The organism is Treponema sp. OMZ 798 (assembly GCF_024181385.1).
GTDB lineage: Bacteria > Spirochaetota > Spirochaetia > Treponematales > Treponemataceae > Treponema_B.
Map to the genome: position 1 here is coordinate 2537415 of NZ_CP051305.1, position 57671 is coordinate 2595085.

A 57671-nucleotide genomic window follows, 5' to 3' on the forward strand; every position below is an offset into this window, starting at 1 on the left:
GCATCTCTTTCGGAGGCGGCCGAGTCTTTTTTCATCTCGGAAACACCGGCAGCCAAGGCCAAAATAAAGGGCACGGTTATGGCGCCTGTAGTAGTTCCGGATGAATCGAAGGCAATGGACATAAACTCTGCAGAAGAAAATAAAGAAAGCAAAAATATAATTACATATGAAACGGCAAAAACAATTTTCTGTGAAACATTAAATACGGTTCTCAAAATACCGAAAACCACAAAGGCTGCAACACCCACGGAAACAACTACTATGAGCCTTAATGCGGGGATCCCGTTCTTCGTTACTGTCCTTACCTGACTTGCCAAAATCTGTAAATCGGGTTCTGCTATCGAAATTAAAAAGCCGAGGGCAAAACCGCCTAAAATCAAAATCAGAATTTTATTCCGCTTTGTGATTTCTTTTCCCATTTGTAAACCGATTTTTGTAACGCTCATCTCGATTCCAAACAGAAAAAAAGCCAACCCGAATATTATGCATACACTCCCGATTAAAAATCTAATAAAGACTTGATAATCTATATGAATAAACGCAAAATTCAAGATTGTTGTCAAAATGACGATGGGTAAAACCGACATTAAGACTTCTTTAAATTTATCAACTAAGATATTCATAACTAAATAATATTATTGACTAAATTTTGATTTTGGTCAATAGGAAGAAATTATTTATGTTTAAGCAATAAAAATATGGCTGTACATATCATTTCTTGATTAAATTATACAATTAGTAATTGACAAAGAGTATATTTATGCCTAAAATGCGGGGTATAAGCTAAGAACATATTAGCCCCCTGTATTTATTCCTCTTAGGCTTTTATAAATAAACTTATTTTTTTTATCATAAATTTTAATTTAAGGGAGAAATTTTTATGCAAAAACCACTGAAAAAATTTTACCTCCTTACAGTCTTAGTTTTGACTGTATGTTTGGCGGCTTCATGCTCGATTTTAGGCGATTTTAAAAAAATATCTGAAACAGGTCATGCAAGTATCAATGGGAAAAAGGTCAATCTTAAAACCATGGGAGATCCCGAAAAAGATTGCCTTGCGTTTGGATATTTAAAAATACCGACAGAACAATTGTACATTCAATCCGATCCCTCAAAAGAACCTATCTATACAACACCTTTTGTATTCTCAGGCTCCTATGCAGATGGAAGTATTTTTTGTTTTCCTCCATTTAAAACCGATCTGGCTTTTCAGTTGGTGTCTTTACGCAATTCAAATTTTAACGTAATAACTACTTTTTTACCTCAGTTAGGTGCAGAAGGCAAGATAGCTTTTGTAACACATAAAAAAGGTTTAATGTTTATCGGTGCTTATGATTTTATAACCGAAAACAATACAGGAATGATTGTATCCTTAACCCGTAAAGAGAGTGCTCAGTACGAATTAAAATGTCTTTTAAAACTAAAAAAACTGCTGCAACATACGGCATGGTTACCACTTATTGAAGAAAGAATAAAGGAGCTGGAAAAATGAAAAAAATTAAATTATTTAAAACCTTGTGTTTATTATTATTTATACTTACAGGATTTGTTTTTGCTGATGAAGGGAAAAAAGCCCCGCCTTCAGAAAATGAAGTTGTATTAGTTTTTAGTTTAAAAGTTTTACCAATTCCTAATAACACTTTTTTTTCAAACTATCGAAATATTAAATTCGGCAGTTTCGATTTTAATGATGGAGATGCCGGGACAGATCAAATATATTTAAACTATCTTGTTCATAGATATATTTTGTCTACTAAATGTGATGAAGACCCTCAAAAAACTGATTTTGTTATGAAGAAAATTACTTTAGATTCAGCTAAAAGAATTATTAACTTGTATAAATTAAGCTATCACTTTGGTAACGCATATTGTGCACGATTAGTCTTACCTATCCAATCAGAGCTAAGGATACATAAAGGGGTAAAATATGTATACCTTGGAGATTTTACCATTAAATGTTCAATGCCTTTTTATGATATTACCGAAATAAAGAGGATAGATAATTTTGATGCTGCAGCCCGCGCAGTGAAGAAGGCATACGGAAAAGATGCAGAGCTTGAACGCATTCCGCTTGTTCCGTTAAAATAAAATAAAAAAGGAATTTCAACATTGTTGAAATTCCTTTTTTATTTCTTATTTGTTTTTACGGGTAGATGAGATTGTCTTTAAAATAATATCCCCGTATTTTTCCTTTTTTGCTTTTCCGATACCGAAGATATTATCCAAATCGGCAATAGTTGCAGGTTTTTTAAGACCTAAATCAAAGATTGTCTTATCCGAAAAAATAATATAGGCAGGAACTCTTGCCTCGTCTGCAAGCTCCCTGCGTTTTTGTTTTAGTGCATTCACTATTGCCGTACCGCGGGCATCTAATTTAATTTCAGATGTTTGAGGTTTTGATTTTTCTTTTACTTCTTTTTTAGCGGAGTTATCTTTTTCATAATTAAAGGGAAGCATAATACTGGTTCGGGCTTGAAGTTCTTCTTTTGCTTTTTGAGTTAATGACAGAACCGAGTAATCTTCATCTTTTATAAGATAGTCTTCTGCCAATAAGACCCGGACAAGATTAAACCATCCTTCCCTATTGAATTCCGTACCTATGCCCCAAACCGAAAGATCGTTGTGTTTATTTTCAAGGATACGTTTTTGCTTTGAGCCTAAAAGAACATCGATAATGTAGCTGGCACCGAATCTGCATCCGGTTCTGACAACACAGGATAAAAATTTCTGCACAGGAACGGTCAGGTCTGTTTTTTCTATTTTTTCTCTGGAACAAAAATCACAGCAAGGAGCATCACCCTGTACTTCTTTTAATTTTTCTTCAGAAATATTTTCTCCGAAATATTTTAAAATCGCACGGCGGCGGCAGCTGTTGGCTTGTGCATAATTACTGATAGCGGAAAGCATAGTTTCGGCTTTTCTTACCTCATCGGGAGATTTATCCTGCATCAAGAATTTAAGCTTAAAAATATCGGCAGCCGAAAAAAGCAAAAGAGCATGTGCCGGGTTTCCATCCCGTCCTGCTCGGCCTATTTCTTGATAGTACTGCTCAATGCTCTTGGGCAAATCAAAATGAATGACAAACCTTACATTAGGCTTATTTATACCCATTCCGAAGGCTACGGTTGCTACGATTATTTCTATATCGTCATTGATAAAGTCATTTTGAGTTTTTTGCCTAAGCTCATCGGAAAGACCCGCATGATAGGGCTTTGCATTGTATCCTAAAACCGACAGTTGAACTGAAAGAGTATCTGCCTGCTTGCGGGAAAAACAGTAGATAATTCCGCTTTCGCCCTTATGCTCTTTTAAAAATTCCGAGGCCTGCTCAAAGGGCTTTTGCTTTTCTTTCACTTCCAAAAAAATATTTTTACGGTTAAAGCCGGCAATAAATTCCTTTGGAGTCTTGAGCTTCAGCATTTTTTTAATGTCGGAGCGGACCTTTTCGGTTGCAGTCGCCGTTATGGCAAGACAGGCCGCCTCTTTTAAGAGCTTGCGGATTTCAGCCAACTGCCGATATTCAGGCCTAAAATCATGTCCCCATTCCGAAATGCAGTGAGCTTCGTCGATTGTAATACAATCCACTTTTATTGAAGAAAAAAGCTCTTTACAGCGGTCACTGACCAGAGTTTCAGGAGCAGCATAGAGGATTTTTACCTCTCCGTTTTTAATACGGCGTATGTTATCGGCATATTTTTCCCAATCTAAGGAGCTGTTTAAGGCAACAGCCTCTACCCCTATCGTTTCCAAGCCGCAAATCTGGTCGTGCATAAGAGAAATAAGGGGAGAAACTACTATGGTTACCCCCTCAAAAATGAGGGCCGGAATCTGATAGCATAGAGATTTTCCGCCTCCTGTCGGCATTACCGCAAGGACGTCTTTTTTTTGGAGAAGGCTATCTATAATTTCTTTTTGGAAGGGTCTGAATTCATCATAGCCGAAGACTTGTTTTAAAATATCTTCAAGGGAGGAGATTGTCTTTTTACTGTCAGAACCTTTTGATCCGCGCGTCATATATGGGTGATATTATACCCTAAAACGTCAAATTAAGCAAGCATCAAGTGAAAAGTTATGGTAAGTAGTCAGTATTCAAACAGTATCCTCAAATAATTCAATATAAAATGTGGACAGCTAGAAAAAAATAAGCTATAATTTTGAGTAATTAATAAAAAAGGCTTAACATAGTTAAGCCTTGATGCTCCACAATGAGCGGTCACTCCTCAAGGGAGGACGATTTTGATGAATTCTTATTTGAACTCGTTGTGTAATTTAAGATGGATCTTAAATTGTGTGAGTATATTTTAATCTTTTTTAAAGGAATGGTCAAGTATGAAAAAGGAAATTAAGGATTATTTTCTCGGATTGGATGTAGGAACCGGATCGGTCGGCTGGGCTGTTACTGATGCTGATTATAAGCTTTTAAAATCCAATCATAAAGACCTTTGGGGTATGAGGCTTTTCGATACGGCAGAAACAGCCGAAGGCCGAAGGCTATATAGAGGAGCCCGGCGACGTATTGAACGAAGAAAAAAAAGAATAAAATTGCTTCAAGAGCTATTTGACGAAGAAATTGCAAAAAAAGACGCGGGATTTTTCCAAAGAATAAAAGAGAGCCCTCTTTATGCAGAAGACAAGACCATATTACAGGAAAATAGTCTTTTTAATGATAAAGATTTTAACGATAAGACCTATCATAAAACCTATCCTACCATAAATCACCTGATAAAGGCTTGGATTGAAAACAAGGTAAAGACTGATCCTCGCCTTTTGTATTTAGCCTGCCATAATATTATCAAAAAAAGAGGGCATTTTTTATTTGAGGGAGACTTCGACTCGGAAAACCAATTCGATACTTCTATAAAGGCTCTTTTTGAATATCTGCGTGAGGATATGGAGCTCGATATTGATGCCGATAGTCAAAAAATAAAGGATATCTTAAAGGACAGCTCTTTAAAAAATTTGGAAAAGCAAAGCCGGCTAAATAAGCTTTTAGGACTGAGGCCGTCCGACAAACAAAAAAAAGCTATTACGAGTTTAATATCGGGTAACAAGGTAAACTTTGCCGATCTTTATGATAATCCCGACTTAAAGGATGCAGAGAGAAACGGCATATCTTTTTCTAAGGATGACTTTGACGTTTTAAGTGATGAGCTGGCTTCATTTTTTGGAGATTCCTTTGAGCTTTTGTTAAAAGCAAAGGCTGTATATAATTGTTCGGTTCTTTCCAAGGTAATAGGAGATGAACAGTATCTTTCCTTTGCAAAGGTTAAGATATACGAAAAGCATAAAAAGGATTTGACTAAATTAAAAAATGTTATAAAAAAACATTTCCCAAAGAATTATAAAAAAGTATTCGGATATAATAAAGATGAAAAGGTTAATAATAATTACTCCGGATATGTAGGGGTATGTAAAACCGGAAGTAAAAAAAAGATTATAAAAGAGACTACCGGTCAAGAAGATTTTTATAAATTTTTAAAAACTATCCTTTCCCCCAAATCGGATATAAAAGAAATAAATGATATATTATCCGAAATTGAAACAGGAACTTTTTTACCTAAGCAGGTATCTAAAAGCAATGCAGAAATTCCTTATCAATTGCGCAGGATGGAATTGGAAAGGATATTAATCAACGCAGAAAATCATTTTTCTTTTTTAAAACAAAAAGATGAAAATGGTTTATCTATCAGTGAAAAAATCATAATGCTGTTAACATTTAAGATTCCTTATTATATTGGGCCTATAAACGATAAACATAAAAAATATTTTCCTGATAGATGCTGGGTCATAAAAAAAGAAAACGCTCCTTCGGGTAAAACTACACCTTGGAATTTTTTTAATCATATTGATAGGGATAAAACAGCTGAAGCCTTTATTACAAGCAGAACCAATCTTTGTACATACCTAACAGGAGAAGAAGTTTTACCTAAAAACTCTCTTTTATATTCCGAGTTTACCGTTTTAAACGAAATCAATAATTTACAGATTATCATTGACGGTAAAAATATCTGCGATATTAAATTAAAACAAAAGATATACGAAGACCTGTTTAAAAAATATAAAAAAATTACACAAAAGCAGATTTCAACTTTTATAAAACATGAAGGTATTTGCAGTAAAACAGATGAAGTAATTATTTTAGGCATCGATAAAGAATGTACATCTTCATTAAAATCATATATAGAACTAAAAAATATTTTTGGTAATAAAATTGATGAAATTTCTACAAAGAATATGCTTGAAGAGATTATACGATGGGCTACTATCTATGATGAAGGAGAAGGTAAGAGTATTCTTAAAACTAAAGTAAAAAATGAGTATGGTAAGGTTTGTTCCGATGAGCAAATCAAAAAAATTCTAAACCTTAAATTTTCAGGCTGGGGCCGTCTATCACGCAAATTCCTTGAAACTGTCACATCAGAAATTCCCGGATTTAATGAACCTGTAAATATAATAACGGCAATGCGTGAAACTCAAAATAATTTAATGGAGCTGCTTAGCAGTGAATTTAAATTTACTGAAAATATTAAAAAGATAAATTCGACGTTTGAAGATACCGAGAAACGATTTTCATATAACGGCTTGGTAAAGCCATTATTTTTATCGCCGTCGGTGAAAAAAATGCTGTGGCAGACTCTTAAACTTGTAAAAGAAATATCTCATATTACCCAAGCCCCTCCTAAAAAAATATTTATTGAGATGGCAAAGGGTGCAGAGCTTGAACCGGCAAGAACTAAGACAAGATTAAAAATTTTACAGGACTTGTACAATAATTGTAAAAATGATGTAGATGCTTTTAGCGCCGAGATAAAAGATCTTTCAGGTAAAATAGAAAATGAAGATAATTTAAGACTCCGCAGTGACAAACTTTATCTTTATTATACGCAGCTTGGAAAGTGTATGTATTGCGGTAAACCAATTGAAATAGGACATGTATTTGATACAGGCAAGTATGATATCGATCATATTTATCCTCAATCAAAAATTAAAGATGACAGTATAAATAATCGGGTTTTAGTCTGCAGCAACTGCAATCAAAATAAGAAAGATAAATATCCATTGAAGACTGAAATTCAATCAAAACAAAGAGGCTTCTGGAATTTTTTGCAAAAAAATAACTTTATAAGCCTTGAAAAATTGAACAGATTAACAAGGACAACTCCAATCTCTGATGACGAAACAGCAAAATTCATTGCTCGGCAGCTTGTAGAAACAAGACAGGCAACCAAGGTTGCAGCAAAGGTATTGGAACAAATTTTCCCCGAAACTAAGGTTGTTTACTCTAAGGCTGAAACAGTATCAATGTTTAGAAACAAATTCGATATTGTAAAATGCAGAGAAGTAAACGATTTTCATCATGCCATGATGCATATTTAAATATTGTTGTCGGAAATGTATATAATACAAAATTTACAAATAATCCTTGGAATTTTATAAAGGAGAAACGGGATAATCCCAATATTGCCGATACTTATAACTACTATAAGGTTTTTGACTATGATGTAAAAAGAAATAATATTACTGCATGGGAAAAAGAAAAAACAATTGTCACTGTAAAGGATATGCTTAAAAGGAATACTCCTATTTATACACGCCAAGCGTCCTGTAAAAAAGGAGGACTATTTGACCAAACCATTATGAAAAAAGGTTTGGGGCAGCATCCTCTAAAAAAGGAAGGTCCTCTTTCCAATATTTCAAAATATGGCGGCTATAATAAGGTTTCTGCAGCATATTATACCCTTGTAGAATACGAAGAAAAAGGAAAAAAGATACGCAGCTTAGAAACCATCCCTCTATATTTGAGAAAGGATATTCAAAAAAATCAAGATGGACTAAAAAGCTATTTAAAAAACCAGATAGGGAAAAAAGAATTTAAGATTTTGGTTCCCAAAATAAAAATCAACTCTCTCTTAAAAATTAACGGATTCTCTTGCCACATTACCGGAAAAACTAATGATTCTTTCTTACTCCGGCCTGCTGTTCAATTTTGCTGTTCAAATGACGATATCTTTTATTTTAAAAAAATAATAAGATTCAATGAAATAAGAAGTCAAAGAGAGAAGATGGGAAAAACAATTCATCCTTATGAGGATTTATCTTTTAGATCCTATGTAAAAGAAGAACTATCAAAAAAGAAAAAAACAGACAAAATAGTAGAAAATGAGTTTAATGAACTTCTTCAAAAAAAGAATTTGGAGGTCTATGATATGCTTTTAGTAAAGCATAGGGATACTATTTATAGTAAAAGGCCGAATTCTACAACTCTCGATATGCTAATCAAAGGAAGAGATGCATTTATAAATTTAAAGCCTGAAGATCAAATTAAAGTTACATTAGAAATTCTAAAACTATTTTGTACTACCAGAGAGGCGATTGATTTAGGGTTCATCAAAGGTAAATCTACAGCCGGTGTTACGACATTAGGAAAAAAAATATCAAACCTTGATAACTGCATTTTAATTTATCAGTCGATAACTGGTGTTTTTGAAAAAAGGATTGATTTGTTAAAGATATGAGTTGGAGAACCGTTGTCATTTCAAATAGAGCAAAACTGGATTTACATTTAAATCATCTCGTAGTTAGGGGAGAAAAAACTCAAAAAGTTTTTATAGAAGAAATTTCGGTTTTAATCATTGAAACGACAGCGGTTTCTATAACCGCAGCCTTATTAAATGAACTTATAAAACAAAAGGTCAAGATAATTTTTTGTGATGAAAAACGGAATCCGGCTTCCGAATTAGTAGGATATTACGGCAGTCATGATACCAGCGAAAAAATCAGGCTTCAAATAAAATGGGATAAGAATATCAAGCAGCTTGTATGGACTGAGGTCGTAACAGAAAAATAAGACAGCAAAAATACCTCTTAGAAAAACTGGAGCTTCCGCAAGCGAGTTTACTGGCTGAATATATTATCGATATAGACATTAACGATAAAACAAATAAAGAGGCTCATGCTGCAAAATCATATTTTGCGGCATTATTCGGAGCAGGGTTTTCCAGAAGTTTGGATATCCCTATAAATGCCGCTTTAAATTATGGATACAGCATTTTACTTTCTGCATTTAACCGTGAAATAACTGCAAACGGTTATATTACACAACTCGGAATTTTTCATGATAATATGTTTAATCCTTTTAATCTTGCCTCAGACCTTATGGAACCCTTTAGGCCTCTGGTTGATTCGGAAGTGTTTAAACTTAATCCTCAAAAATTTGAACATGAAGAAAAACTAAAAATGGTGGATGTTATAAATAGAAAGGTGTTTATAAACAATAAAGAGCATTATCTAAATAAGGCTATCGAAATTTTTGTACACAGTATCTTTGATGCTCTAAATGAAAAGGATATTTCACAAATTAAATTTTACCGCAATGAGTTATAGATTTATGAGAGTTATAGTTTTTTTTGATTTACCCGTAATAACACCCGAAAATAGGCATAATTATTCGACATTTCGAAAATTTTTAATTAAATCCGGTTTTATTATGCAGCAAAAATCTGTTTATTCAAAATTAGTTTTAAATCTTACAAATAGAGATTCTGTAGTAAAGAATATAGAAAAAAATAAACCGCCTGAAGGCTTGGTTGAGATATTAACAGTTACCGAAAAACAATATTCAAGGATGGAAATTATTATTGGAGAATCAAAAACAGAATATTTAAATACCGATGAAAGGCTTGTTGTTCTATGAAATTAGTACATCCCGATCTCGAAAATCAAATAGCCTTTTCAGAAAACACAGTTAATGTTTTAACCATAGAAAATAAAGCTTTTTTTACCGAATTTACATCTGAACTTTTTAGTCAATATTCAGGCAATGAAGGAAAATTCATATTATCAGAAGATAATAAAGAACTTTCTATTCCAAAAACATGTGAACTTATACTAAATCCTATAAATATTGATATAAATAATAAACAGAATCTAAATAAAATTTATTCGATTTTAAAACAAAGTATTTCCGATGAGTACAATTACCTAAAAACATGCGGCATAAAAAGTGAAATATTAAAGTATATAGATGAGATAGTTTTTTCTTTAGACATACCCCTCAAAAGAGATGACGAATTTGATTTGACTAGCATATTTAAAGCTGTTAATATTTCCTTTGAAACAGAATACAAGAATTTACTTGAAAAAATTATAGACTATATAAGTGCTTCTGTGGAGCTAAATCAGATAAGATGTTTTATTTTTATAAACCTAAAACAGTTTTTAAATTTCAAAGATCTATCAGAATTATATAAATTTGCCCGATATATAAAAACAAATCTTTTTTTAATAGAGGGGACATACATATCTACAAAAGAAGATTGTGAAAAACCTTATATTATTGATAAGGACCTTTGTGAAATATATTGACAATAAATAATTCTCATGATAGTATTAAAAAGTAATCATCTTAGACTACCGCTATCCATAGTGTGATAGAGTCTCACCTACGCCATATCTGACGTTTGAGAGTTGTGTAATTTAAGATGGATCTCAAACCATAGAAAAAACGAAGCAAGCCATCGATAGGTTTGAGAGTTGTGTAATTTAAGATGGATCTCAAACAAGTACCTCAATCTTAAAAATGAACCTGTTGTTTGAGAGTTGTGTAATTTAAGATGGATCTCAAACTAGTAAACGGAAGGCAAGACCCTATTTTTTGTTTGAGAGTTGTGTAATTTAAGATGGATCTCAAACTAGTAAACGGAAGGCAAGACCCTATTTTTTGTTTGAGAGTTGTGTAATTTAAGATGGATCTCAAACTTAAGTTTACTTTCTGCCACATAAACTAAAGGTTTGAGAGTTGTGTAATTTAAGATGGATCTCAAACAAGACCACCAACGTGTTGATTTTGACCTGAGTTTGAGAGTTGTGTAATTTAATGAAACCTCGAAAAGCAGCAAGCCTATCGGCTTGTTCTGTAAGTAAATTATTCATCATATTCACTAAAGCAAATTGCGAAATAGTTTTTAGAGGTTTTCCTTAGATTTAATTTGAGGTATTTTTAATAAATCATTATTACATAAAAACTTATTAAAAACTCGTCAGCCATATCTATTCCGAAAGATGCGAAATAAATCCAACAAGGTTTTTAGAGAAGACCTTAAATATTTTATTAAACTGTAATAGGGAATTGAAAGTGAAAAAAGTGTTTCTTGTTTTTTGTTTGAGCCTATTGCAATTAGGCTTATTTGCATAGGTTCTAATTTCGAACTTATGTTCGGCGCAGGCCCCGCAGCCTTATAGCCGTTGGCTCCCGCCCTCAATGCCCGTTTAAGCGGTTCTTATTATTTTAGCTGCAAGCATGGAATATTTTTAGGATTTGGAAACAGCTTAGGTTTATTATCGATAAATAATAAACTTACGCTTACTAATGCGGCTATCCTTTCCATAGGTGCGGTTTTTAGATTAAATTAAGCTATAAAATTTGCCGTTTTTACTTCAAGGTAAGACCTGAGGGCATCTCTAAAAATCCACGAAGGTTTTTAGAGATGCCCTTAAGATGGATATCAAACGAATATTACAAAATCATTTCTTTAGAGCTTTTTTGAGAGTTGTGTAATTTAAAAAGGAGACAAAACAAGAATTCAAAAGTTAAAAGAAGTGCGGTTTATATGAAATAGAAAAATAAGAGATTTTCAGACCGAGCCTTACGTACAGGCTTTATTCGGGTAAAACCTCTCGTTAGTTGCGTGGTACCCAGTTACACTCGGCAACGCCTCACGCCCCGCTTATTTTCATTATACCGCAGTATGAAAAATTTTTCAAGCCGCTAAAAAAAGGGCACAGAGCAACCGCTTCAGCAATTTGGTGCGGTTGACCTGAAAAAAAGGGCGTTGCCCGCCGGCCAGATTTTGCTTAGGTGCAAATTTTTTAGGGTCAGCGGGTCACCCCACTTATAAACGGTGTAAAACTGCCGTTATTTTTCTTACATAAGAGTCCCGTCCATCTTCACTATAAGCTACTTGGACGCAACTCTTTTATAAAACAGCATAGCAATCTGCCGTTGTTTCTATTATATCACACTACACTACATTGTCAAGACTTTAAACAAAAAAATCTTAGAAGGTTTCTTGCAAGCACAGGGCTGGTCGCCCCTCATGTAAGGAGGGACGACGCCCTGTTAAAGCGGTATAGCAATCTACCGTATTTTTTATAAGTATACAATATTGTGGGTAAAAGTCAAGTATAAATTCTTAATATTGTGTCTACAAACCAGAGAAGGGACTCCCTAGCCGAAGCATAAAAGCATTTTACTTTTCACCCTTTCTTTTTTTTGCTTTTTCCTTATAATATAGATATGGCAAAATTCACGAGAAAAACAAGGGAAGAGCGCTCTCTTGAGATAATAGAAGCAGCAAAGACTGTATTTTTAAAAAAAGGGTTCCGTCATACAACTATGGAGGACATAGTTGCAGCCACAACTCTTTCAAAGGGCGGTGTTTATCAATATTTTAAAAGTACAAAGGCCATAATGTTTGCCATAATGGAAGCCGGAAATTATTTTAGATACAAACGGAATGAAGAAATTTTTAATGCCGTAAAAGATATTGATGATATTTACGAAATTGTAACTCAGGCCCTAATGAGAAAACTCTTTGACGAGGTGCCGGAAAAACGGCTCTACCTTATGTTCCTTGCCGAAATTATATATGATAAAGAGTATGAAGAGCTTTTTTTACAACTTGAAGATCAGGCTCATAAGTTTATAAGCGAGAATCTTGAACATTTGTTTGTGAGAAAAAACTTAGCCGGAAAAAAAATAAAGTATAAGACAAATAAGACAGGGAAACTCTACTCCCGCTTCTTTAACGGAATTCTTATAATGTATGAACTTTTTGAAGATAAAACTATTTTTGATAAAAAAGAAATCCATGACCTCATCTACTCTTTTGTAAAAAAAAGCTTTGTTGTCAGCTGAATTACTAAAAATTAGTTAGCTTATCTTGACTTTCTTCTTTCTTTTTATATAATATAACTGACGCAATCGTCAGTTATGGAGGTTCTTATGACAGATAAGAGAGAGTATTTAATATCCGGTAATATGTTTAAGTTGATGATGGAGTTAAGCATTCCGGGCATTATAGGAATGTTTGTAATCAGTTTATACAGCTTTGTAGATGCAATTTTTGTAGGGAGATATGTAGGAAGCACAGCCTTAGGAGCTATCAGCCTGGCCTATACCTTTACATTGATAAACAACGGCATTGCAGTTTTAATCGGAATAGGTTCCGCTTCAGTTTTGTCTAGGGCAGTGGGAAGAAAAGATCAAGAAACCGTTGATTCGATTATGGGAAACATACTTTTACTAACCCTTCTTTTTTCATTTGGAACTATGACTGTAGGATTAATTTTTGCACCGCAGCTTTTACACCTCATAGGAGCTGAGGGAGAAATGCTTCGCCTTGGTATAAGCTATTTAAGAATTGTATACCTAGGATCAATCTTTGTAAATTTTGGTCAGGCGGCTAATATGGTTATGCGGGGCGAAGGAAGAATGGGACTGGCCATGCTTTTGATGGGTATAAGTGCCGTCTTAAACATTATCTTAGATGCCGTCTTTGTAATTGTATTAAAGAAAGGGCTTGAAGGGGCAGCCATTGCAACAGTTATATCTCAAGTTGTACTTGCAATATGCAACTTTTGTTACTTTGCATTTTTCAGTAAAAATATTAAATTTAAGCATTTTAAAATTCAAAAAGGCATAGTAAAAGAAACCCTTTCAATCGGCTTTTCGGCAATGCTCATGCAGGTCTTTGCTCTTTTACAACAGGCAGTTATGTATTCTACATTAAAAAAATACGGCGGAGAAGATCAAGTAATTTTAATGGGAGCCTTTTTTAGATATCTAATGCTCTCCTTTATTCCGCTTTGGGGAATAAGTCAGGGCTATCAGCCCTTTGCCGGAACAAACTTCGGAGCTAAACAATTTGACAGGGTGAAAAAAGGAACGCTTTTATTTTACGGCTTCAGTTTATGCTTAGCCCTAATATTTTGGCTTGTCTTTTTAATTATGCCTGAAAGAGTCTTAGGGCTCTTTTTGGAAAACGCGGAACTAATATCCTTAGGAAGAACAAATGCAATGCTCGCAATGTCCTTATTCCCCTTGTCGGCAATTATGATTATAAATCTAACCCTCTTCCAAGCCTTGGGTAAGGCAAAGTATGCAGGCATCTTGGTAATTGCCAGACAGTTTTTACTTTATATTCCAGCCGTATTAATTCTGCCTATATTTTTTGGAACACGAGGAGTTTGGATTTCAAGTCCGATAATAGAAACTCTGGTTATGATTTTATCTACACTCATAGTGATTAAACTTTTTAAAAAAGATCTAAGCACCAAAGACAAAGTATTGAGTGCATAGGCTCTTATTTAAATTCTACCTTTTTGCAAGCGGGAGAATTTTTTACCGTTATCAAATATTGATATAGATCGGTTATAAGAGTTTCTCCCGTTCCTGCTTTTTTTCCGCTGATATTCATTTTATTAAAAATGGCGTCCTTATAATTTAATCTGTATATGTATAAATTCCCCTTATCTTTTTCCAATATATCCTGATAGGAGGCGGTAAGATAAAAGATTTTATTTTCAAGTTTTTCCGATTTATAATCATTATGAGGATTAGAATACATACAATTTATATATTGAATCATAACAGATAATATTTTATCACTGTAAGATTTATTCGCTTTTATATATGAAGCAAATGGCAAAAGACCGTTTACCGGAGCTTGCCAAACATGAAAATTCCCCCATACTCCAAAATACTTATTTTTGCCGGTATCCAATATGCGGAAATTATCGTACATCATCTTATCTCTTTTTTTATTGAATTCATTTTGAGAGGCGGCGTAAAGCATTTTACTGCTTAAAATATTATCATTAATTAATTTTAATAATTGAAAATCTTTTTCACCTAAAACTTTTTCCCCCATTTCTTCATCAATGAGTAACTTATTACATTTTTGAGCAATAGAATAAATATCTTTATCTGCTTCCCCCATTATTATAAGCTTTTCCAATAAAGTTTTTATTTCCGAAAGATGTTTTAAATTTTCTTTTTCTCTAACTATCAAATACATGGCTGCATAAGCAAGGATCGGCTGGTGTTCTACATCTGCACCGATTATTTTTATACGATTTTCTTTTTGTTGAGTTTGATTGTATTTATATAATTTTCTATAAAAATCAAAATGATCTTGAGTACAAAAATAAGTTTTATATGTATGCTTTTTTATTTGGTTTAAGATTTTTTCATTTCCCGAATCCAAATATAGATTAATTAAAAAGGCTTGGCTTATTGGAATTTCTTCAAGCAGATGATTAAAATTATAATTTTTATGTAAATATTTTAAAAAATCGAATTTTAAAATATAGTTGGCCGAAACGGCATGATTTTCTCCTATCAGGATAATATCATAATTATTTAAATCTTCTTTTTCAAAAATTTTATCGAGATATTTTTTATCTTCAAAATTTATAGAAAACGTATTATCCTTTAAGGCTTCATAATAATCTTTTTCCGTGTACTCATTTTGCTCTTTTGACCCTAGAGCAAAACTTAAAAAAAAGAATAAAGCAAAAATAACTGTCAAAATATTTTTTTTCATTTTATACCTCTCATAAAAATTTTAATTTTAAATCAATTTAGCGGGCACTAAATTCAAAAGAACCCGATGCTTTACTGCATTTGATTTTGAGTTTAATTTTTTTACCGACATAATCGGACATATCGATTTCGGTGTTTAATATATTTCCGTCTTTATTATTATCAAAAGATTTAATTATCTTTTCACCGAAACTTATTTCTACCGAAATATTACCTGAATCTATATTCCATGAACATTTTAAGTTTTTACCTTCTTTTATTGTAAAGGTGTTGAATTTTTCGGAAGTTTTATATTTAAACGATGCCCTATATAGGTTATTAAAATTAGTTTGACTTTGCATAAGAGCTATGTCCGTATTCGGAAAAAAGTTTTCTATTTCGCCGTTTACAGCCGATTTAAAGATATAAATCGACAATATAATAGAAAAAATTAAACTCAAAAGGGTTAAAATACCTGCGGTAATCAGAGGCCAAAGATTTGCCTTACTTCTTTTATTTACGGCTTCCGAAACAGAGGGCATCTGTTTACCGCAACTTCCGCAATAAGGAATTCCGGCAGCCTGAGTAAATCCGCATGAAGAACATTTTATCCTCCTGCTTTTTCGAGCTGCTACAAGATAAAGAATGAGTCCGAGCACTGCCGATAAAAAAAATACGATTAAAACCCAAACCAAGGCTTCGTCATTTCTTTCTTGTGCATCCTTGTAAACCCAATATGCAATAAGAATGCGGGCAGCAAGTGCAAAAATCGATACTGTGATAATAACAGTAATAAGTGAAACAAAAAACATTTTTTCCTCCGTCTTCCATAAAATAAATAAAATTCTATTCAATATTTTTAAAATCCATATTGAACCGCTTTAGTACTATATTTTAACTTTAAAAGAATACTTAAAAAAATAGTGATGTTTATAATTCCTATCCCTAAGAATATAAAAAAAGGTCTAAATATAAAAAAAGGGAAAATCAAACCTATGTTTATAAAAATTATACCCAAAAAAATTGCGGTAATTATATTTATCAAAATAATAAATATAGGAACATCCAAAAGATTATTGTTTTGCATATTTATCTGTGCATAAATTTTTTTATTTATATGCAAAGGAGTTTTTTCACCTGTGTTTAAAATTTCACTTATCAAAATATCGGTTTTGTTATTTGATTCCATATCCGCTCTCCTCTATTATACTTTTTAAAATACTGCGGCCCTTATTAAGCCTGCTCTTTACCGTTCCTTCCGGTATATCTAAGTTTTTTGAAATATCGGCAATGCTCATATCCGCCGAATAGAACATTAAAATGCTTATCTTAATTTTTTCGGGCAAAGAAGAAACAGCCTTTTCGATTTCTTCTTTCAATTCTTTTTTTTCGAATTCGATTTCGGGTAAAACTTCATAAGGAGAAGAGAGAGATTCAAGTGCAGAACTCGAAGAGGGTGCAAGTTTAACTCTTCTAAAAAACTTACGAAATTTATTTTTATGTATTCCGACAGCAATCGAAAATAAAAAAGCCTTAGGATTTTTATCAAACGCTATTTTGTCTTGCAGTTTAATTGCTTTCAACATAGCTTCTTGATACAGATCTTCAGCATCAAGTCTTGTTTTTTCAAGCCTTAAACAAAAGCGCCAAAGAGAATCTCCCGCTTGATCAATCAAAAGGTTTAAATCGATTGTATTTTCCATTTTCAAATTCTTGACCAAAGGCCTCATACTAATATCGTCGCAAAAAAGCAAAAAGTTCAAATTTATTTTAATTTATACTTTTCAAGCTGTCAGACTTGTTTCTCGATTAATATATAGATATAATTATAGAATAGTTTTATGAGGAAAAGAGTATGCCTAAAATTTTTGAACCTGTTCGAGTTAAGAATATTGAATTTATAAATCATCCACCATTGCCGAGGACTTTGCATAGGCTGTAGACTTGGCTTCAAAGAAGTCCGTCTTAATCAGATTCGCATTGCTGTACTGGCTGACCCAGCTCATAGATTGGGGTTCTTCCCTGTGGCCGTCATAAATCGGAGCAAAGCCGAGATTTTCACATCTGAGGTTTCCCAAATATTGAATATAGTCGGTTACCATCTGACTGTTAAGCCCCGGAATATCGTTTCCTATGACGTAATTCCCCCAAGCTATTTCCTGCTCACAGCCTTCCTTTATCATGGCTCTAAAAAGCTCTATGGTTTCAGGAGTAAACAGCTGAGGTTCTTCCTTTTGCAGTTCCTGAATCATAGACCGGAAAAGCCAAAGGTGAGTATTTTCATCTCGGTTGATATAACGGATTTCCTGTACCGAACCGGGCATCTTATTGTTTCTTCCCAAATTATAAAAGAACATAAAACCGGAATAAAAATAAACGCCTTCCAAGATGTAGTTTGCAACGCAGACCTTTAAAAAAGCAAGAGCGCTCTTGTCGGTTTGAAATTCGTTGTATAGATCGCCGATAAATTTGTTTCTACGCAAAAGGTGTTCATCATCCTTCCATTGATATAAAATTTCGGTCCTCTCTTCGGGAGAACAAATTGTGTCAAGCATGTAGCTGTAGCTTTGCGAATGAACAGCTTCTTGAAAGGCCTGAATGGTAAGGCATAAGTTTACCTCATTGGCCGTTACATATTGTCCGACATTGGGAAGATTTGCGGTTTGAATACTGTCCAAAAAAATCAAAAAAGAAAGAATCTTATCGTAGGCTGTTTTTTCCGGTGCGGATAATTTTCGATAGTCTTGAACATCGGTGGTCATATTTATTTCTTCGGGTATCCAAAAATTATTCATAGCCTGCCTGTACCAATCGCTTGCCCATGAATACTTCATATTGTTAAAATCGTTTAGATTGGTGGTGTTCCCTCCGATCATCTTGCGTTTGTGAGTTTCTATATCTCCGTTTTCGTTAAACAATGCCTTATGCGGCAAAATAGTTTTTTCCGTTATCATAAATTTTCTCCTTATACTAAATGCTCAAAATTGTCATCGTCATTTTCTTTTTTTTCTTCTATATCCAAAGCCATATCCAAAATCGTAAAGAACAAAATTACAATCATCGGACCTAAAACGATTCCGTCGAATGAGAACATGCTTATTCCGCCCAGCATCGAAAAAAAGATTAAAAGAGGATGTATTTTTATTCTATCTTTTAAAAAGAAGGGACGTAAAAAATTATCCATAAAGCTGATTATCGAGCCTGCAACGACCAAAAAGATAAGCCCCTTTAGCAGACTGTCAGTGAAGCATAACCCGACTCCGACAGGAAACCAAATTAAGCCGCAGCCGACAAGGGGTAAAAATGAACTAAAAAAGGTTAAAATCGCAAGCAAGAGGGCACTTTGAACTCCAAATGCAAGATAGATAATTAAAGAGGCAAGACATTGGTAAAAGGAAACCAAGAAAAGTCCTTTAAAAAGATTTGTTGTAATTTCTCCTATTTTAGAAAACAGTTTGCCTGATGTTTCGTTATCTATCGGAATGGCATGTTTTAATAAACTGAAAAGATAGGCTCCGTCTACATAAAAAAAGTAAAGAGCAAAGGCAAAAAAAACAAGGGACAAAAAAAACGAACCCGCATTTTTTACAAGGTTTGTTGCATACCGCAAGATCCGATCCGAGGAGGCCGATAAAAGACTTAAAAATTCCTTTTGTAAATCAAGGTTTGAAATATCTACTGTTCCCATCGACAATCGGTTTACTGCGGCGGCTATATCGGTTTTTGAAAATCCGGAATCTGCATTGTTTATGTTTTCCAAAAAACTTTGAATATTTTGGACAAGAATTTTACCTTGACCGAATATTTTTATCACGACAAAAAACAAGACCCCTGCAACAACAAGAACCGTCATTATTGCAAAACAGCCTGCAAGCAATCTTTTTTTTATAGGAAAAGTTCTTTTTTCTTTGTTCATCTTGGCCAGTATTTTATTATATAAGGGGCTGACCAAAATATAAATTACAGCCGACCACAATAAAACACTTGCGTAAGGTAAAAATAGTTTACCCACAAGGATCAGCATTCCTGCAAGTAATACAAAAAACGAGATTGTTTGAAGCCTGTGCTTGTTTTCTTGATACATTAGTTTCTTTTTTCCTTTTCAATATCCAAAAAATATTTTACGGTTTTTACTTTAAGCTCATCGGTAGCCTCATCATCACAGATTATAATAGATTTAGGGTGAAGTTGTAAAGCGCTTACCGTCCAGACATGGCTTACCCCGCCCTCTATCGCCTGATGCACAGCTTCAGCCTTAGAGTGTCCTGTTGCCATTATCAACACTTCTTCGGCATCCATAATAGTGCCGATGCCTACAGTCAATGCTGTCTTTGGAACAAGGTCTTCATTTCCTTCAAAAAAGCGGGAATTCATTATGACGGTGTCCCGCGTTAGGGTTTTTTCCCTTGTGCGGGAAGTTAAAGAAGAATAGGGCTCATTAAAAGCTATGTGTCCGTCAGCTCCTATGCCGCCTAAAAATAAGTGAATTTTTCCGTAAGAGCGGATTGCCTTTTCATAATCTTCACATTCTTTTTTCTTATCTTTTGCCATTCCGTTTAATATATGGATATTTTTAGGATCAATATCGATGTGATTAAAAAAATTATCCATCATAAAATAATGATAACTCTGAGGATGAGATGCCTCCAAGCCCACATATTCATCCATATTAAAAGTAACTACATGCTTAAAAGATAGAAGACCTTCTTTGTGTTTTTTTATAAGTTCTTTATAGACACCTAAGGGAGTTGAACCGGTGGGCAGACCTAGAACAAAGGGTCTTTCCTTGGTAGGATTAAATTCGATAATTTTATTGCCTATATAATCGGCAGCCCATTTTGAACAATCATCATAATTCTTCTTTATAATAAGTCTCATAGAGTTTCTCCTCTTAGACTAAAATCTAAGGTCTAAATAATACAAAAAAATTGAGGTTTAGTAAAGAAATAAGGATGCGTTTTTGGAATTTTACCAGATACCCATAACTTTTTGCATAAGCAGGCTTACAAGGGTGATGGATATCCAACAACTCGCCCCTAAAAAAAGAGGTTTACCGCCTGTTTTTATTAACTTTAATATATTACTGTTAAGGCCGACAGCCGCCATTGCGGTAGTAATAAGCACCTTACTCAAGGTTTTTGCCGGAGCAAAAAAAGATGACGGGACTCCTAAATTAGATAAAATTGCTGTGATAACCGAAAGAGCAATAAAATACAAGATAAAGAAAGGAAAAATTTTTTTTAGATCTACCTTTTTTTCAGCCGAATTTTTCATCTCTCTTACTCTTAAAAAAGCAAGCGAAAAGGTAATTGGGATGATGGCGAGAGTTCGTGTAAGTTTTACTGTTACAGCCTTATCCAATGTTTGAGAGCCTAGATTCCACATACTGTCCCAAACAGCAGCTGCGGCTGTTACTGAAGATGTGTCGTTTATTGCCGTACCTGCAAAAACACCAAAGGACTCTCCTGATGCTGTATCAAAACCTAAGAACCTTCCAAGAGTTGGAAAAACAAGGGCAGCAAGAACATTAAAAAAGAAGATAACCGAAATTGCCTGAGCAGCGTCTTCGGCATCTGCATCAATTACAGAAGCAGAAGCTGCAACAGCCGACCCTCCGCAAATTGAAGAGCCCACTCCGATCAATATTGCCGTATTTTTTTTCAGTTTCATCAGTTTATAAAGAATAAATGCAATAAGAAGAGATATTCCTATTGTACATATAATAATGGGAAGAGACTGGGCTCCTGTTTTAAGAATCGCTGTGTAATTTAAACCGGCTCCTAAAAGGACAACAGCCCATTGAAGAATTTTTTTTGAAACAAAAGTAATTCCGGCCGTTGCCTGTCCTTTATTTTTCCATAAAAGAGTAATAGTCATTCCTATAAGAAGTGCTATTACCGGCGCCCCGGCTAGCGGAAATATTTTGCCCAAAAACCATGCAGGTAAACAAATCAATGTACATACTAAGATACCTAAGAAATTCTTTTTTATTGCTTCCATAAATAAATTCTCCAGTTTGCCGGAATTATATGATTATAAATCTTATATACTTATAATGTCAATATTATAGACTTAAACATAAAAAAAATATTGATAAAATTTTATTTTTTTTATCTTAATCACTAGAAAAAAAATTTGAAATATGATAGCTTCATGTAAGCATATCTTAACTGTATATTTTATAAGTATCCTAATTTATAAATCGTAATCAAAATACTCTAACATTAAACAGGGAGCCTATTATGGTAAACTTAAAAAAGAACCGAAATAAGACTCGTTTTTCTATTTTGAATAAACTTGTTATTTTTTTTGGTATGTTAATTCTGATTGCAGGCTTTACAATGGGAACTGCAGCACTTTATATTGCAAAATCAGCCTTAAACGAAAAAATAGATAATTCACTGATAGCCAAAGCTGTAGATACGGCAGAAATAATGGATGGAAGGGTAAATGCCTTTGTTCAATTTTTAGAAGGATTAGCTCGAATGCCCGCTCTGAGAGACAATTCTCTCTCATATGTCGAAAAAGCCCAAAGTCTTATCAATGAAGCGGCTATGCATCCCCATATCGAATTCTTTGGAGTGTGCGATCTAAATGGAATGCGATATTCTTCAAATGGACATTTTTCAAACGTCAGTGACATAGACTGGTACAAGATATCAAAGCACGGAATTCCATTTGTAGCAGAACCGGCTGTAAGTGTTGAAACAAAGAAAATGCAGATTATGGTTGCAGTACCTATATTCGATAACGATAAAAAAGTTACAGGCGTTTTAAGTGTAGGTACAAATGCCTTTATTATATCGGAGTTTATTCATGATATACTAATCGGAGAAACAGGAGGCTGTTACATTCTCGGCCGAAATGGATCAGTCATAGCTCATAAGAACACAAACCTTGTTGCATCTAAGACAAATAGAGTAAAAGAAGTTATTACTGATGAGCACCTAAGAGAAATAGCCGACTTTGAAAAAGAAGCAATTAATTCAAATATTTCCAAAACAGGTCTTTTTACTCATGAAAATGAAAAACATATCGCATCTTTTGCCCGCATGGGCTCAACTGCATGGACTGTAGTCATAAGTGCTCCCATCCATGAATTAACCGGAAGTATAAAAACATTAAAAAGCACGATGAGAATTCTATGGTTTTTAATGATTATAGTATCAATAATTATTACTATTGTACTAGCTCTTACAATAGTAAGACCTATAAAAAATGTTGTAGACGCACTTAAAGATATCGCCGAGGGAGAAGGAGATCTAACTGTACAGCTTCCCATAAAAGGAAACGATGAACTATCTGATCTTTCTATTTACTTTAATAATACCATACGTAAAATAGGTGATTCTGTAAGACTCTTTGGTACAAGCACAGATACAATGCAGCAAATAGGTAACGAACTTGCTTCCAATATGACGGAAACGGCAAGTGCAATTAATCAGATAAGCGCCAATATAGACGGTGTAAAGCATCAGACCCTTACACAGGCAGCAAGCGTAAATGAAACAGCCGCTACTATCGATCAAATAGTAAAGACAATTCAGCAATTAAATGATGCTATAGGATTACAAGCAGTAAGTGTTGCCAGATCTTCTTCTGCTGTGGAACAAATGGTCAGCAATATATCTTCAATAAATCAAACTCTTAAAAAAACCGATGATGCCATCAAAACTCTTGCGGATGCGACTGCCGATGGAAAAGGCTCTTTAACGGAGTCAAACAGTATTACCCAGAAAATAGCCGAAGAGTCGGGAAGCTTGATTGAAGCTTCAAGCGTTATTCAACATATTGCAAGCCAAACGAACTTGCTTGCAATGAATGCAGCAATTGAAGCCGCTCATGCAGGTGAATCGGGAAAAGGCTTCGCTGTTGTAGCAGATGAGATTCGAAAACTGGCAGAAGAGTCTAGTGCACAAGGAAAAACGATAACAACAACCCTTAAGGTTCTAAGTAAAGAAATAGAATCCCTTTCTTCATCTTCAAAAATTGCAGAAAATAAATTTGATGTCATTTTTGGCCTTTCCGATCAAGTAAAAAAGATGAGCACCTCTTTAATGGAAGCTATGAAGGAACAAGAACAAGGAAGCCAAGAAATACTTAGCACAATTAAGGACATAACAGCAGTAACATCAAAAGTAACGGGAGGCTCTGCCGAGATGATGGCAGGCGGAAAAAATGTTGCAATTGAAATGCAAAAACTTGACGGCCTCACACGTCTGATAACCGACAGCGTAAATGAAATGGCGGCAGGAGCTTCACAAATAAATCAAGCAACACAGGAGGTAAATGAAATCAGCCAAAAAAACCGACAAAGCATAGAAAACTTAGTAGACGAGGTAGGGAAATTTAAAGTCTAAGTTATAAAACTTAAGAATTCAAAAAAAAGGCTTGACAGTAAAAAAAAGGGGTGGTACACTATAAGCCATAATAACTTATAGGAGGCTTTTTAATGAAAAAGTATGTACCGGAACCTTTTAGAATTAAAATGGTTGAACCCATCAAAATGACAACGCGCGAGGACCGCATTAAGTATCTTGAAAAAGCAAAGTACAATATGTTTAACTTACGCGGTGAAGATGTCTACATTGACTTATTGACAGACAGCGGGACAAACGCAATGAGTGATAAGCAGTGGGGCGGAGTTATGGTAGGAGATGAGGCCTATGCCGGAGGAAAAAGCTATTTCAAATTAGTTGAAGCCGGTCAGGATATTTTCGGATATGAATTTATCCAGCCCGTTCATCAGGGTCGTGCTGCAGAAAAAGTATTATTCCCCTTGCTGCTTAAAAAAGGTCAAGTGGCTATTTCAAATATGTTCTTTGATACGACCAGAGCTCATGTAACTCTGGCAGGCGGAAGGCCTCTGGACTGCGTATGCAAAGAAGCAAAAAAACCTTCCGAATATGCTCCTTTTAAGGGAAATATGGATGTTGAAAAACTTGAACAGCTTATTAACGAACACGGAAAAGAAAAAGTCGGCATGATTGTAATGACAATTACAAACAACTCTGCCGGCGGACAGGCTGTTTCAATCCAGAACATTCGTGATGTTGCCAAAGTAGCAAAAAAATACGGTATTTTATTCAATATCGACGCTGCACGATTTGCAGAAAACGCATACTTTGTAAAACAAAGAGAAGAAGAATTCAAGAATAAGTCCATCAAAGAAATTATCCGTGAAATGTTCAGCTATGCCGACACCTTTACAATGAGCGCCAAAAAAGATGCTATCGTTAATATGGGCGGTTTGATTGGTATTAAAAACAATCAAGAAATCTATCAAATGATTAAGGGTAACTGTATTTCTTTTGAAGGCTTTATCACTTACGGAGGTCTTGCCGGACGCGATCTTGAAGCCCTGGCCATCGGCTTATATGAAGGCATTGACGAAGAATATTTAAAATATCGAAATGCTTCTATGGAGTATCTTGCTTCTCAGCTTCTTGATGCCGGTATTGCCATTCAAAACCCGGCAGGCGGGCACGGCGTTTATGTTGATGCCAATGCAATGTTCCCCCATATTCCATATTACGAATTTCCAGGTCACACTCTCTGCGTCGAGTTGTATAAAGAAGCAGGAATCCGAACATGCGATATCGGTTCCTTTATGCTCGGAAACGACCCCGAAACCGGAGAACAAATCAAATCGGAATTCGAATTTGCCCGTCTTGCAATTCCGAGACGAGTATATACACAGTCTCACTTAGATGTTATTGCAGGAGCTTTAATCAACATTAAAGAAAGAGCATCACAAGTTAAAGGCTATAAAATTATTTGGGAACCGCCGATTTTAAGACACTTCCAAGCTCATTTGGAACCTATAAAATAATCGGTAATTTATAAAATAACCGAATATCGGACGGATGACTATTGATTATCCGTCCAAACATCGGATGTATGGTGTATTTATAAAATAAGGAGGTTTATATGGCAAACATAGAATCAAAGCGAGATCACTTTAATTCTAAGTGGGGCTTTATTCTTGCTTGTATCGGGTCCGCTGTCGGTATGGGGAACATTTGGCTTTTTCCCTTCCGTGTCGGACAATTCGGAGGAGCGGCGTTTTTAATTCCGTACTTCATCTTTGTTGCAGTTATCGGTTATACCGGTGTCGTTGAAGAAATGTGCTTCGGCAGGGCTATGAAAACAGGGCCTCATGGTGCATTTTTAAAAGCAACAAGAATGAGAGGAAGTGAAGCCGGTAATTATATCGGTTGGATTCCGGTTATCGGATCCTTAGGCATCGCTATCGGATACACTGTCGTTGTAGGATGGATTATCCGTTTTACGGTCGGAGCTTTTACAGGTTCAATGCTTGCTGCAGAAAACAGCGGTGCATATTTCGGATCTATCGCAGGGCCCTTATCCAGTCTACCCTGGCACATTATTGCAATTGCAGTTTCATTTTTAGTAATGGTCGCAGGAGTTTCATCCGGTATCGAAAAGATTAACAAAATCATGATGCCCACCTTCTTTGCTTTGTTTATCATTCTTGCAATCAGAGTTGCAACACTGCCCAAAGCAATGGAAGGCTATAAATTCCTTTTCAAAACGGATTGGTCCGCATTAGGCAATATTAAAACTTGGGTATTTGCCTTAGGTCAGGCATTCTTCTCGCTGTCGTTAGCAGGAAGCGGTACGGTTGTATACGGAAGCTATCTGAAAGATACGGAGGACGCTCCCACCAGTGCAAAGTATACAGCAATCTTTGATACACTTGCAGCTATGATTGCCGCCTTGGTTATCATCCCTGCCGTTTTTGCTTATGACCTGGAACCCTCCGCAGGACCGCCCTTGATGTTCATCACAATGCCTATGATCTTCAAAGAAATGCCTGCCGGTACTTTGTTTTCTATTATATTCTTTATTGCCGTATTGTTTGCCGGTATTACATCGCTAATCAACCTATATGAAACACCTGTAGAACTCATGCAGCAAAAGTTTAAGCTCAGCCGAAAAGCCGCCCTCGCAATAGTTCTTGGTCTCGGCTTTGCAGTAGGTTTAGTAGTTGAAGACGGAAACATACTCGGTACATGGATGGATGTAATCAGTATTTACATAATTCCGCTCGGAGCCTTGCTTGCCGGTATCATGTTCTTCTGGGTTGCCGGTAAGGACTTTGTTCTTGACGAAGTTTCAAAGGGCAGACTCAAGAGAATCGGAGATTCATATTCTATTCAAGGAAAATACATATATTGCGGTTTAACCTTAATAGTTTATATTCTCGGTATCTTCTATGGAGGCATCGGCTAGAGTAAGCCGGTCTTTTAAAGACACAACCAAAACCGATTAGTCCTACGGATTAATCGGTTTTTTCTTTAAAAAAGTAAGGCAGGAAATCAAATACAAAAGGCGGCATATAGCGGGACAATCTTTTTTTTATTTTCAAAGCCGAAATTTTTTGAAGAAAGTTTTATGGCATATTCGGGATTATATGTGTCCATATATACCTTTAAACTCTTGGCTCTGGTATTGTCCGCCGATTTTACCTCAATGGGAATAATCTTATCTTTCCGTTTTATTATAAAATCTATTTCTGCTTCTCTTTCGGATTCCCAATAATAAGTTCGATAGCCGTTTATAGAAAGCTGAACCTGCACATAATTTTCCGTCATGCCGCCCTTAAAATCATTTAGTTCATCATTCATATAAAGTATGTCGTTTGCCGATAAGTCTTTTTTTGCAAACAAAAGCCCTAAGTCGGATACATAAACTTTAAAAGAATCTATATCGCGATAGTTTTCAAGCGGCTTTTTTATTTGGCTTACCTTATAAACAAGGGATACAATTCCTGACAGAGACAGCCATTCAATTGCATTCTTAAATTCGGCCGCCCTTCCTCCTTTTTTTATCATCTTATATTGAAAGCGTGTATTCTTTTTTGATAACTGAACGGTTATGTTGTCATAGGTTAATCTGGTCTTTTTTATTTCGTTTAAATTATTATACTTACTCATATCATTTAGATAGCTTGCCAGTATAGTGTCTTGAGTATGCCGAACAAGGATGTAATCCTCCGTTTCAATAAAGAGTTTTACACATTCGGGGCATTCCTCCCACAATGAGGTATTTTCTATAGAGTTCCATTGCCTTATCGTGCAAGGCCGAAGGGAGGGGATTATTTGTATCAAAGCTTTTTTTTATTTCTTTTACCAGAACTGCTTCTCCCACAGCGAGTAGGAATTCTTCAATATCCATAGGATGGAGTGTTTTCATATCAACCTTTCCAACCGGAAAAGAAAATTTTTTTCTGCTCACGGCAACACCGAGAAGACTTCCGGCAACCAGAATATGATACTCAGGTGCTTTTTCATAAAAGTATTTTAATGCTGTCAGCGCCTCTTCACAAAGCTGAATTTCATCAAATACAATCAAGGTTTTTTCTTTTACAATGGACTCTCCGGAAATATGAGAAAGTATGGGGAGTAAATAATCGGGTTTCAAATTTTCTTTAAAGGTTTCATTTAATTTAGGATTCATCTCAAAATTGAAATAGGCTACATTTTCATAATTTTCTCTGCCGAATTCTAAGATAGAATAGGTTTTACCCACCTGTCTTGCTCCTTGTAATATTAGAGGCTTACGATGCTTGTTGTTCTTCCATTTTTCCAAATCTTTGCTGATTTTTCTGTACATAGCCTATTTTCCTGTAGTTCATAGTAAAATTATAGCAAATATTCATGTATTTATCAAGGATAAATTTATAAAAAATTGCATTAAACCCCATCAATCCTATACCTTTTGCAAAGTCTGCGGTTTTTGGACATAGGGAAAACGGTAATCGGATAGGCTGAACTCAAAGGTTTCTCTGTTTACTATGCCGAGCGGTTTGTCGCTGTCGTACAGCTGCATGAGAAACTCTACCGCCTGAGCGCACGAGTGGTAGGTTCCGAATGCTTTGTCGTAATCGTAGTCTGTGATGTCATTGGCGATATTGCCGAAGTTTGTTTTTGTGGCGTCGGGGGCAAAAACCTTTGCCTGCATTTTCGCGCCCGCTGCGCTCAATTCGCGGCTTAAGCCTTCGGTAAAGGAGGCGGCAAAAAATTTCGTTGCGCAATAGCTAACCGCAGACGGGACAATCGTATACCCGCCGACGGACGACACGTTGATAAGCTGGGTATTTTCTTTATTTGCAAAATCCCGCACATACAAAGCCGAAAAAAGCGCAACCGCTTCTACATTGAGCTTCAACATATCTTCCAGTTTTGCAAGGTTTTGATTTTCCACGCTGCAATAATCGCCGAAGCCTGCATTGTTTATCCATGTTTCGATATCCAGCTCCTTTACCGAATTGTATAGGGCATAGATATTTTCTTTTTCGGTAAGGTCGTATACCTTAATGATGACCTCCGCCGAAGCATTGCCGGCTCCGGCAATTTCGGTTTTCAACTTTTCAAGTTTCTCTTTAGTGCGTGCAACCGCAATGATGTTTTTCCCGCGCTGCGCAAACCGCTTTGCCGCTTCGTATCCGATACCTGAACTTGCACCAGTGATAACTACGTATTTTTTCATCTTTTTTACCTCTTTAGAGTTAATTTTTTATAGTATTCGATTTTTTCACGGATTTTTGCTAAGCTGTGTGTTTTGGTTTCAAGTTCCGCTAAAAGACGCTTTTCGTGTTCTTGGAGCATTTTAAGCCGCTCGGGTGCGGTGCTCTCTCCCTTTTCACGAAGTTCGGCAAACTCGGCTATCTGTGCTATGGGCATACCGGTTGCTTTTAAGCGGAATACAAATTCCATCCAAGCGATGTCGGTCTCCGTAAATTCCCGATAACCGTTTTTTCTTCTGCGAATGGGTTTTAACACGCCTATTCTTTCATAATAGCGGAGCGCCGAATCGCTTACGCCGAGTTTAAAGGCAAATTCTTTAATCGTCATGGCTGTTCCCTTCAAAGGTAATTTTATAGAGCGAATTATCTCCCCACGCTGCGATGTACAGTTCCTTTGAATCGGCTGCGGCGATGAGTCCGACAGGAGAAACCGGTTTGTCGGTAAGCTGTTCGGTTTTTCCGTCCGTAAGCGAAATGCGGTAGAGCCCCTTGCCGCCGTAATCGACGGTCAAAACGGAATCAGGCTGAAACGGATCGGGAATGAGTCCCGCTGCCGGTGCATTCAGCGTTTTACTCAAAACGGTGAGCTTGGCATTTTTTGCTTGGTAAAGGTAGATTGTTCCGGTGATGTCGTTAATGACATAGCGGTCTTTGCCCGTCTGAATAGCCGCAACCGGAGTGGTTAAGCCCTTATCGGCAAGTACCGAGATTTTTCCTTCCGGCGATACGGAAAGAACTCTGCTTTTTCCCCGCTCGGCGACAAGCAGGTTGCCGTTATCATCAAAGGTTATACCGGCAACAACACTGAGCCCTGAAATAAAAGTGCTTTTTTTACCGTTTTGCACTTTGTAGATTACGCCCCCGCTGTAGGTTGCTATGTATAAAGCGTCCTTGGTGTCGATTGTAAGACCAGAAGGAGAAGGAATATCTTTTATAACCGTTTCTATTTTTCCCGAGCGGTAGCGGTCAATTCGTCCTGCACTCCAGTTTGCAATGTACAAATAGCCCTTGCTGTCAAAAGCCATTCCGACAGGGGCGGAAAGAGATGAAGCTAATTTTTTTATCCCGATGTGCTCTTTTGCAAAAAGATTACAGTGTGCCAAAACAGCCGTACCGATTAAAAAAATACCCATGTGAATTTTATTCATATTAAAACCTCCTGATTTATGTATCTTTTAATAATATAAACCTTGCAGTTAGGTTCAAGGCAAGCGGTTTTTGGAAAATATTTTGTAGAAGAGGGGGAATTTTTGAAAGGATTCTATAAGTTTATAAAAGAGTGGTTCTAATTCTGAATACATATATTTCGGATTAGATTAAATAAATTCTTACAAATTTTCACCGATTATGTTATCAGCTAAACTTATCCTCTAATTTTCCCATTAACCAATGTATGAAAACGAGATTTCCTATCATTATAATGCAGCTCAATATTGAATAAAAAATTATTCTTGAAAAGATAAATTGCTTCCATATATTTACCAATATAGCTATGGATATTGGGGTACATATTAAGCTTGTAGCCAATGAAGGGATATATCTTTTTATAAATAGTGCCTGAAAAATATGAACAATCATATGTAAAACAAAGGCGATAAAACATCCGAGCCATAAATAATACCAATTAGTCAAAAAAGAAATAATACAGATAATCAGAATAAGTATATATTCTTCCGCAACGCCGAATGCAAATGCCGCCGTTGAGATTTTTTTCATGTGATTAATAACAGGTATAAATCTTGACGGTACTATTGCTTGCAGATAGTTTTCGTTTTTTTGAATCCAATATTTAATGAAAATAATTTCTTCAAAATCGTGAAGTATAAAGAGTAAGGGAAAAGACCATATAATGATGTGCATGTCATTCATAATAGTTAATTTCATCATTCTTCCAAAATACTTTCTACCAATTTACAGGTGTCCATCAGCTTCAGTTTATAAATTTTAGTATCGCTAATTATTTCATCATAAAAGTTTTGTAAGGTATGAGCGGGCGATAAAGTCCATAATTTATAAGGGGCAAGTTTTATCTTTCCTATTTTTTTTAAATAGGGTAATAAAAGCTCCACATCTTTATGATTGAGCCAACGATCCGTTTTAAGTGCATATTCGGTATTTATTTTGCCGCAAGCAATTTTACTGTTCATAAAATTTTCCATTGAGGGCAGTGTATTTTGCAATAATCTGGTACACGCTAAGTGATATTCTATTTTCCTGGGAGTTTGGTCCACAGAAGATACAAAACAAGCCCATACCCTTGGGGCATCTCAATTGCTAAAACATCACCTACTTGGAAAAAAGGCTCTTTTTGTTTTTTAAGCTTCGGTTTTTTGATGGGTTTTTTATTTTCACTTTGAAGTTGTATTGCTAATTTATCAAGAACTTTTTGCCGCTGCTTTTGAGCCTTTGGATCTATCTTATTCCAAATTTCGCTTGCACCTTTGGATAAGATCGACATTGTTTTTTGCTTAATTGTTTCATCCAAAAAGCCTATTTTCCATAAAGAATAAGCAAAAGCAGTCCAATAAATTTCAGTATAGAGTTCGTCTATACAAAAATTTTCTTCTTCCTTTATCCATTTTTGTTTGATTTTTTCTACATCTTCGCCGTCTTTATAACGCTCTGTGATATCGTTGTAGATATCATAGGCACTGTCGCTGTCTATAATTTCTATACCGTCTATTGCCATATTAAACACATCCTTTTTAAACAATTTTATAAATTATCGGCAAGGTCGTATGCGTTAATGATAATCTCCGCCTACATCGGCGTTTTCGCTTCAAGATTTTTCACAAATGCAACGGCATTTTCAATATCCTTAGTATTGGGATGTCCCTTTGCCAATCCGCCGAAGAATTTAAATAGGCCGTAGGTGTCGAAGCCCTTGCATTCAAAAGCTCCTAAAACTTCAAAACCTTTGTCTTGTAGATAAGAAGAGAATTTTTTTGCATATCGTCCTTTTCCAATTCCGCTGGTACAAAGTACAAAAGTTTTCTTAGGTATATCTGCTTCGTGATTTTCTAAAAATGTATAAATTGATTGATGGAATTTCCCCATATATATTCCTGAGGCAAAACCTATTGTTTCATATTTTGAAAAATCTACTTCTTTTATTTTATTAATATTGAAAATATCGATTTCTATCTCTTTTGAAATTTCTGTTAGTAATTTTTCTGTGTTTTTATGATGAATTGAAGCGTAGATGATGACGGTTTTGTTCATGATTATCTCCTGAAAGTAAAATTTATTTTATCTCTACTGATTAGAATAGTTAATATTATTTTTTTCATGCTCTGCCTCTCTTTATTGGAGGTATTATATAGTAATAGGAAGAATGTTGCAATTGCTTAGAGACCTTTTCCGTGTTTTTAATTGAAAGAGCTGCATCCATTCTTTATAAGAAATACGGGAGAATCTTATCGTATATCTTGTAAAACTTCGTTAATAAATTTTGTTTACCTCTATTGACAAATATTGAATAAAGATTTATTATTAAATTAGAATTCAGTTTTAAGATAGGATAAAAAAATGGCCCAAGTATTAAAAGAAGAAATTAAAAATAAAATACTCGCAGCAGCGGTAAAGGTCTTTTATGAAAAAGATTATAGGTCTGCAAAACTCACGGACATTGCGGAAAAAGCCGATGTTCCCGTCGCCCTTATTTACACATATTTTAAAGATAAAGCTTCTTTGTTTGACGAAACGGTCGGCGGTATTCTTAATCGAATTATTAAAATGATGGAAGATGAAGAAAAAATGGAAGCCGGCAGCCCTTACGAAAGATTTACCCAAGGCGGAGGCATTCAGCTTCCGGAGCTTTTACGGGAAAGAATCAAGCTCATTATTTTAATTGATAAAAGTTCGGGAACCAAACATGAAAGTGCAAAAGATATGTGGGTTAAGCGGTTGGAGCAGCATATAAAAGACGGCTTAAAACGGTATTCAAAAACCAAGCACGATCCCATGCTTGCCCATATTTTGGCAAATAATTATGTGGAAAATCTGATGGAAATTGCAAGGCACTATAAAAATGAAAAATGGGCCGAAGACATGCTCTTTGTTCTTAACAAGTGTTATTTTAACGGCGTTGAGTCACTGTAATTTAAATGTTCTCATTTTATGAGGATCAAAAAACGGTAAAAACTGACTTTGAAGTTAGCAAGAGAAAACTTTTAGCTTAATATTGAATTAAAATTCAATATTATTCAATTTTAGGAGTTTGTATGAATGAAAAAGAATTGAAAAAACAGGTAACAGGTAAAAACTTTTTACCCAATCTGCTGCTTGCGCTTAAAATAGTATTTGACCTGATACCGCAGGTTTTATTGGTGCTGATGATAAGCAAATTATTTTCAAAAGAAATTACACAACCGCATTTTAAAATGTTCATTACGGGTATGCTGATTTCTTTTGTTTTAAAAGCTGTGTTTAACTATCTTGCAACAAAGACAGCTCATGACAGAGCTTTCGGCAAATTGACGGAGTTACGGCTTGCAATAATCGATCACTTAAAAAAACTCACTTTAGGCTTTTTTAAAAAGCATAACACGGGCGAGCTTACCAGTATTATCGAACACGATGTAGAGCAGGTCGAAATATATCTTGCTCACGGGCTTCCTGAAATTATGTCGGCAACCCTTCTTCCCGCCTTGGTTTTTATTGCAATGCTTTTTATAGATTACAGACTTGCTTTGATAATGATTGCAGGGGTTCCGCTCATGTTTCTTGTAAAAGAATTATCCGCAAAGACAATGCAAAAAAGATTTCAAATGTATTTTTCAAGAGAGATGAAGATGAGGGAAGACATGATGGAATATGTAAAAAACATTGCCGTCATAAAGGCTTTTGCAAAAGAAGAAAGCTTTAGCGGACAAACTTTGGCTTCTGCACGCTCTTATGTTCAGGATGTAAAAAAGAGTATGGGAGCCGTTACGGGTCCGATGGTTCTCATAGATATTTTTATGGAAGCCGGGACCGTTGCGGTTATGATTTTAGGAAGCATTTTGCTCTTACATCAAAATATTTCTACGGCGCAATTTATACTGTCCGTTATTTTATCTTCGGTCTTTGTGTCGGCGATAAGTAAAACGGCAACCCTTCATCATTTTTCCATCGTGTTTACCGAAAAAATCAAAAGCATAGCCAAGATTTTATGCACTCCTCTTTCAAAAGAAAAAATCAGCGAACAATTAAAACCCGGCGACATAGAATTTACAAATGTAAATTTTAAGTACGAAAAAGACGGTTTTGCCTTACAAGATATCAATTTAAAATTTACGGAAACCGGTTTAAATGCTCTTGTCGGTCCGAGCGGCTGCGGTAAAAGCACCCTTGCAAACCTTATAATGGGCTTTTGGGATGTCGATTCAGGTTTGCTCACCATTTCGGGCAAAGATATTTCGCGCTATGACACGGACAGTATTTCCACCCTTATAGGAAGTGTCCAGCAGGAAGTTATCCTTTTTAATATGAGTATCTTTGAAAATATCGCAATCGGTAAGGCGGGGGCTTCCGAGGCTGAAGTTATAGAAGCCGCTAAAAAAGCACGCTGCCATGATTTTATTTCCGCCCTGCCTAGGGGTTACAACACAAAAGTCGGCGAGATGGGTGTAAAACTTTCAGGCGGAGAAAAACAGCGCATTTCCATCGCACGAATGATTCTTAAAAATGCTCCAATTTTAATTTTGGATGAAGCGATGGCCGCCGTTGACAGCGAAAACGAAAAACTCATAAACGAAGCCGTCGAAGAATTAAGAAAAAATAAAACGGTCATCACGATAGCCCATCATCTGAACACAATCCGCAACGCCGATCAAATTGTAGTTATGGACAAGGGCAGCATTTTGGATTCGGGAACACATACCGAATTGATAAACCGCTGTCCCTTTTATAAAGAAATGGTAGACGCTCAAAATAAAGTGGACAGCTGGAACGTTGCAGGGTAATTATAGGAGTATTTATGTATAAAGAATTATTTGCATGTTTGAGTAAGAAGGGAAAAATCGATGTATGTATTTCGTCATTGTTTTTTACATTGTACGGATTAAGCTCGGTGGGAATGCTTCTTACGGTATTTTCTATTTTATTTAAGATTGCTGCAGGAATTCAAGTTGAGGGGCTCTATGTTGATTTTGCGGTTTTGATAGGCTTGGTTATTTTTAAGGGTCTTTGCAATATGATTGCAGACTTAAAAAAACACGGGGCGGGGTTTGATGTGGTGCAGCAAATAAGGGAGCGTATGATTGTAAAATTAAAACTCTTTAGTTTGGGCTTTTATACGAATGAGCGGTTGGGAGAATTAAACACGATTCTTCATAAGGATGTGGACAATATGTCGATGGTGGTAGGGCACATGTGGCCCAGGATGTTCGGTGATTTTCTCATTGCCCTTGCGGTTTTTACCGGTCTTGCCCTCATCAATTTTAAAGCGGCCCTTGTTATGACCGCCTCGCTTCCGCTTGCACTTTTCTATCTTTTTTATACGATTAAGCAGGTGCAAAAAATTGAAAACAAAAACAATTCAGCCCTTGCCGATATGGTCAGTTTATTTGTTGAATATGTGCGCGGTATTCCCGTATTAAAAAGTTTTTCGCATAATAAGAAGCTCGACAATGAACTTTTAAAAAAGACAAAAACCTTCGGCGAAACAAGCAAGGCTTCTTCGCGGTTTAAGGCAAGACAGCTTTCAGTTTTTTCGTTTTTAATCGATGCCGGATATTTTGTGCTTTTGGTTTATTCGGGTCTTGCCGCACTTAAAGGGAGCATTGATGTACTTGACTTTATGATTATCGCTGTAGTTTCAAAAGAATTTTATAAACCCTTTGCGGCTATGGAAACTCACTACATGTATTATGTTTCGGCGGTAGATAGCTATCACCGCTTAGGTAAAATTCTTCATGCCGAGGTAATAGCCGATAAAACGGACGGCATCATTCCTTTACAAAACGATATTGTTTTTGAAGATGTGGAATTTTCTTATGAAGAAGATGAGTTTAAAATGGAAAAGGTAAGTTTTACTGTTCCGGAGAAAACAATGACGGCTCTCGCAGGAGAATCGGGAAGCGGTAAGACGACAATAACGAATTTGCTTTTGCGGTTTTATGATGTACAAGCGGGAAGCATTAAGCTCGGCGGTGCCGATATACGCGATATTCCCTATGACGAGCTTTTGGACAGAATCGGTATTGTTATGCAAAACGTACAGCTTTTCGATAACACCATCGAAGAAAATATCCGCGTCGGGAAAAAAGTTGCTTCCAAAGAAGAAATTATTGAAGCCTGCAAAAAAGCGAGGATACACGATTTTATTATGAGCCTTCCCGATAATTACGCAACCGATATAGGCGAAAACGGCGGTCTCTTATCCGGCGGACAGCGTCAGCGTATTTCGATTGCACGAGCTTTTTTAAAAGACGCTCCGATTTTAATTCTCGATGAGATGACAAGCAATGTCGACCCCGTAAACGAATCCCTTATTCAAGAAGCAATCACAGAGCTTTCAAAAAACAGAACGGTACTGGTCATCGCTCATCATTTAAAGACTATCCAAAAAGCTGATCAAATCCTCATATTCCAAAAAGGGAGCCTTGTCGAAAAAGGAAAACACGATGAGCTTTTAAAAAACGGAACTTACTACAAGCGGCTTTGGAAAGCGCAGTGCGGGAGCGGCAGGTGATTTCGCATAAGAGCTTGACCTTACTCGCCTTACTTCTATAATATAAAGTAAACAACGAGGGAGAATATTATGGAAAAAGATAATACTGTCAAATGGAATAAGAACTACATAGAATTGCATTCTGAAGAAAATGGTTGTAGATATTGCACCTGTAAAACAGAAACATATTTTGATCCCGACTCAGATGAGAAAGTTGTCAATCATTATATTGATTTTTTCTTTGATATCATCGAGGAGAAAAAGAATCAACATACCCCGCCGCAAAGCATCGGGGTATGTTGTTCTCATAAGGTGGTTGCAGTCGGCTTTAATACCCTTTGTTACGACGCAGAGCGTCGGGGTATTAAACCCTCCGCACGAATAAAGCAAAAATAATTAAAACGGATAAAATTTGGGACTATTGTGTCAGTCCGCAGGAAGGTTCCGGCAGATATGAAATCCTCTTAAAAGATGAAAATTCAAAAGAGCTGATATTACGCGGAGATACGCTCGGAACGTATAAGTCAATACTGGGGAAATTTGAACATAAGGTAAAAACGGAAAATTTACTCGGTAAAATAGACGGTCTTGATTTAAAAAATTTAGAGTTTTGTACATGTAATGATAAAACGCTGTTAAATAACGGCAGAATAGGTTCTTTTTTTATTATCCCTAAACCGAATCGCCCGAGAGCTTCGATAAATACGCAGAGAGCAAGGGAGCCTTACAAAGATAATTTTTTTATGTTTTTAGAACTTGTAAAAACATATATCAATAACAAGACAATCGACTGCGATAATGAAATGAAAAATCTTTTTGATGAAACAAAAATATTTTGGAATCTTTTTAAGAATTTTGAAGATTATATTGAATGTCTGTGCTTTCAGCCGTTTATAGATATCGATGAAAAATTAAAAAAAGAATTAAATACTTCTCCGAACAGTTGGAACACAGAAACAGTAAATATATATATACGAACTATAAATGACTGCATCCTAAAAAGAGAAGAACTTCTAAAAAAAAGAATAGGCAATTAAAAACTCTTAATATGTTTGTAAGAAGCTGAGCTAAAACCCTCTTCATAATAATGAATCTTACATCTTCGAACATTATTCATATCGATTAATCAATAGTTTTCTATAAAAAAGCATAATTTTCTGCCATGTCCCCTTTAAAATCATTTCAGTCATCATTCATATTTATTAAATAATCATATAACATTGTAGGAGAAAATATCAAAGGTTTTTCTAAATCAGATTCAAGAAAATCCTTATCACCTGTAAGAATAATATCGGCATTATGAAAAAGAGCATCGCTTAACACCGGAATATCTTTTTTATCGCGGATCATGTCATATCGTTCATCCGTACTTGCACAAAATATAAACGGTAAACTGCGATATAGCGAATAAATTCTATCTGCTTTTGAACTCCATTTTTCCTCAAGTTTTGCTTTAAATTCCAAATCTACATATTCAGAAATAAGCAAGTCATAACCATCATCAAAAAGCATTTCTAAAAGATTACCTGCCTTACCCGCAAATATAAATGCAGAAATAAGAACATTAGTATCTAAAAAAATCCGCATTATTCTAACCTTGAACGGCGAAAAGCCGCCATATCCAACAACATTTCTTCCTCAGAAGCCCATCCTTTATCATCGGTAAAAATTTCCTGTATTTGGCGAATAGTGGCCTTGGTATTTTTTTTACGAGAGCTGATAAGAAACTCAATATATTTTATAGCGGCACTACAATCTTCTTCTGTTAGCATTTTCATCATTTGTGTCAGTTCAGAAGCTGCAACTGTCATTTTATCCTCCTACATAATCCATACTATAAATATTTTATCATATTTTTTCAAAAAAAAATAGATTAGTAATTAAATTTGCTTGATTAATTTATTTTACCTTTCACCTAGTCCTGTCAAATTATAATATCCCGGCCCGCTCCGCCATCCATCTTATTTGATTTTTCCACTCATCTGCAAACACTTTAGGTTCAATAGGCAGAACATTTGCTCCTTGAGCTAAAACCCACTCCATAATAACATCATCTTGTGAAGAGGAAAAACTAATTTCAGTGAAACCTTCTTCATCGTAATCCGTTATTTTTTGATCATCAGCCTAGATTTTATCTTTTACATACTGACGAGCCGGACCGTAAAAACGGATTTTATATGTTCGAATATCGGTTGAAATAAAGGTTCCGAATTTGCCTCCTCCGCAGCGGGATGAAAATTCATAATCTTGGGGCAGCTTAAAATTATCATCAGTGATGATGAGATTTTTAATTCGAGAAAGACAAAAAAGGCGTTCCGCATTACGAAGCTCGCAAAAGCCGAATAAAAAACATACGCCTTCATTTATTAAAATCTGATAAGGGTGCACACGGCGATGAGTCGTTTCGATATTATGTCTTCCGTTATAATCAAATTCTATAATCGAATTATTTTCATAGCAGTGTAAATTGCATTCCAAATTGCCTCATCGATTATTATGGGCGAAGCAGGTGGTACGGCAATCCTGTCAATAAAATCTGCATTTCCTCTTATCTCGGAAAATGTCAGCAAATTAATAACATTGCATAGATCATCGTAAATAGGAGTTCCCTTATAATTCGAAAGAAGAATTTTTGCAGAGGAAAGAGCCATTAAGTTTTTTGTCGAAATGCTGTTAAGGGGCATATTATATTCTCCAGTATAGTAATACCCCTTTTTTGCCGAATCATATTCTATAGGAGCCAAGAACCTGTCACGCAAAAATTCTATATCCCTATATTACTCAACAGAAAATTCAAAAATAATCGGATAATGGTCTGAAATTCTATCAAAAAAATCTTTAGAGTTATAAAATTGATTATTTCCAATTCTTATTGCGTAAAAACTTATGTCATCGACCGGAATACCAAGACGCTGCATTACTATTTCTTCCTTTATTTTATTATTAAAGATAAAATGATCATAATCATTATAAAACTTAAAGGACTCCTCATCGGTTGTTGAAATTGTTGTTGGTAACCCGAAATTTTTATCATAATACCAGTTTTTTGTTCCATCAACATTATCAAAGTTTCTCTTTGTTAAAAATTGTCTTGGTGTATTAAAATCTCCTCCTATGATAACTCCCGTTTTTAGTTTAAATAGGGCATATAGTTTCTCTAAGGTATTTAAGTCTCTTTCCGTATTCTCCCAGTTATTATATGGAAGATGAACATTTATTACAACAAATTTAGAATTTTTATTTATGTCTGTAAATTCTATAACTTGTACGGAATTTTTATCAAATAAATATCTGCCTGTAAATTTATCAAATCCCAGCATTTTAGCTTGATCAATACCTTCAAGCTTATTTGAGTTGAACAAAATAGCATTATTTTGTGTTTTGTTGCCGCTTATATACTTACTACCATCGACAGTTATATCTTTGCGCAACATATATCCTGCTGAGGTAAAATATTTCCAAGTACCGCTATATCCGCTTAATTTTCGTATAAAATAATCTAAGACATTATTGGGTTTAGGATTCTTAAAATAAGAAGTATCACTTCTTTTAATCAAATCAATGTAAACTTCTTGAAGTAATACAATATCTGCTTCTGACTGCTTTATTATAGTAATTATATCGTCTGCCCATAGCTCACTTACTTCTAGCCTATGGCTTTTATAATTACCATTAAGATTAAAAGATAAAATCTTTAATGTGTCACAAAAACCAGTACCGATAAAAACAAAAATAAAAATTAAAGCCGTATATATTTTTTTATTCATAATTTAATTATTGCACATATAAAAAATTAGATAAGCTTTTTTTTCTATATTCATTTATATTATTCGCGTCAAATACAATTCTTACATTAAAATGCGGATCATTTATCACAAGTCCTATCACATAATTGCTTTTCTTATTAAAATCTATCTTTTGTGTTGGAATCAATTTAAAATGACAATATCTAAAATAACTTGGATTAGGGTATGACGCTGTATAAGTATCCGGACTAGTGATAACTCGGTCTCTTGGAACAGTAAATTCTTCTTCATAAATTTTATTTGATTCATTATCTGATACAAACTCCCACACTTCCATTACAATATTTGATTGTTCAGTTAACAAACAAAGAGGTATCCCTACTTCAAATGATCTGTCTCTAAATAATGATAACCATGGATCATTATAAAAACAATATGAATCATTTAGCGATGGTAAATAATAATTATCTGTTTCAAAATTTTTTATAATATCCTTCATAAGGTTTGCAATATCTTCGTCATCATCATAAATTTCTTTATCAACCTTCCCTCTAAAATTAAAAACTTTGTAAATTCTTTGCTTATCGAATTCACTGAAATTTGAAGCATATTTCTCAATTAAGCTGTTTATATATTCTTTGTCATACTTTCTTTCAGCTACAAAATAGCGTTCTTCATAAATAGATAATGCATATAATAAAGCTGAGTATACTTCAAAAATTTCTTGTTTGCTTATTTTTAGTAAATTAACTAAGTCAACAAAAAGGCTATAATTTTGATAAAAGCCCTGATGGTATGGGATAAAAGCTATACTTTTTAAATATTTTTCCTGCTCTATTTCTTGTTCTCGTCGTTTTTTATCACCGGGGGTTAACTTATCAGAAATCCTTTCATCCACCGGTTTTATATAGTTTTCGACCCATTTTTCTTGTTCTGATGCTAATGTAGCTAAATCCAATTTTACGATAGAATAAGCCTTGTTTAAATATGAATTATCATTTGAATTGCGGGCAAGTAAAATATATGCTTGGGATATAAAATATCTCATTTGCCATTGATTTGTAGGCGTTTCCTTCTCTAAAAGCTTTAAATATCTTTCAGCTTCATAGACATATTTTTTATTCTTTGTTCCATAAACTTTTTCGGCTGCCATGACAGCATAAGGGAGAACATTTGCAAATTCCAAATCATATCTAAAAATTGAAGTCCTTGTTTCTTCATATTTTTTTATAGCGTTTAGACAGTTTTTAAAATCATCAATTTCAAAATATGTTTTGGCAAGTAAGCCCCAATATGGACCGTACTTTTCAAATTTATGCTTATTACCTTCAAGCCTCAGTTTTCTTTGATGAGGATTTTCGGTCATTTGGAAAGCAATAAATTCTTTAACACTATCTTCATTTAGAGTATATGAATCCTTTATTCCCTTATAAGAATTAACAATCCTTATCATATAGGTAAATGCATTTTTTCTTATATCGTGAATTGATTGCATTTCTTGCTTGTCTAATTCCCATTTTGATTTTAAATTAGCAATTATTGACTCATTTTTTGCATTATTATAGTTTACCCAAGAGCTTAAACCTGTCATTGCAATGGAGGCAACCGTTTTTAGAGGATCACCGGAAATTACCGTGCTGAGTAAATAAGTCGGGTTAGGCATAGCCTTTGAAAGGGCTTGGGCCTGATCATTTTCAAATAAAATTTGAAGCTGTCCTCTACTTGATTCCAATACTCTCAATTGATGAATCTGATCTAAGATGAAATCCACCTGTTTCTCTGTCTCTTTATCCACTGCACTAGGTGCTAAATTATTATGAATTTTATTATATATTTCCTCAAGGGCTACCTTGTTGTATTTTGAGTCAATGATAAATTGAGTCTGCACGGTTAAATAATTAAGCATTTCAACGGCTCGCTGACTTTGTTCATAATTCTCTGAAAAGCAATAAATAGCAGTAAATATGATTATAAAAAATACACTTATCCTCTTTTTCATATAAATCCTCCAATGACACCAGACTAACAGTATATCTAAAATCTTTATTTATATGTAGCATAAAAAACACATTCTATCAAGCCTAATAAAATATCAATTCTCCCCCTCCTCACAAGATACTTGAATAATAAACGAATTTAATATAGAATAAAAAAGCCATCATTAGTAATTGGCAAATTATTTTAAATTTTATATAAATTTTTTGGAGGCATTATGGCAAAAGTCGCTATAAAAGGAGCAAGCTACATTCTAGTTCATGCTCCCGATCTTCTTTTTCACAACGGTTCAACTCAAACAGGCACAAGGCTTGCAAACCCTGAGGATGAATATTTAAAGGCAATACCCTCTCACTTACGAAGCTTTGAAGAGGCTGTAAACTATCCGCCTAACCAAGTTTATATCGGAAACATGGCTCCCGAAGACTTGGAAGCTATCCCCGAACCTTGGTACAAGGATGCAAAAAAGGCAGAAAGAAAGGGTAAATTCGGCGAAATTATGACTCAGGCCGAATTCTACGTCTTGATGAAACATGCCGACGTTTTTGAACTCGTTTATTTCTCAAAGGAATTCACAGCCGAAGCTGCAAAACTCATCGAAAATCATCCGATTATGAAAACTCAGGATATTAAGCTCGGAGAAGGCCACGACATTGCCGAAATCCAAAAAATGGTAGATGCTCACACAGCTGAAGGCCTCTACGAACAGGGAAAACTCATCGGTTGTGTAAAGCAGGCTCACGAGACGGACGAAAACTTGAGCGCCCACACCATGCTCGAAAACCTCGCCACAAAGGCTTCCGGTATTCTTTCCGCATGGCACATGGGAAAACTCGAAGGCATCGACATGAAGGATGTCGAATACATCATCGAATGTTCAGAAGAAGCAGCCGGCGATATTAACCAGAGAGGCGGAGGAAACATTGCAAAGGCAGTCGGAGAAAAGTCAGGCTGTGTAAACGCAACAGGTTCAGACGTTCGAGGCTTCTGTGCAGCTCCCGTTCACGCAATCATCCACGGAGCCGCCCTTGTAGCAGCAGGTATCTTTAAAAACGTATTGGTCGTTTCGGGAGGTTCAGTACCCAAGCTCGGTATGAACGGAAAAGACCACGTAAAAAAAGGCCTTCCCCTCTTTGAAGACATGATCGGAGGCTTTGCCGTTATGCTCAGTGCAGACGACGGAGTAAACCCCGTTATCAATACCGAAGTTGTAGGAAAGCACGTAATTTCTTCCGGTTCCGCCCCTCAGGCCGTTATGAGCGTATTGGTTTACGATCCTCTTAATGCTGCCGGCTTAAAGATGACCGACATCGAAAAATTCTCAGCCGAGCTTCAAAACCACGAAATTACCGCTCCCGCAGGTGCAGGTAACGTACCCGAAGCAAACGTAAAGATGATTGCCGCTTTAAGTGTTATGAAAGGCCAGCTTGAAAAAACTCAAATTGCCGAATTCGTAAAAAAACACGGAGTTGTAGGTTTTGCTCCCACTCAGGGACACATCCCCTCAGGCGTTCCCTTCATCGGACATGCACGCCGCGATATGATGGCAGGAAAACTCAAAAATACAATGATAATCGGAAAGGGAAGTTTATTCCTCGGCCGTCTTACAAACCTCTTTGACGGCTTGAGCTTCTTGATTGAAGCCAATGACGGAAAAGGCTCCGCTTCTGCAGGTCAGGACACAGCCGGAATAAAGAAGATTGTTGCCGAAGCAATGAGAAACGTAGCCGAAAATATTCTCAAATCCCAAAACTAAGGAGATAAGAATATGGCAGATAAAAAACAAATTGCTGATTTATTTTTAGGACTTGCCGAAGGGCTTGAAGGCGGCTCATTTGCCGGCCGATTCCCCGTCGGTTTAACCATTCCGGGAAGCGAACACGGAGAAGCAGAGCTTGTTTATGCCGCAGAGCTTGCCGCAAAAAGGAACCCCGATTTGGATGTAATCCTTATCGGAGGCCCTGAAGTAAAGGGCTTAAAGCATTTCCCTGCAGCAACTCTCGAAGATGCTCATAAAGAAATGGAACGCCTTTTTAAAGAAGGAACAATTAAGGCCTGTGTTACCATGCACTATAACTTCCCCTTGGGCGTAAGCACCGTAGGAAAGGTTGTAACCCCCGGTAAGGGACGAGAGATGATTCTTGCTACTACTACGGGAACAACCGATGCAAACCGCTACAAGGCCATGCTTTTAAACGCTATCGGCGGTATTGCAGTTGCTAAGGCTTCAGGAATAGCCGAGCCCACAGTAGGTCTTTTGAACATTGACGGAATCGCCGTTATAGAAAAGGCCTTAAACAAGATGAAGGAAAGGGGTTACAAGGTAAGCTACACCGAATCAAACCGTGCAGACGGAGGTGTCCGCATGAGAGGAAACGACCTCTTGCAGGGAACTCCCGATGTAATGGTTTGCGATACCCTTACAGGAAACCTGCTCATTAAGCTCTTTTCTTCCTTTGTAACCGGAGGAAGCTATGAAGGTTCAGGCTTCGGTTACGGACCCTGTATCGGTTCAGGCTATGATGATGTTGTCGGAATTATTTCGAGAGCATCCGGAGCTCCTGCAATAGCAAATGCCTTAAAATTCGTTGCAGACTGTGCAAAGAACAATGTTCACGGCATTTATGCAGAAGAGCTCAAGGCCGCCAAAAAAGCAGGCTTGGATGAGCTTTTGGAAGACATGCCCGGAGCAAAGCCTGTTGCAGCAGCCGCTGCCGAAGAGGTAAAGGCTCCGCCCAAGAAAACGGTTGATGCCGGTATCCCCGGAATCGACGTTATCGAAATCGAAGACGCATGTAAGGCTCTTTGGAAGGAAGGAATCTATGCCGAAACGGGAATGGGTTGTACCGGCCCCGTAATCATGGTAAGCGAAGAAGACTTACCCAAGGCAAGGGATATACTCCACAAGGCCGATTACATTTAAAAACAAAAAAGGCGGGACGCTTTAAAAGCTCCCGCCTTTTCTTTTAGATATGCTTTGAAACAAAGTCTACAAGGTTCTTTTTATCCATGAAACCTGTGTGCCTGTCTACCTCTTTTCCGTCTTTTAAAACGATGAGGGTAGGAATCGACATAAACTTAAATTTTACTGCTAATTCTCGTGCATTATCCACGTTAGACTGCGCAATCACAGCCTTATCGCCGAGTTCCGCCTCGGCAGCCTGCAGCTCAGGACTGAGCTGTACGCATCCCGGTCACCAAGGAGCCCAAAAATCAACTAAAACGGGCTTGGTAGTCTTTAGGGTCTCATCAAAGTTAGCATTTGTAATATCCAATACTGCCATAATCATCTCCTTATAATTTTAGATTAGAAAAAATCATTTTTCCCGATTGGTTACAATATACAAAATTCTAAAATATAGGGCAAGCCGGTTATTCGATTTATTTTAAGATATAAAATATTTATGTAAATATAAATGTCTCCTGTAAAAACTCCGTTTAATTTATCCTTTCGGTAGTTTCTCCGTCAAAAAAATGCAAAGCATCTAAATCAAATGTAAAGTTATGAATTTCATCCACAGCATATTTAAAATATCCTGGTTCGCTCATAATACAGTCGGTACCGTCGTCCAACTTTGTATATAAAAGCTGTTCTTTTCCGAGTACTTCAATTACATCTATTTTTGCATGGAAGGAATTTTTTTCATTTTCTCCTGCAATAAACCGTTCGGAGCGTATACCAAGGTATAGTTTTTTGCCCTCATAAGCAGCAAGAACTTTTGCGTCAGCTTCTTTCGGGAATACTTCAATGACACCCGAAGCGGTTATAAAACGCCCATGTTCAATTTTGCCTTCAAAAATATTCATTGTGGGAGAGCCGATAAATTCGGCGGTAAAAATATTGGCAGGCTTATTGTAAAATTCTTCGGGTTTGCCCACTTGCTGAATCTTTCCTTTATTTAATAACACTATTTTTGTAGCCATTGTCATTGCTTCTGTTTGGTCATGCGTTACATAAATTGAGGTAGTGCCAAGTTGTTTATGCAGCCGAACCAATTCAACTCGCATGTGTTCGCGCAGCTTTGCGTCAAGATTTGAAAGCGGTTCATCCATTAAAAAAACGCCCGGACGTCTTACCATAGCGCGTCCTAAAGCTACCCGCTGCCTTTGTCCGCCCGAAATATCCGATGGTTTTGCATAAAGATTGTCGCTTATTTGTAAAATCTTTGCTGCCTCTAAAACCCGCTCATGGATAATTTCTTTTCTTTCTTTTTTCATTTTTAATGAAAAAGCCATATTATCATACACCGTCATGTGCGGATACAAGGCATAAGACTGAAAAACCATTGCAATATCCCTATCTTTCGGAGCAACTTTATTTACAATCTTTTCTCCGAAAATAAGTTCACCCTCCGTTATCGAATTCAGCCCCGCTATCATTCTCAATAATGTAGATTTTCCGCAGCCTGAAGGACCTAAAATCACACAGAATTCTTTATCATCAATTTCCAAATTGATATGTCTAATCGTAAAATTTTCTCTTCCTTCATATTTTTTGCCGATATCCTTTAAACTAACTTTCATACTATCTCCCCTTCATGTAATGTATAATTAATTATCATGTTTCTATCCTTTTACCGAACCGGAACTTAGCCCTGAAACCAGTTGATTTTGCAAACTGATAAACAAGATTATGATCGGTATTGCCGTTAATAAGCCGCCCGCCGCAAATGCCGGTGCGTTCATAGTTCTTGCGTCGTTTATAAGTGTAAATAAGCCTACGGTAAGCGTATAATCTTTTGAATTAGTAAGTAAAACTTTCGGTAACATGTAATCCATAAAAGGCCCGATAAACGACCAAAGTGCAATAATGGCAAGCATCGGACGCGCAATCGGCATAATGATCAGCCGATAAACCCCCATATTTGAGCATCCGTCTATTTTTGCAGCGTCGTCAAGCTCCCGCGAAATTGAATCTATATAGCCTTTTAGTATAAATGTGTTTCCTACGATTCCTCCTCCCGAATAAATTAAAACAAGCATTGCCTTTTTTGAAAAAAACGGAATTGCCGTAGAAATAATCGAATGGAGAGTATAAAACGCGGTAAGTCCCGCAAAAACCGGTATAATTTGGATAAGCATAATTCCCATAAGAATAGTTTTTTTGCCCGTAAATTTATACCGTGAATACGCATAACCGGTAAATGACACGATTAAAAGTGTCAGTAAGGCGGTTGCAATAGCTACAATAAGCGTATTTTTTACCCACATAAAAAAATAGGTCTCGGTAAAAAGATATTCAAAGTGCTTAAGCGAAAAACTGAACACCGATTGAAGTGAAATATTTTTCCCTTGATTTCCGTTAAACGCCGATACAACAATAATAGCCAGAGGCAAAATAATAAATAAAGCCCAGACGATCATAATCAGATAGGAAAGGGTAAGAAAAATTCTACCTCCGGTATTGAGAGGCTGCTTATCCGACAAATAAAGTTCATTTTGTTTTTTCATCTTTATTCTCCTTGTCTTAATCTTCTTTAAAAGCTTTTGTTCTTCTAAAATTCAAAAATGCAAATACCATAAGAACCAGCGAAATTCCTATCGTAATTGCAGCCCCTATCGCTTGATATTGATTTTCGATAGTTAATTTATAAATATAAGAAATCAATATATCCGAACTTCCTGCCAAATTTCCATATTTTGTCGGGTTAAAAGGCCCGCCCAAATTAAAAAGATATATAATCGAAAAGTTATTAAAATTAAAGGTATACTGCATTATTAAAAGCGGAGCGGTTTGATAAAGCACTAAAGGCACGGTAATTTTCATAGTACGCTGAAAGCCGGTTGCACCGTCTATTTCGGCAGCTTCATATAAATCTTTTGGAATGCCCTGCAAAACGCCCGTAGAAAGTAAAAAGATATATGCGGAACCGAGCCAGCTCTGTAAAAGAATAAGTGCTGTGCGGGTAAGATGCGGATTATTTTTAATATCAATCGAAAGCCCAAACAGTTTTTCAAGCAATTCTGAAATAGGACCGCCGCGCGAAGCCATTATCGAAAAAAACATAATTGTTATAAACGCAGGCACCGCCCACGGTAAAAGATAAATTGTTCTAAAAACTGATTTTCCTTTTATTCTTTCTTGATTGACAATAAGACTTAAAACAAAGCCTATAACAATCGAAAGCGTGGAGGCTCCTACCGTCCAAATAAGAGTCCATCCCAAAATAAGATAAAATGCTTTACCTGCAACGCCGTGTCCCGTTATCAGCGTTTTATAGTTTTGTAAACCTATCCATGAAAATTTATTTTGATGTACCGGATCCATATTTGTAAACGAAATAAAAACCGTCGTCAAAATCGGAACTATTACGATAAATACAATAACAATTAAAGCCGGAGCTGACACCAAATAAGGAAAGCCCTCCCGTTCAATGCTCCGTTTGCTTTCAAACCAAGTTTTCCGTCTTATGCCTTTTAAGGCATTTACTTCAACCTTCCGAACATCTTTAAAAGAAACAGTATACAGCAAGACCGAAAAAAGAATTAAAATTAGAGCTATAATGCCTTCAATCATAAAAATAATTGATTTATCTATTTTTGTTCCGCCTTCGGCAAGTCCGATAAGCCCTGAAATTCCGGAACCTTGATAATTCGTATAGCCTAAAATATAGGGGAATGCAATGAGATAAATAAAAATTGAAGATAAAAAGAAAATACCGGCTTTTACATATTGTTTATTTAATAACTGTCCGAGACCGGGTAAAAAACAAGTAAAAACGGAAATTAAAGGAAACCGTTCCAATTCGATAGGCGTTTTTCTTCTTACATCGGCAATATCCGATTCTAAAACATTCAGTTTTGTTTTTATATCCATTTTAAGCCGATATGTAATATTTTTAATTTCTTCTTGTAAACTCACTTTGGGGTCGGTAAAAGATGCAGCAAGAACATCTTCCTTATATGCAGCTCTTTTGATTTTACATTCGGTTTTATAGGCTTTTTTTGAAATGGATTTGGATGTATATTTTTCCGATAGCGTTTTCAGTTCAGTTTTTAATTTTTCTTTACGCTCTGCAACGGTCAGCTCAATTGTTTTTTGAATAATTGTTCTTTCATCTTCATCAATATCTGCTAGTTTTTCTTTTACTGTCTGGAGTTTCTTTTGAAGCAATGCTTTATGGGCAAGGATATCCGGTATATATCGTATTTCAAGTTCTGCAATTTTTGCTTCCAAAAAAGCGTCATAAGAAAGTTCCGCAAAATCTTTATAAAATTCTTTTTTTCGCTCCGCTTTAAAAAGCCGTAGATTTAAATAATCGGTTGCAGCATCTCTCTATGAGAAGCCGAATATTGTTTTGTTTTCCGTTTTAATGTTTTTAAAAATTCTTTCCGTTTTACCTTAAAATCTTCAAGTTTAATATTGTATTCGTGTGAAGACTTTGCAGCTTTAAGTTCTTTGCGTTTTGCAGAATCGGCTTCCGCCAATTCTAACAGATATAGGTTTTTCCTAGGGTGAATATTACCGATACCGTCCGACAAAGTTTTTGAATAAGTCATTTTCACCTCCGGTTTTAAAGCTGCCGGACAATACTATGCCGACAGCTTTTAGGATATTAGGAAACCTCTAAAAATCTGACATAAATTTTAGAGCTGACCATTACATTTTAAAGTTTGCCATCATTGCATCGAAAGAAGCCTTTAATTCTTTATATGCTTCCTCGACATTTTTAGGATTAACACTGTTCCATGAAAGAACGGCATTTCTCCATGTATCCCAAACTTTTCCCCATTCTTTAAATAAAGGACGGGCAGGGGAAATTTTATAAGATTCTATTACTGCCCTAATAACAGCCTTTTCCGTATCTGAAAGATTTGAAGCGGCATATGTTTCGGCAGGAACATTTTCCAAAATCTTACCGGTCGCTTTAAAAAAGTCTACGGCATATTTCGGGTTTACGATTTCTTTTATCATCGCTTCGGCAAGTGCATATTTTTCTGCATCTTTTTCGATACGGGAATTAATAGCAAGTCCCCAGCCGCCTTTCCAATGTAAAATCGGTTTACCGTTTAAGGTAATATGGCTTATAGGATAAATTACAAGATTTCCTTTTGTCTGTTCTAAAATACTTCCCGTATCCCACGGTCCGCCCAAACGGATAACGCCCTTATTTCCATTACTAAATTCTTTATCAATATAACCCCAACCGGCATCTGCATCAAAAAGCGAAGTTTTGTTTTCATAATTGAGCTTCCAATAATTGTATATAGTTTCAATTGCAGCTCTTTTTTCTGCCGGTAAATCTTTAAATTCCATAACCATATCGGAAAAAAGTTCCGTTCCGTTTTTCTTTCCTAAGAATTCGATTGCAACCGAATTTGCAGGAGCAACTCCGTACCATGCATCAAAAAGAGGCAATAAAACGGTTGCAGGATCTTTTTGATTTGCAAGTTCAAAGGGTTTGGTATAATCGGCACCTTGTGCTTTTGCATTTGCTGTATTTACAAAGGTAATGAGTGTTTCTATATTAAGGGGGAAAGCAAGATATTCGTTACCGATTTTTAAGTTTCCGCCAAGTCCTAAATCAAAATTCGACCAGCCGCCCAATTCGGAAGAAATTTTTTTGGAATCGATGGAAGCTAAAGCTTCATTCTCCGCAAGTCCGTAAAGTCTATCGGCAGGAATTGCAAATAAATCTGCTACATCCTTATTTGAAGCATCTGTGGCATCAAGCCTATCCAAATGATCGAAAGCTCCTACTTCAATAAGTTTAATTTCCGTATTCGGATGAGTTTCTTCAACCCTTTTTACTGCTTCTTTATAATACGGCATCCAGCCTTGTTCTGCTTGTACGGTTAATACTACTTTTTGCTTTTCGGTTTTACCTCCGCAAGAAACGGTGAACGATAAAGCAAAAACCAAACCGATAAAAAATAAACCGGCTGCAAATACATTGTTTTTACGTATCATAAAACTCTCCTTATAATAAAAAGTATATCACAAAATTTTAGCTTAAACAAGAATAAATTTAAAAATTTTTATTGACTTTTTTTTCGATTGCCTGTATTATGAGACTGGACAGTAGTCATTTTTTAAGGAGCATACCGATGAATTGGATTTTGTATGTCATCCTTCCTGCTGTCTGTATAATTCTTGGATGGACGATTCGCTGGCTTTACGCCAGATTTCAACTATCTGCTTCTGAACAACGTGCAGAACGGATTTTACAGGAGGCAATTAAAGATGCTGAAGCTCAGAAGAAGGAATTTCTTCTTGAAGCAAAAGAGCAGCTGATTCGGGAACAAAAACAGCAGGAACGGGAAAATAGGGAACGCAGGAGCGATCTCCAGCGTTTTGAACGAAGATTGACACAAAAAGAGGAACTCCTCGATAAGCGTGTCGAAACTGTAGAAAAGCAAGAAAAAGAACTTGTCAAGAGGGAAGCCGCACTTGATGAGCGTGCTGAAATTTTAAGCGGCGAAGAAGAAAGATACAGGGAAGAATTGGAAAGAATTTCCGGTTTGACCCAGCAGCAGGCAAAGGATTTGATTATCCGTGACTTAGAAACTGAGGCAAAGCATGATGCAGTTACTATTATAAACAAGATAGAACAAGAAGCTCAGCTTACGGCAGAAAAAAAGGCGCGGGATATTTTAATTACGACGATCCAACGTCTTGCAACGGAAACGGCGAGCGACATCACTGTCTCAACGGTCAGCTTGCCCAGCGATGAGATGAAAGGAAGAATTATCGGCCGCGAAGGCCGCAACATTCGAGCCTTGGAAACCCTAACCGGTGTAGATATAATAATCGACGATACACCTGAAGCTGTTGTAGTATCTTGTTTTGACCCTGTACGCAAGGAAATTGCAAGAGTTGCCTTAGAAAGATTGATTCTTGACGGCCGAATTCACCCGGCCCGCATTGAAGAGATTGTGCAAAAGGTAACCAGAGAAATTTCGCAAAAGGTTTATGAAGAAGGAGAGAGGGTTTTATTCGACCTCGGTATCCATAACATGAACCAAGAAGGCGTAAGGGCCTTGGGAAGGCTCTACTTTAGAACGAGCTACGGACAAAATGTTCTACATCATTCTAAAGAGGTTGCAGTAATAGCCGGAATGATTGCAAGCGAAATCGGCGCAAATGTCGAAATCGCAAAACGCGGTGCCTTGCTGCATGATGTCGGAAAGGGTGCAGAAACCGACTCCGATAAAAACCATGCAGAGATAGGAATGGAACTAGCAAAGAAGATCAATGAAGATCCGAGGGTTGTCAATGCCGTAGGTGCTCACCACAACGATATAGAGCCCACCTGCATTGAATCGGTAATAGTGCAGATTGCGGATGCAATTTCAGCTGCCCGTCCCGGTGCAAGACGAGAAACTATGGATAACTATGTTAAGCGGCTTGAAAACCTTGAACAGCTGGCTGAAGGCTTTAGCGGAGTCGAAAAGGCCTATGCAATCCAAGCCGGAAGGGAATTGCGGGTTGTTATCAACAACGAAAAGATTTCCGATGCCGATACCAAGATTTTAGCCCGGGACATTGCAAAAAAAATCGAAAACGATTTGCAGTACCCCGGAAGAATCCGCGTAACCCTAATACGCGAAACACGTATCGTCGAATACGCCCGCTAACACTTAAACAAAAAAGCCCTCGATTCCGAGGGCTTTTTTCATTTATACCGAGCACTTTGCTTTTTGAACATTTCGGCGTAGCGGCCGTTTTTGTTTATAAGTTCGGTATGGGTGCCGGTTTCGATGATGGAGCCGTCTTCAATTACAATTATTCTGTCGACGCTGCGGCAAAGGGCCAACCTATGCGTAACAACTATTGCCGTTTTTTTTCTCATAAGCTCAATCATAGCTTCAAGAACCTCGTGCTCGGAGTCGGGATCAAGGGCTGAAGTAGGTTCATCCAAAAGAATTATTTCCCTATCAGCCCAAGCACAGCGCATTAGGGCAAGCCTCTGCCATTGTCCGCCCGACAAATCAAGCCCGCCTTCAAACTGCCTTGTAAGCAGGGTTTTAGGTTCTAACATGGAATTTGCTATCGGAAAACGCTTACAAAGCTCTTCAAATTTAAAGGTGTCTATCTTAAACTCTTTTTTTTCAGTTTTAAAAGAATTCGGCCCATCATTAAATTGCTCGGCAATTTCGGAAATTGCTGCATTTTCTTCAAAAGTCATAGGAAAACGGGCAAAGTCTTGATAGACGGCTGCAAAAGACCTTCTTAATTCATTAACCGCAATATCTTTTGAATTTTTCCCATTAAAAAAATAAGCTCCTTCAAAATCGGGATACATTCCGCTTATGATTTTAATCAGGGTAGATTTACCGGAACCGTTTGCCCCGACGACGGCTATCTTTTCTCCTTTTCTAATTTCAAGGTTTATATTTTTTAAGGCCTTTTCTTCGCATTTAGGATAAGAAAATGAAAGCGATTTTAGGACTATGGTATTTTGTTCTGCTTGAGAAGCCTTCATTTCCTCATCGCAAGGACGGTTTTTGTCTATTATAGTTTCATCGTAATTTATAACATCGAAATAAGGCTTTAGCCTGTTAAAATCGCTTTTAAGATCGACACCGAATAAAAGCACAGTAAAAGCATTTTGTCTTAGCTGAATAACCGCCGTAACCGCAAAAACAAAGGCTCCCGTTGTTAAGGCATTTCGGCTTACAAGTATGTATAAGTATGCAATCACTCCGCAATCCACAAGACCCTCAAAAATATGCGCCAAAAGTGTCATCCCCATACTCTTATTTCTAAGATGAGAAGTTTCCTTTAAAAGATTATATCTATTCTTTTTCCATCTTTTTAGAATAAAGGAAGCGGCATTCCAAAGGCGTATTTCTTTTGCAAAGGCAGAATCCAAAAGAATGTGCTCATGAACGGCCGCCTCCTTGTAGGACTCTCCGTTTTGAATTTCCAAGGCCCATAGCCTTTCTTCAAGGTTCCATTTTATAATTAAGCTCGGTAAAAAACCCGCAATCAGAACAAGGGGCACCCACCAAGCTGTCGTAATTCCAATCCATAAAAAGGGGAGAGAGCCAAGCACTCCCGAAAAAAGCATGGCAAGCGAATTAAAAAAGCTGTTAAATTTTGGGATGAGCTGATCGGCCAGTCTTAACTTATTTAAAAAGTCGGGATTTTCAAAGATGTCGATGTACGCATATTTTGAAACCTTTTCCAAAAGCCTTTCTTTCATCTCCAAAAAGATTTTTCCCTCCATATAGGTAGAATAGGTCCAGCGGACAGCTTCGAAACTATCGTTTGTAACTAAAAAAGCCCCTATAAAGATTATGTATAGGATGACATTTTGAGCTTGAGAAAGGCTTGAAAGAGCGTCGATTGTCTTTGAAAGAGCCCAAAAACTCACAAAGGGAGCCAAGGCCGACACAAGAGCCAAAAAGAACAAGACCGCGAGCTGCCTAAAAGGCAGTATCGAAAAAAAATTGTTTTTAAAATTTAAAGGCTTTGAAGTCATTTGATTTTACCTAAGTCGAGTACATTATAAATAAAGAAATGTTATTGTCAATGCTTGGAAATCTCTTAAATTTATTGTAAGATTAACGAAGATCTGCCATAAACAAAATCGTAAAGGAGCTCGAAGATGAATAAAGAAATAATCATTTACACTACCGAAGACGGAAAGGCAAAGATAAATCTGCAAAAAGAGCATGGTACTGTATGGCTGAGTCAAGCGGAGATTGCGGAGCTTTTTCAAACTACAAAGCAGAATATAAGCAAACATATCAAAGCAATTTTTGACGATGGCGAACTGTACGAAGCTTCAACTGTCAACTATAAGTTGACAGTTCAAAACGAAGGACAGAGAACTATTCAAAGAAAAATTGCCTATTACTCCCTCGATATGATTTTAGCGATAGGCTATCGGGTACGGTCGGTTCGGGGTGTACAATTCAGAAACTACGCAACAACGATTTTAAAAGAATACATCATTAAAGGCTTTGCCATGGACGATGACAGGCTCAAAGACCTCGGAGGCGGCAATTATTTCAAAGAACTTTTAGACAGAATCAGGGATATCCGTTCAAGCGAAAAGGTTTTTTACCGACAGGTCTTGGATTTATTTGCAACGAGTGTCGACTATAATGCTAATACCGAAGAGGCCAAATTATTCTTTGCAACTGTACAAAACAAGATGCATTATGCAATACACAATCACACGGCAGCCGAATTAATTTACGGCCGCGTAGATAGCGAAAAAGAATTTATGGGGCTTACGGTTTTTAAAGGAGAACTTCCCACTTTAAAGGAAGCAAAAACGGCAAAAAACTACTTGACAGAAAAAGAGCTTAAAGGCTTAAATAATTTGGTATCGGGATATCTGGATTTTGCCGAAAGGCAAGCAGAAAAAGAAATTCCTATGACAATGAAAGATTGGATAGAGCATGTAGATAAAATACTTGAAGCTGCAGGGGAGAATCTTTTAACCGGCAGTGGAACAGTCTCTAGACCGCAGATGGAAAACAAGGTAAAAACCGAGTTTAAAAAATATTCGATGAAAACCTTGAGCCGGGCGGAAAAAGATTATCTAAATGAATTGAAACGGCTTGAAAACCTTGCTAAAAAAGGCGAAACGGAAAAACATTAAAAAAATTTCTTAAAAACACAATAAAAAATAGTAAACATACTTGATAGTTTTACAACTTACATACAAAAATCATCATTAAAGTAAATTATGAAGATTTATAATTTACTTTAATGGCTTAAAGTAAATTATAACTTGTTATTTTGGTAAATTTATGTTAAAATGAGCCTATTAGGAGAAAAAATGGATATAAAAGACTTTAAATCCGGCTGCTTAAAACAAGGATATAAATATCAATATTTTATGCCTGAAAAAATAAATCATGATTTTTCATGGGAAGATCCCTCTATCAACACTCTTTTAGAAAAAGCTTCTTTTCATTTAGGTGCATTAAATTCTTTTTCATCTTTGGTTCCGGATGCAGATATGTTTATCATAATGCATATTTTTAAAGAATCTGTTATATCGAACCGTATTGAAGGAACTCGCACAAATATTGAAGAAGCTTTAAATGAACAGAATAATTTGGACCCTGAAAAAAGAGATGATTGGCAGGAAGTTCATAATTATGTAAAAGCCATGAATAATGCAATACAGGAGCTTGAAAAATTACCGCTTTCAAATCGATTGATTAAAAATACACATAAAATATTACTTTCAACAGGAAGAGGAGAACATAAAAGTCCGGGAGAATTCCGAATTTCTCAAAATTGGATAGGCGGAACAACTCTTTCAGATGCAGTTTTTATTCCTCCTTCACATGAAGAACTTCCGGATCTTTTGTCGGATTTTGAGCTTTTTTTAAACAACAACAATATCAACATTCCTCACTTAATACGCATTGCAATAGCTCATTACCAGTTTGAAACTATACATCCTTTTTTAGGCGGAAACGGCAGAATCGGAAGACTTTTAATAAGTCTTTATTTGGTACACAGCAAGGTTCTACAAAAACCTCTTTTGTATATTTCCGATTTTTTTGAAAAAAATAAAACCCTTTATTATGATAACCTCACTTTTGCCCGTACAAAAAATAATCTCCCTCAATGGATAAAGTATTTTTTAGAAGGAGTAAGTCAAACTGCCGAAAATTCGGCCCAAGCATTAAAGAAAATAATTGACTTAAAAACCGATTTGGAAAAAAACAAATTAGTTTCTCTTGGAAAACGCACTAAAACCGCAAACGAATTTTTATATCTCCTTTTTCATAGTCCCGTCATAACAAGTGCTTCTCTACAAAAAGAAATGAAAATTACCGCCAAGACAGCCAATAGCTTGATAAATGCTTTTATTGAACTAAATATACTAAAAGAGCGGACCGGTTATTCACGAAATAGAATATTTGTTTTTGATAAATATGTTAAACTTTTTATGTAGAATAGCTTTTTTCCATCACTCTTCTATAAATCTCCTCATTTTCCTTTCCAAAGCAAACGATAAAAACCTTCATATCCTTATGTTCTTTTAAAAAGGCGGAAATCTCTTTTAAGGCAATTTTTGCAGCTTCTTTCTTAGGATAACCGTAAACTCCTGTACTTATACAGGGAAAGGCTATGGACTTACAGCCGTATTCAAGAGCCAAATTTAAGCATGATCTATAAGAACTAGCTAAAAGTTCAGCCTCTCCGTTTTTTCCGCCTTCATA

At 36.1% G+C, this 57671-nt stretch carries 54 protein-coding genes, 1 pseudogene and 1 CRISPR repeat array (2 of these 56 cut by a window edge); of the genes and pseudogenes, 22 read left to right on the forward strand and 33 right to left on the reverse strand.

All coding sequences use genetic code 11. The features are described 5' to 3' along the window. Nucleotides 1–623: the 5' end (the start) of a DUF1538 domain-containing protein gene (locus E4O07_RS11745; protein ID WP_253686055.1), read on the reverse strand. The gene continues 859 nt to the left of window position 1, outside the view; only the first 623 of its 1482 coding nucleotides appear in the window; the start codon lies at nt 621–623; the stop codon falls past the left edge of the window. Between the two features lie 257 nt (nt 624–880). Between E4O07_RS11745 and E4O07_RS11750 the strand changes: the two genes are divergently transcribed. Both E4O07_RS11750 and E4O07_RS11755 read left to right on the forward strand, forming a co-directional pair. Beyond that, the gene (locus tag E4O07_RS11750) at nt 881–1492 is read left to right on the forward strand and encodes a hypothetical protein (RefSeq protein WP_253686057.1); all 612 of its coding nucleotides are present in this window, start codon (nt 881–883) and stop codon (nt 1490–1492) included. Beyond that, on the forward strand, nt 1489–2088 hold the full coding sequence (locus tag E4O07_RS11755; protein WP_253686059.1) for a hypothetical protein: 600 nt from the start codon (nt 1489–1491) through the stop codon (nt 2086–2088). The genes E4O07_RS11750 and E4O07_RS11755 overlap by 4 nt, the downstream gene beginning before the upstream one ends. A 45-nt stretch (nt 2089–2133) precedes the next feature. Here E4O07_RS11755 and recQ read toward each other — a convergent pair whose 3' ends face one another. Continuing rightward, a complete protein-coding gene (gene recQ, locus E4O07_RS11760) occupies nt 2134–4014 on the reverse strand; it encodes a DNA helicase RecQ (protein WP_253686061.1) in 1881 nt (626 codons plus the stop codon). 315 nt (nt 4015–4329) lie between these two features. Here recQ and cas9 point away from each other — a divergent pair. The 7 genes and pseudogenes from cas9 (at nt 4330) to E4O07_RS11800 (ending at nt 14359) form a co-directional block, all read left to right on the forward strand. Further along, a pseudogene (gene cas9 / locus E4O07_RS11765) lies at nt 4330–8516 on the forward strand (type II CRISPR RNA-guided endonuclease Cas9). Beyond that, nucleotides 8513–8848, forward strand: a complete 336-nt coding sequence (locus E4O07_RS11775) for a CRISPR-associated endonuclease Cas1 (RefSeq protein ID WP_253686067.1) — start codon at nt 8513–8515, stop codon at nt 8846–8848. The pseudogene cas9 and the gene E4O07_RS11775 overlap by 4 nt, the downstream one beginning before the upstream one ends. A 50-nt stretch (nt 8849–8898) precedes the next feature. Continuing rightward, nucleotides 8899–9384, forward strand: a complete 486-nt coding sequence (gene cas1 / locus E4O07_RS11780) for a type II CRISPR-associated endonuclease Cas1 (RefSeq protein ID WP_253688143.1) — start codon at nt 8899–8901, stop codon at nt 9382–9384. A 4-nt stretch (nt 9385–9388) separates the two neighbouring features. Further along, nucleotides 9389–9694, forward strand: coding sequence for a CRISPR-associated endonuclease Cas2 (gene cas2, locus E4O07_RS11785; RefSeq protein WP_253686069.1), 306 nt, complete (start codon nt 9389–9391; stop codon nt 9692–9694). Next, a complete protein-coding gene (csn2, locus tag E4O07_RS11790; RefSeq protein ID WP_253686071.1) occupies nt 9691–10365 on the forward strand; it encodes a type II-A CRISPR-associated protein Csn2 in 675 nt (224 codons plus the stop codon). Before cas2 ends, csn2 begins: the two co-directional genes overlap by 4 nt. Nucleotides 10366–10458: 93 nt before the next feature. Then, nucleotides 10459–10891: a CRISPR direct-repeat array (repeat unit 36 nt; unit sequence GTTTGAGAGTTGTGTAATTTAAGATGGATCTCAAAC). 1380 nt (nt 10892–12271) lie between these two features. Then, nucleotides 12272–12916 carry a TetR/AcrR family transcriptional regulator gene (locus E4O07_RS11795; protein ID WP_253686073.1) on the forward strand — a complete coding sequence of 215 codons (645 nt, stop codon included), beginning with the start codon at nt 12272–12274 and terminating at the stop codon, nt 12914–12916. A gap of 87 nt (nt 12917–13003) precedes the next feature. After that, a complete protein-coding gene (locus E4O07_RS11800) occupies nt 13004–14359 on the forward strand; it encodes an MATE family efflux transporter (RefSeq protein ID WP_253686075.1) in 1356 nt (451 codons plus the stop codon). A gap of 4 nt (nt 14360–14363) precedes the next feature. Here the strand turns inward: E4O07_RS11800 and E4O07_RS11805 are convergent, their stop codons facing one another. The 8 genes from E4O07_RS11805 to E4O07_RS11840 all read right to left on the reverse strand — a co-directional run bounded on the left by E4O07_RS11805 (nt 14364) and on the right by E4O07_RS11840 (nt 21583). Then, nucleotides 14364–15605: a TraB/GumN family protein gene (locus tag E4O07_RS11805; RefSeq protein ID WP_253686077.1), complete on the reverse strand. Its 1242-nt coding sequence runs from the start codon at nt 15603–15605 to the stop codon at nt 14364–14366. A gap of 37 nt (nt 15606–15642) precedes the next feature. Beyond that, nucleotides 15643–16395 (reverse strand): PLDc N-terminal domain-containing protein, encoded by a 753-nt coding sequence (locus tag E4O07_RS11810; RefSeq protein WP_253686079.1) that lies wholly within the window; start codon nt 16393–16395, stop codon nt 15643–15645. Nucleotides 16396–16442: 47 nt separating this feature from the next. Continuing rightward, the gene (locus E4O07_RS11815; RefSeq protein WP_253686081.1) at nt 16443–16772 is read right to left on the reverse strand and encodes a hypothetical protein; all 330 of its coding nucleotides are present in this window, start codon (nt 16770–16772) and stop codon (nt 16443–16445) included. After that, nucleotides 16759–17286, reverse strand: coding sequence for an RNA polymerase sigma factor (locus tag E4O07_RS11820; RefSeq protein ID WP_253686083.1), 528 nt, complete (start codon nt 17284–17286; stop codon nt 16759–16761). Before E4O07_RS11820 ends, E4O07_RS11815 begins: the two co-directional genes overlap by 14 nt. A 195-nt stretch (nt 17287–17481) precedes the next feature. Continuing rightward, nucleotides 17482–18537, reverse strand: coding sequence for a ribonucleotide-diphosphate reductase subunit beta (locus E4O07_RS11825; RefSeq protein ID WP_253686085.1), 1056 nt, complete (start codon nt 18535–18537; stop codon nt 17482–17484). An 11-nt stretch (nt 18538–18548) separates the two neighbouring features. Next, entirely contained in the window at nt 18549–19667 is a 1119-nt protein-coding gene (locus tag E4O07_RS11830) for an AI-2E family transporter (protein ID WP_253686087.1), read from the reverse strand. Further along, a complete protein-coding gene (gene nagB, locus E4O07_RS11835; RefSeq protein ID WP_253686089.1) occupies nt 19667–20461 on the reverse strand; it encodes a glucosamine-6-phosphate deaminase in 795 nt (264 codons plus the stop codon). Before nagB ends, E4O07_RS11830 begins: the two co-directional genes overlap by 1 nt. 90 nt (nt 20462–20551) lie before the next feature. Then, nucleotides 20552–21583, reverse strand: coding sequence for a YeiH family protein (locus E4O07_RS11840; protein WP_253686091.1), 1032 nt, complete (start codon nt 21581–21583; stop codon nt 20552–20554). A 242-nt stretch (nt 21584–21825) separates the two neighbouring features. Here E4O07_RS11840 and E4O07_RS11845 point away from each other — a divergent pair, with 242 nt between their 5' ends. The 3 genes from E4O07_RS11845 to E4O07_RS11855 all read left to right on the forward strand — a co-directional run bounded on the left by E4O07_RS11845 (nt 21826) and on the right by E4O07_RS11855 (nt 26839). After that, nucleotides 21826–23943 carry a methyl-accepting chemotaxis protein gene (locus E4O07_RS11845; protein ID WP_253686093.1) on the forward strand — a complete coding sequence of 706 codons (2118 nt, stop codon included), beginning with the start codon at nt 21826–21828 and terminating at the stop codon, nt 23941–23943. A 92-nt stretch (nt 23944–24035) separates the two neighbouring features. Beyond that, nucleotides 24036–25415, forward strand: coding sequence for a tryptophanase (locus tag E4O07_RS11850; protein ID WP_253686095.1), 1380 nt, complete (start codon nt 24036–24038; stop codon nt 25413–25415). Nucleotides 25416–25513: 98 nt separating this feature from the next. After that, nucleotides 25514–26839 carry a sodium-dependent transporter gene (locus E4O07_RS11855; RefSeq protein ID WP_253686097.1) on the forward strand — a complete coding sequence of 442 codons (1326 nt, stop codon included), beginning with the start codon at nt 25514–25516 and terminating at the stop codon, nt 26837–26839. An 86-nt stretch (nt 26840–26925) separates the two neighbouring features. On the opposite strand, the gene E4O07_RS11860 is transcribed toward E4O07_RS11855, so the two are convergent. The 9 genes from E4O07_RS11860 to E4O07_RS11895 form a co-directional block, all read right to left on the reverse strand. Continuing rightward, a complete protein-coding gene (locus E4O07_RS11860; protein ID WP_253686099.1) occupies nt 26926–27543 on the reverse strand; it encodes a DUF4143 domain-containing protein in 618 nt (205 codons plus the stop codon). Between the two features lie 64 nt (nt 27544–27607). Beyond that, a complete protein-coding gene (locus E4O07_RS11865; protein ID WP_253686101.1) occupies nt 27608–28222 on the reverse strand; it encodes an ATP-binding protein in 615 nt (204 codons plus the stop codon). Nucleotides 28223–28318: 96 nt separating this feature from the next. After that, entirely contained in the window at nt 28319–29098 is a 780-nt protein-coding gene (locus E4O07_RS11870; protein WP_253686103.1) for an SDR family NAD(P)-dependent oxidoreductase, read from the reverse strand. Nucleotides 29099–29103: 5 nt separating this feature from the next. Further along, on the reverse strand, nt 29104–29463 hold the full coding sequence (locus E4O07_RS11875; RefSeq protein ID WP_253686105.1) for a MerR family transcriptional regulator: 360 nt from the start codon (nt 29461–29463) through the stop codon (nt 29104–29106). After that, nucleotides 29453–30283 carry a Vgb family protein gene (locus tag E4O07_RS11880; protein WP_253686107.1) on the reverse strand — a complete coding sequence of 277 codons (831 nt, stop codon included), beginning with the start codon at nt 30281–30283 and terminating at the stop codon, nt 29453–29455. The genes E4O07_RS11875 and E4O07_RS11880 overlap by 11 nt, the downstream gene beginning before the upstream one ends. Nucleotides 30284–30488: 205 nt before the next feature. Then, nucleotides 30489–31022, reverse strand: a complete 534-nt coding sequence (locus tag E4O07_RS13535; protein WP_371921927.1) for an HXXEE domain-containing protein — start codon at nt 31020–31022, stop codon at nt 30489–30491. Continuing rightward, nucleotides 31019–31282, reverse strand: a complete 264-nt coding sequence (locus E4O07_RS11885; protein WP_253686109.1) for a hypothetical protein — start codon at nt 31280–31282, stop codon at nt 31019–31021. The genes E4O07_RS13535 and E4O07_RS11885 overlap by 4 nt, the downstream gene beginning before the upstream one ends. A 59-nt stretch (nt 31283–31341) precedes the next feature. Continuing rightward, on the reverse strand, nt 31342–31824 hold the full coding sequence (locus tag E4O07_RS11890; protein WP_253686111.1) for a hypothetical protein: 483 nt from the start codon (nt 31822–31824) through the stop codon (nt 31342–31344). Nucleotides 31825–31895: 71 nt separating this feature from the next. Next, a complete protein-coding gene (locus tag E4O07_RS11895; RefSeq protein ID WP_253686113.1) occupies nt 31896–32357 on the reverse strand; it encodes a flavodoxin domain-containing protein in 462 nt (153 codons plus the stop codon). A 306-nt stretch (nt 32358–32663) separates the two neighbouring features. Here E4O07_RS11895 and E4O07_RS11900 point away from each other — a divergent pair, with 306 nt between their 5' ends. From E4O07_RS11900 to E4O07_RS11920, 5 genes are all read left to right on the forward strand, one after another. Continuing rightward, on the forward strand, nt 32664–33236 hold the full coding sequence (locus tag E4O07_RS11900) for a TetR/AcrR family transcriptional regulator (RefSeq protein WP_253686115.1): 573 nt from the start codon (nt 32664–32666) through the stop codon (nt 33234–33236). A 122-nt stretch (nt 33237–33358) separates the two neighbouring features. After that, nucleotides 33359–35080 (forward strand): ABC transporter ATP-binding protein, encoded by a 1722-nt coding sequence (locus E4O07_RS11905; protein ID WP_253686117.1) that lies wholly within the window; start codon nt 33359–33361, stop codon nt 35078–35080. Nucleotides 35081–35094: 14 nt separating this feature from the next. Next, complete coding sequence (locus E4O07_RS11910; protein ID WP_253686119.1) at nt 35095–36810, forward strand: ABC transporter ATP-binding protein; 1716 nt, start codon at nt 35095–35097, stop codon at nt 36808–36810. Nucleotides 36811–36879: 69 nt separating this feature from the next. After that, nucleotides 36880–37185, forward strand: a complete 306-nt coding sequence (locus E4O07_RS11915) for a hypothetical protein (protein ID WP_253686121.1) — start codon at nt 36880–36882, stop codon at nt 37183–37185. Between the two features lie 302 nt (nt 37186–37487). Beyond that, nucleotides 37488–37826, forward strand: coding sequence for a DUF6994 family protein (locus E4O07_RS11920; RefSeq protein ID WP_371921979.1), 339 nt, complete (start codon nt 37488–37490; stop codon nt 37824–37826). A 145-nt stretch (nt 37827–37971) separates the two neighbouring features. On the opposite strand, the gene E4O07_RS11925 is transcribed toward E4O07_RS11920, so the two are convergent. The 6 genes from E4O07_RS11925 to E4O07_RS11950 all read right to left on the reverse strand — a co-directional run bounded on the left by E4O07_RS11925 (nt 37972) and on the right by E4O07_RS11950 (nt 42534). Then, nucleotides 37972–38376, reverse strand: a complete 405-nt coding sequence (locus tag E4O07_RS11925) for a putative toxin-antitoxin system toxin component, PIN family (protein ID WP_253686125.1) — start codon at nt 38374–38376, stop codon at nt 37972–37974. After that, on the reverse strand, nt 38376–38600 hold the full coding sequence (locus E4O07_RS11930) for a hypothetical protein (RefSeq protein WP_253686127.1): 225 nt from the start codon (nt 38598–38600) through the stop codon (nt 38376–38378). The genes E4O07_RS11925 and E4O07_RS11930 overlap by 1 nt, the downstream gene beginning before the upstream one ends. A 313-nt stretch (nt 38601–38913) precedes the next feature. Further along, entirely contained in the window at nt 38914–39267 is a 354-nt protein-coding gene (locus E4O07_RS11935; RefSeq protein WP_253686129.1) for a helix-turn-helix transcriptional regulator, read from the reverse strand. Next, nucleotides 39225–39473, reverse strand: coding sequence for a hypothetical protein (locus E4O07_RS11940; protein ID WP_253686131.1), 249 nt, complete (start codon nt 39471–39473; stop codon nt 39225–39227). The genes E4O07_RS11935 and E4O07_RS11940 overlap by 43 nt, the downstream gene beginning before the upstream one ends. A gap of 93 nt (nt 39474–39566) precedes the next feature. Then, entirely contained in the window at nt 39567–40556 is a 990-nt protein-coding gene (locus E4O07_RS11945) for an endonuclease/exonuclease/phosphatase family protein (protein ID WP_253686133.1), read from the reverse strand. 7 nt (nt 40557–40563) lie between these two features. After that, nucleotides 40564–42534 (reverse strand): hypothetical protein, encoded by a 1971-nt coding sequence (locus tag E4O07_RS11950; RefSeq protein WP_253686135.1) that lies wholly within the window; start codon nt 42532–42534, stop codon nt 40564–40566. Nucleotides 42535–42747: 213 nt separating this feature from the next. Between E4O07_RS11950 and grdC the strand changes: the two genes are divergently transcribed. Together grdC and grdD are read left to right on the forward strand one after the other, a co-directional pair. After that, complete coding sequence (gene grdC, locus E4O07_RS11955) at nt 42748–44286, forward strand: glycine/sarcosine/betaine reductase complex component C subunit beta (protein ID WP_253686137.1); 1539 nt, start codon at nt 42748–42750, stop codon at nt 44284–44286. 12 nt (nt 44287–44298) lie between these two features. After that, nucleotides 44299–45453: a glycine/sarcosine/betaine reductase complex component C subunit alpha gene (gene grdD, locus E4O07_RS11960; RefSeq protein ID WP_253686139.1), complete on the forward strand. Its 1155-nt coding sequence runs from the start codon at nt 44299–44301 to the stop codon at nt 45451–45453. Nucleotides 45454–45496: 43 nt separating this feature from the next. Here the strand turns inward: grdD and trxA are convergent, their stop codons facing one another. The 6 genes from trxA to E4O07_RS11990 all read right to left on the reverse strand — a co-directional run bounded on the left by trxA (nt 45497) and on the right by E4O07_RS11990 (nt 51441). Further along, nucleotides 45497–45820: a thioredoxin gene (gene trxA / locus E4O07_RS11965; protein ID WP_253686141.1), complete on the reverse strand. Its 324-nt coding sequence runs from the start codon at nt 45818–45820 to the stop codon at nt 45497–45499. A 148-nt stretch (nt 45821–45968) separates the two neighbouring features. Beyond that, nucleotides 45969–47054, reverse strand: coding sequence for an ABC transporter ATP-binding protein (locus E4O07_RS11970; protein ID WP_253686143.1), 1086 nt, complete (start codon nt 47052–47054; stop codon nt 45969–45971). Between the two features lie 42 nt (nt 47055–47096). Further along, a complete protein-coding gene (locus E4O07_RS11975) occupies nt 47097–47981 on the reverse strand; it encodes a sugar ABC transporter permease (protein WP_002692172.1) in 885 nt (294 codons plus the stop codon). Nucleotides 47982–47997: 16 nt separating this feature from the next. Further along, nucleotides 47998–49707 carry a carbohydrate ABC transporter permease gene (locus E4O07_RS11980; protein ID WP_253686145.1) on the reverse strand — a complete coding sequence of 570 codons (1710 nt, stop codon included), beginning with the start codon at nt 49705–49707 and terminating at the stop codon, nt 47998–48000. A gap of 74 nt (nt 49708–49781) precedes the next feature. Continuing rightward, complete coding sequence (locus E4O07_RS11985) at nt 49782–50030, reverse strand: hypothetical protein (protein ID WP_253686147.1); 249 nt, start codon at nt 50028–50030, stop codon at nt 49782–49784. Nucleotides 50031–50130: 100 nt separating this feature from the next. Continuing rightward, a complete protein-coding gene (locus tag E4O07_RS11990; RefSeq protein ID WP_253686148.1) occupies nt 50131–51441 on the reverse strand; it encodes a sugar ABC transporter substrate-binding protein in 1311 nt (436 codons plus the stop codon). A 137-nt stretch (nt 51442–51578) separates the two neighbouring features. Here E4O07_RS11990 and rny point away from each other — a divergent pair, with 137 nt between their 5' ends. Continuing rightward, the gene (gene rny, locus E4O07_RS11995) at nt 51579–53108 is read left to right on the forward strand and encodes a ribonuclease Y (protein ID WP_253686150.1); all 1530 of its coding nucleotides are present in this window, start codon (nt 51579–51581) and stop codon (nt 53106–53108) included. A 38-nt stretch (nt 53109–53146) separates the two neighbouring features. Here rny and E4O07_RS12000 read toward each other — a convergent pair whose 3' ends face one another. Continuing rightward, a complete protein-coding gene (locus tag E4O07_RS12000) occupies nt 53147–54958 on the reverse strand; it encodes an ABC transporter ATP-binding protein (RefSeq protein WP_253686152.1) in 1812 nt (603 codons plus the stop codon). A 126-nt stretch (nt 54959–55084) separates the two neighbouring features. Here E4O07_RS12000 and E4O07_RS12005 point away from each other — a divergent pair, with 126 nt between their 5' ends. Together E4O07_RS12005 and E4O07_RS12010 are read left to right on the forward strand one after the other, a co-directional pair. Further along, complete coding sequence (locus E4O07_RS12005; protein WP_253686154.1) at nt 55085–56089, forward strand: virulence RhuM family protein; 1005 nt, start codon at nt 55085–55087, stop codon at nt 56087–56089. Nucleotides 56090–56269: 180 nt separating this feature from the next. Then, nucleotides 56270–57403, forward strand: coding sequence for a Fic family protein (locus tag E4O07_RS12010; protein WP_253686156.1), 1134 nt, complete (start codon nt 56270–56272; stop codon nt 57401–57403). On the opposite strand, the gene E4O07_RS12015 is transcribed toward E4O07_RS12010, so the two are convergent. Next, nucleotides 57396–57671, reverse strand: the 3' portion of a protein-coding gene (locus tag E4O07_RS12015; protein WP_253686158.1) for an O-acetyl-ADP-ribose deacetylase. It continues 255 nt past the right edge of the window; only the last 276 of its 531 coding nucleotides appear in the window; its start codon lies off the right edge, out of view — the gene reads right to left on this strand; it ends in the stop codon at nt 57396–57398. The genes E4O07_RS12010 and E4O07_RS12015 overlap by 8 nt on opposite strands.

What these genes read in the sequence shown, in the direction of transcription:
- E4O07_RS12005 (WP_253686154.1), top strand. Translation starts at nt 55,085, where the DNA reads ATGAATAAAGAAATAATCATTTACACTACCGAAGACGGAAAGGCAAAG.
- E4O07_RS13535 (WP_371921927.1), bottom strand. Translation starts at nt 31,022, where the DNA reads ATGATGAAATTAACTATTATGAATGACATGCACATCATTATATGGTCT.
- E4O07_RS11820 (WP_253686083.1), bottom strand. Translation starts at nt 17,286, where the DNA reads ATGGAAAATACAATCGATTTAAACCTTTTGATTGATCAAGCGGGAGAT.
- E4O07_RS11810 (WP_253686079.1), bottom strand. Translation starts at nt 16,395, where the DNA reads ATGTTTTTTGTTTCACTTATTACTGTTATTATCACAGTATCGATTTTT.
- E4O07_RS11805 (WP_253686077.1), bottom strand. Translation starts at nt 15,605, where the DNA reads ATGAAAAAAAATATTTTGACAGTTATTTTTGCTTTATTCTTTTTTTTA.
- E4O07_RS11880 (WP_253686107.1), bottom strand. Translation starts at nt 30,283, where the DNA reads ATGAATAAAATTCACATGGGTATTTTTTTAATCGGTACGGCTGTTTTG.
- E4O07_RS11950 (WP_253686135.1), bottom strand. Translation starts at nt 42,534, where the DNA reads ATGAAAAAGAGGATAAGTGTATTTTTTATAATCATATTTACTGCTATT.
- E4O07_RS11910 (WP_253686119.1), top strand. Translation starts at nt 35,095, where the DNA reads ATGTATAAAGAATTATTTGCATGTTTGAGTAAGAAGGGAAAAATCGAT.
- E4O07_RS11915 (WP_253686121.1), top strand. Translation starts at nt 36,880, where the DNA reads ATGGAAAAAGATAATACTGTCAAATGGAATAAGAACTACATAGAATTG.
- grdD (WP_253686139.1), top strand. Translation starts at nt 44,299, where the DNA reads ATGGCAGATAAAAAACAAATTGCTGATTTATTTTTAGGACTTGCCGAA.
- E4O07_RS11860 (WP_253686099.1), bottom strand. Translation starts at nt 27,543, where the DNA reads ATGAGTAAGTATAATAATTTAAACGAAATAAAAAAGACCAGATTAACC.
- E4O07_RS11825 (WP_253686085.1), bottom strand. Translation starts at nt 18,537, where the DNA reads ATGATAACGGAAAAAACTATTTTGCCGCATAAGGCATTGTTTAACGAA.
- csn2 (WP_253686071.1), top strand. Translation starts at nt 9,691, where the DNA reads ATGAAATTAGTACATCCCGATCTCGAAAATCAAATAGCCTTTTCAGAA.
- E4O07_RS11900 (WP_253686115.1), top strand. Translation starts at nt 32,664, where the DNA reads ATGGCCCAAGTATTAAAAGAAGAAATTAAAAATAAAATACTCGCAGCA.
- E4O07_RS12010 (WP_253686156.1), top strand. Translation starts at nt 56,270, where the DNA reads ATGGATATAAAAGACTTTAAATCCGGCTGCTTAAAACAAGGATATAAA.
- E4O07_RS11865 (WP_253686101.1), bottom strand. Translation starts at nt 28,222, where the DNA reads ATGTACAGAAAAATCAGCAAAGATTTGGAAAAATGGAAGAACAACAAG.
- E4O07_RS11940 (WP_253686131.1), bottom strand. Translation starts at nt 39,473, where the DNA reads ATGCCCCTTAACAGCATTTCGACAAAAAACTTAATGGCTCTTTCCTCT.
- E4O07_RS11840 (WP_253686091.1), bottom strand. Translation starts at nt 21,583, where the DNA reads ATGGAAGCAATAAAAAAGAATTTCTTAGGTATCTTAGTATGTACATTG.
- E4O07_RS11985 (WP_253686147.1), bottom strand. Translation starts at nt 50,030, where the DNA reads ATGACTTATTCAAAAACTTTGTCGGACGGTATCGGTAATATTCACCCT.
- recQ (WP_253686061.1), bottom strand. Translation starts at nt 4,014, where the DNA reads ATGACGCGCGGATCAAAAGGTTCTGACAGTAAAAAGACAATCTCCTCC.
- E4O07_RS11850 (WP_253686095.1), top strand. Translation starts at nt 24,036, where the DNA reads ATGAAAAAGTATGTACCGGAACCTTTTAGAATTAAAATGGTTGAACCC.
- rny (WP_253686150.1), top strand. Translation starts at nt 51,579, where the DNA reads ATGAATTGGATTTTGTATGTCATCCTTCCTGCTGTCTGTATAATTCTT.
- E4O07_RS11885 (WP_253686109.1), bottom strand. Translation starts at nt 31,282, where the DNA reads ATGAACAGTAAAATTGCTTGCGGCAAAATAAATACCGAATATGCACTT.
- E4O07_RS11975 (WP_002692172.1), bottom strand. Translation starts at nt 47,981, where the DNA reads ATGAAAAAACAAAATGAACTTTATTTGTCGGATAAGCAGCCTCTCAAT.
- E4O07_RS11855 (WP_253686097.1), top strand. Translation starts at nt 25,514, where the DNA reads ATGGCAAACATAGAATCAAAGCGAGATCACTTTAATTCTAAGTGGGGC.
- E4O07_RS11750 (WP_253686057.1), top strand. Translation starts at nt 881, where the DNA reads ATGCAAAAACCACTGAAAAAATTTTACCTCCTTACAGTCTTAGTTTTG.
- E4O07_RS11830 (WP_253686087.1), bottom strand. Translation starts at nt 19,667, where the DNA reads ATGTATCAAGAAAACAAGCACAGGCTTCAAACAATCTCGTTTTTTGTA.
- E4O07_RS11775 (WP_253686067.1), top strand. Translation starts at nt 8,513, where the DNA reads ATGAGTTGGAGAACCGTTGTCATTTCAAATAGAGCAAAACTGGATTTA.
- grdC (WP_253686137.1), top strand. Translation starts at nt 42,748, where the DNA reads ATGGCAAAAGTCGCTATAAAAGGAGCAAGCTACATTCTAGTTCATGCT.
- E4O07_RS11890 (WP_253686111.1), bottom strand. Translation starts at nt 31,824, where the DNA reads ATGGCAATAGACGGTATAGAAATTATAGACAGCGACAGTGCCTATGAT.
- E4O07_RS11875 (WP_253686105.1), bottom strand. Translation starts at nt 29,463, where the DNA reads ATGACGATTAAAGAATTTGCCTTTAAACTCGGCGTAAGCGATTCGGCG.
- cas2 (WP_253686069.1), top strand. Translation starts at nt 9,389, where the DNA reads ATGAGAGTTATAGTTTTTTTTGATTTACCCGTAATAACACCCGAAAAT.
- nagB (WP_253686089.1), bottom strand. Translation starts at nt 20,461, where the DNA reads ATGAGACTTATTATAAAGAAGAATTATGATGATTGTTCAAAATGGGCT.
- E4O07_RS11930 (WP_253686127.1), bottom strand. Translation starts at nt 38,600, where the DNA reads ATGACAGTTGCAGCTTCTGAACTGACACAAATGATGAAAATGCTAACA.
- E4O07_RS11815 (WP_253686081.1), bottom strand. Translation starts at nt 16,772, where the DNA reads ATGGAATCAAATAACAAAACCGATATTTTGATAAGTGAAATTTTAAAC.
- E4O07_RS12000 (WP_253686152.1), bottom strand. Translation starts at nt 54,958, where the DNA reads ATGACTTCAAAGCCTTTAAATTTTAAAAACAATTTTTTTTCGATACTG.
- E4O07_RS11990 (WP_253686148.1), bottom strand. Translation starts at nt 51,441, where the DNA reads ATGATACGTAAAAACAATGTATTTGCAGCCGGTTTATTTTTTATCGGT.
- E4O07_RS11755 (WP_253686059.1), top strand. Translation starts at nt 1,489, where the DNA reads ATGAAAAAAATTAAATTATTTAAAACCTTGTGTTTATTATTATTTATA.
- E4O07_RS11945 (WP_253686133.1), bottom strand. Translation starts at nt 40,556, where the DNA reads ATGAATAAAAAAATATATACGGCTTTAATTTTTATTTTTGTTTTTATC.
- E4O07_RS11905 (WP_253686117.1), top strand. Translation starts at nt 33,359, where the DNA reads ATGAATGAAAAAGAATTGAAAAAACAGGTAACAGGTAAAAACTTTTTA.
- E4O07_RS11895 (WP_253686113.1), bottom strand. Translation starts at nt 32,357, where the DNA reads ATGAACAAAACCGTCATCATCTACGCTTCAATTCATCATAAAAACACA.
- E4O07_RS11800 (WP_253686075.1), top strand. Translation starts at nt 13,004, where the DNA reads ATGACAGATAAGAGAGAGTATTTAATATCCGGTAATATGTTTAAGTTG.
- E4O07_RS11845 (WP_253686093.1), top strand. Translation starts at nt 21,826, where the DNA reads ATGGTAAACTTAAAAAAGAACCGAAATAAGACTCGTTTTTCTATTTTG.
- E4O07_RS11970 (WP_253686143.1), bottom strand. Translation starts at nt 47,054, where the DNA reads ATGAAAGTTAGTTTAAAGGATATCGGCAAAAAATATGAAGGAAGAGAA.
- E4O07_RS11870 (WP_253686103.1), bottom strand. Translation starts at nt 29,098, where the DNA reads ATGAAAAAATACGTAGTTATCACTGGTGCAAGTTCAGGTATCGGATAC.
- E4O07_RS11925 (WP_253686125.1), bottom strand. Translation starts at nt 38,376, where the DNA reads ATGCGGATTTTTTTAGATACTAATGTTCTTATTTCTGCATTTATATTT.